Genomic DNA, 57,671 nt, shown 5'->3' on the forward strand with positions numbered 1-57,671 from the left:
TGCACGCGGACGAGGGCGGAGTTGGTGCTGCCGTCCTTGCCCTCACCGCTGGCGAAGAGCGTCTGGCCGTCCGGGCTGACCACGGAGTTCGCGAACTCGCGCGAGAAGGAGCTGCCCAGCGTGGTGGTGGTGTCCACGCCGCCGCGCGCGTCGACTCGGGCCACCGAGTGGTTGTCGCTGGAGCTCCCGGTGCCCGGCTCCCGGTTCCAGCCGCCGATCGTGAGGTAGCGGCCGTCGGCCGAGCGGTTCAGATGTCCCGCGTTCGACTCGCTGATGTTCAGGGTGAGCGGGTTGTTCCTGGCCTGGGTCGTGGTCGGCAGCGGCACCGGGTTCTTGGTGCTCGGCGTGCCGTCGGTGCTGGCGGTGACCAGCGAGACCGCCCCGAACGTGGACGCCGAGTCGGCCTCCACGAGTACGAGGTCGGCCAGCGGGCCGGCGGCCGCGGCGGACTGCGGCGCCACGAAGATCGCCGTCGACAACGCGAGCGTGGTCGCCAGCGCGGCGACCACGGGTCTGGATCTCATCGAGAGATGCGAATGCACAAGGGCTCTCTTTTCCGGGAGGGGAGGTCGAGGCGGCCCGCATCGTCGCGAAGAGATACCGCCTGGTTCGCACGTTTTCAGCCAGCGGTTAACCCGCCTGACATGATCAGCGAACGACCGACGAACAGTCGGATCTTGGTTCTTCCGCCCGCCTTAACGACGAATGGCGGGCACGTGTGGGGTGTTGCCTGACTCACTTCGCTTGCCTGGCATCGATTTCAGCCGCTCTCCGCACATGTCCGCTCAGCGAACAGTGACCCGCACCGGAGCCAGAGCGAACACGCCGTCGCTGTGCGTGTAGCCGGCGCCCGCCCGCTCGTGCACCCAGTACGACAGCCGCAGCTCCCCCGGGCCGACCGCTGTGCTGGTTGCGCTCGCTTCGCTCGCTGAGCGCCCCGGGTGGCCGGCGCCATCCAGCCTCGTCGCTGCGCTCCTCGGACCGGATCCCGCCAGCCCCGGGGCGAGGCGGCAGGAGGCGCGCACCGTGGCCCGCCCGTGCGGCGGCAGCGACGTGTCCGTGGGCGTACAGGAGATCCGGGAGGCACGCCACGGCTCGGCGGCGTCCGCGGGCGCCAGCACCGGAAGCAGGCGCGCGGTGACCCGCCGGGCGGAGAGGTTGACCACCGTGACCGCGAGGGTGCGCCGCGTCCCGCCCTCCCAGGTGGCCGGTGGGGAGCTCCCGGCGATCATCAAGTGGCCGGCGGGCAGGGCGGTGCGGGCCAGGCGCGTGTCGAGGTCGACCCGTACCGAGGCGGCGCCGGTGAGCTGGTCGAGCAGCACGCCCTTGTCGAGCTGTGTACCCGTACGCACCTCGACCGTGGGGCGGTACGCGCCCGGCCAGACCGCGACGTTGTCGGCGATGGCGACCTCCGTGGTACCGCCGGCCGGCACGACGACCGTCCGGGACGGCGCCCAGCGCGTGGTCGAGGTGGGCCGGGCGCCGGCGGAGTCGGTGAGCCCGGTACCGACCGTCACGGTGCGCGGCACGGTGGTGGTGTTCCGCAGGCGCACGGTGCCGGTGACGGCCGCCGGGCTGCGGTGCCCGGTGGTGATCGCCGCGCTCGCGATCGCCACGTCCCGGGGTGCCCGCTCCCGCAGCTCGGCCGGGTCGGTGCCACGCAGGTCGAGCGGCCCGGACCAGCGGTCGGCCTCGGCCACGGCGCCGCGCACCCGCTCGTGCAGCCACACCGCGAGCTGGTACTCGCCGGGCGGCACGTCCAGCGGCTGGCGGATGGCGACCGGGTTGTCCCCTCGCTGGGCGGCCGGGCGCTGCCGGAGATCGTCTCGGAGACGTACGCGGCGCGGCGCTCCCCGGCCGGGACCAGCTCGAACCACACGTAGTACCGCTGCGCCCGCGCGCCGGCCGGGGTGACCGACGTCTGCACGGTCAGCGTCGAGCCGCTGACCGTGGCGGTCACCGCGCCGAGGCGCAGGCCGGGTGCGGGGGCGTGGCCAGAGACGGCGGCGCCGATCGCGAGCGACGCGACGAGTGATACCGCGAGCAGCCAGAGGGCACCAACCCCGGGTGCTTGTCGCGGTGCCACGGTCAGCCGGCGCGGCGGCGGACGCGCGTCGCGGCGAGGGCCGCCCCGACCACGAGGAGCGCGGCCAGGGTCAGGATGATGCCGACGGTACCGCCGCCGAGGCCGCCCCCGTCGCCGCTCTGGTCCTGCGCGCCGGACGTGCCCGACTGGTCGGCGTTGCCGTCGAGCACGGTCAGCGCCGCGGTCAGCACGCGCGTGGCCCGGTCGGGATCGAGCCCCAGGGCACGCACCTCGACGTTGCCCCGTACCCCGTCGGGCACCGTGAACTCGGCGGCGACCACGCCCTTCCCGTCACTGCGTACGGTCGCCGCGGTCGCCTCGCCGACAAGGATGCGCACCTCGCCGTCGGCGACGTAGCCGCCTGCGTTCGCGGTGACCTGCCCGCCCGGGCCGACCGTCGAGGTGGAGAGGGTGAGCGTCCCCCGGCTGGCCGTGTACGGCGCGGCCGCCGCCGGCGCACCGGCGAACGCGATCGCCGCGAGCAGCGTCATCGCGAGGGTGGCAAGGCGGCGGAAGCCAGAGTCTGTCTGGCGGATCTCCGCGGGGCTGCGGCGGGTCCAGACGACGACCGACCGCACCAGACGAAAGGCCACATACAACACCGGTATGCGACCTTCCGCCCGGCACGCCCGGACGCCGCCTGGACCTCGCCTCGCACCCACAAGATCCACCAGACAGACCCTAGTCATGGCAGCCGACCCTAGGCGCCCTAGATGATCTTCGGTTGAACCGCGCATGACACCTCAGGCCCCGCAACCAGCACCGGAACCGCCTTGGGCGGGCGGCGGTCCGGCCGCGGCGCGGACGTCGATGACGATCGCACCGCCGTTCCGGAACACCACCGCGCAGGGATGCCCCTCGACGAACGCCGTCATCGCCTCCGGCTCGTACCGGTTGCTGTCCGTGGAGACGAGGAGCAGGTCGATCCCCGCGGCCTCCGCGGTAGTCACGGTCCTGTCGTCGGGGAACGGCGGCGCGAACACCTCGTTGGCGACGCGGGCGCGCTCCAGCTCGTCGGCGTAGCTCAGCCAGCGCAGCGGGGACGCGTACCAGGTGGGCCGGCGCACGTACCCCTCCACCCACCAGCCCAGCGGCGCGTCGTCCACAGTGGACACGCCGAGGCGGGTGCCGGGCGGGGTGTCGCGCAGCCAGGTGAGGGCGGCGTACATGTCCGGCGAGACGATGCCGTAGTAGTCCCGCTGGGCCGGGAACAGGCGCAATCCGCTCCAGGTCTGGAGGGCGACCGCGGCGGCGAGCAACCCGGCCACGGCCACCCGCGCGGGGAGGACCTGGCGGCGCTCGCCGCTGGACCACAGCCCGAGCGCGAGCACCGTGGCGAACGGCAGGAAGTACAGGCCGCGCGTCTCCTTGGTGAGCGCGGTGGCCACGGCGACCGACCCGAGCGCGGCGACCGTGAGCCGCCAGGCGGGCTCCCGCCAGCGGTCGCGCAGCAGGAACGGGGTGGCGAGGCCGGCGACGAACGCGGTACGCCAGACGACCGGCTGGTCCCGGTAGGTGAACTCCAGTGACGCGAAGAGGTTGGCCCAGGTGACGGCGGCGGCGTCCGTGGCGCTCGGCCGGTTGCCGCCGACCGCGTCCAGCAGCGGCAGGTAGAGCGGTACCGCGAGCACGGCGGGCGCGGCGACCACCGCCAGGTACCGCAGCCGTCTGCGTATCCAGCGCAGGCGCTCGCCCCGGGGCACGGTGGCCAGGTGCAGCCCGGCGACGGCGGCGGCCGCGAAGGCGGCGTACCCGACCACGAAGTGGCTTGTGGCGAGCAGGCCGGCGGTGGCCGCGGCCGCGCCCAGCGCCGGTGCCCAGCGGTCGGTGCGCAGCGCGGTGTCGAGGAGTACGAGCAGGATCGGCACCAGCCCGGCGGCGATGAGCTGGGGGAAGCCACCCCAGGCGGCGGCCTCGCCGGTCGCGGCGGAGACGGACAGCAGTGCGGCGAGCCCGGCAGCCGCCCAGCGCAGGCCGAACCCGCGCAGGACGGCGTACGTGCCCACGGCGAGCGCGAGCGAGCTGAGCGCGCCGAGCAGGCCGACCGCGACGACCGGGCCGGCCGCGCGGGTGAGCAAGCCCATGGCGAGCGGCGTGACCGGTGGGTACGCCAGGCCGGAGGCGCGTGTCGCGTGGTCGCCGAGGAGCGCGTTGCCGAACGCCAGCCAGTTACCGGAGTCGATGGTGGCTGGTGCCGCGCGATCGGTGAGCACCGCGTACCGCACGACGGCGACGGCGAGCAGGAACCCGGCGAACGCCAGATCCACGGCGGCGGGCCGGTACCGCCACGCCCGCCGGTGCCGGCCCGGCACTACCCGTGCGACCCGGCGGCGCCGTGCGCGGCCGCCAGCACCGTCACGACGTCGCGCCCGCGCTCGGCGGAGATCCCGGCGAGGTCCTGGCTCGGGTCGCGGACGGCGGCGATGAACCGGCGGACCACCTCGTCGTTGCCGTAGTCCAGCCGCCCGCGCACCCGCAGCGACCCGGCCGCGACCGTGCCAGCGGCGTGCCCAGCGGCGGCGGCGACCTGGGTGCGCAGCACGTCGAAGGTGCGGTGCCCGCCGTCGTCGGGCACCACCACGCACACGTCCCGGAAGAAGTCGACCATCGCGGTGGCGCGGCTGCCTGCGAGCACGAGCAGCCACTCGGAGATCGCGCCGACAAACGTCATCTGGAGCGACCCGAATGCCTGGCCGCCGCCGCGCAGCACCACCGAGACAAGGTCCGGCGTGTTGTCGTCGGGCGCGAACGCCGGCCCCACGTGCAGGCTCCGCACCTGCGCGCCGGGCACGAAAGACTGAAGCAGATATATAAGGTGTGGCGCCTCGTCGGTGAACAGGCCGAGCGGCAGCTTCGGGTACCAGGAGGGGAGCCGCCGCCGGTGGTTGCTCGACTGCACCCCGAACGCGGCCCGCAGGTCACCCAGCCGGCCACTCGTCAGCAACGCTCGGGCACGCGTGGCCGCCCGGCCGTACTGGAGATTGTGGATCACCGCGAGCCGGCGGTCCGCCGCCTTGGCAGCGCCGATCATCCGGTCCGCGTCCTCGGTGGTGAGCGCGAACGGCTTCTCGACAAGTACGTGCAGCCCGCGCTCGAGTGCCGCGCAGACAAGGTCGGCGTGGGTGTCCGGCGGCGTACCGATGACCACGGCGTCGACCTCGTCGCGCAGCCACGGCTCGTCCAGCGTGGCGCCGTACCGGGTCAGCCCGTGCCGCCGCGCGAGCTCCGCCCGGGACACCTGCGGCGGCTCCGGGGTGACCATGCCGACCACCCGCACGCCGGGATGGCGGGACAGCGACGGGAGGTGCCGGTTGACGGTCACCCAGCCCGCACCGACCACGGCGACTCGGGTCACGACAGCACCTCCGCCGGGGATGGGTTCAACAGCGCCAGGTAGCGATCTACCGCGACGGACCAGTCGTAGTGTGCCACCGCGACCTCGCGGGCCTCGGCGCCCACCCGCTCCCGCCCGGCGTCCCCCTCGTCGAGCACGGCGTGTACGGCCTTCACCAGCGCGTCCGGGTCGCGGTCGGCGAGGCGTACCACCGCCGCGTGCGGGCCGGTCTCGGGTACCGCGCCGGCGCAGGCGACCACGGGCAGCCCGCTGGCCATCGCCTCCTGTACGACGAGCGGAAAGCCCTCCCCGTACGACGGCATCACCAGCAGGTCGGCGGCGCGGTACAGGTCGGCGAGCGCGTCCTGGTCGAGCTTGCCGAGGACCCGCACGGTGGGCGGCAGGTCGCGCAGCCGCTCGGTGTCCTTGCCGCACACGACGACGTCGAACCGGTCCGACCGGGACGCCGCGGCGAGCAGAAGGTCGAGCCCCTTCTTGCGGGCGAGCCGGCCAACGAAGAGCACGGTCGGCCGGGTGAACCCGTGGCGGTCGCGGGCGGCGGCGCGGTCGCCCGGGCGGAAGCGTGCGGTGTCCACACCGTTGTCGATCCGCACGACCGGCCGCGCGCCTCCGATCACCGCGCCTATCTCGCCCGCGACCCGCTCGTTGAGCACCGCGAACGCCGTGGCCCGGCGACCCGCCCGGCGGGTGGCCCAGCGGAAGGCGGTGGCCTGCGCGGCGTCGAGCAGCCGGCCGCCGGTGGCGACGAGCCCGACGTGCTCGGTCACCACCACGGGTACGCCGGCGCGGGCGGCCAGCGACACGGCCAGCGCTGTGTTCGGGTAAAGCAGCCCGTGCACGTGTACCGCGTCCGCCCACCGGACCAGCTCCCGGGTGATCCGGTGCAGCGCGGCCGGGGCGAAGAGCGGGATCGGGATGCTGAGCCGCTCCAGGGGGTTGGCCGCCGGCACCGGAACGGCGCGGTAGGGCACGCCGGCAGGATCGGGGCGCCGGGCCGCGTCGTGTCCGGTTACCGCGACGTCGTGGCCGCGGGCCGTGTAACCGCGTGCCAGGCGGTCCACCACGAACTGGATCCCGCCCTCGTACGGCGGCAGATAGTTGGCGACAAGCAGCAGGTTCATCGGAATTCGAAGGGACGATAACGCGCTTATGCCGCTTCGGCGCCCGCTGTTGATCAACTTTAGTGCGTTGTTCGCGCGGCCGGCACGCGACGTTCAAGATCGGCCGTGAACGTCCCCTCTCGTGACTTCGCAGGTGAGAGAGCCATCCGTTGAATCGCAGCCCGCCGCGGTTGCGCAGGAGAAGCAGCCCGAGTGGCTGTACCAGTGGGAGAGGTTCCGGGACACGGACGAGTTCCTGTTCTGGGACTGGGTACAGCCGCGCACGCTCGCCGACTTCGAGGGCAAGCGGGTGCTCGACGCGGGCTGCGGTCCCGGCCACCACGTGCGAATCGTCGCGCCGGTCGCGGCCGAGGTCGTCGGCCTCGACCTCAACGCCCATGAGCTCGCCCGCGGCAACCTCGCCCACCTGCCGAACGTCAGCGTCCACGAGGGCGACCTGGCCCGCTGGACCCCGGACGAGCCCTTCGACGTCGTGTACAGCATCGGCACCATCGACCACACCGACGACCCGGACGCCAGCATGGCCCACCTCGCCTCGCTGTTGCGCCCGGGCGGGCTGCTGATCGCGTGGGTGTGGTCGCGGGAGGGCAACACGTTCATGGCGGCTGTCGTCGAGCCGCTGCGCCGCCTCCTGCTGCGCCGCCGCGGCCGCCGTACCGTCGAGCGGCTGGCCCGGATCCTGACCGCCATGCTCTACCCGGTGGTGCACACGGTGTACCGGCTGCCGCTGCGGTTCCTGCCCTACCACGACTACTTCGCGAACTTCCGCCGGCTGACCTTCGACCGCAACGCGCTCAACGTCTTCGACAAGCTGAACGCGCCGTACACCGAACTCATTAGCAACGAGCGGGCACGGGCCTGGTTTCCCGAGGCGGAATTCGAGGACGTGCGGGTGGTCCCGTACAAGGGGATCAGCTGGTGCGTCAGCGGCCGGAAGCGGTAGCCGCCGGATCTTCTTCCTCTTCCTCGACCGGGCGGAAAGCGGCGTCCATCCAGAAGAACCGGACTATCCACAGTAGACCGGTCGCGGAAAGGTTTGTCAGGTTGGTCAGCGGGCGCGGTAGCTGGCTGTCGGCGACGAACCGCCAGACCGCCTCGACACCCGCCACGCCCCCGGTCGTCACGACCAAACCCACTGCCACGAACAGCCAGAACGGCAGCACCTCGCGGCGCCACGAGCTCCGCCCGGTGCGCCGCCACACCCACACCCGGTTGGCGTAGTACGCCGGTATCGCACACAACACGACCGATACCGCGTTTACCACCGCGCGCCGGCCGTCCGGAAAGGGAAGCTGGAGCAGCCAGAGCACCAGCTGGCCGAACACGACGTTGCCCAACGCGACGGCCAGATAGCGCGGGCCACGCTCGCGCACGGCGCCCAGCACACCGTCCACCACCCGCACAGCGGGCAGACTAACGAACCACTGTCTAAACCCTGCTGGGGGGCTGTTTAAACCCTGCTGGTGGGCGCGGGCACGCGGGCGAACCGGTCGGCGAGCCGGCACGTCGCGGCGATGACGAGCATGTGGCGGGAGTAGCCGGCGTAGGGCGGCTCGCTCCGGAGGTGCCGGCCGGGATCGCTGAGCATCTCGAGGTAGCGGTTGGCGAACGCGGTGACGGACACGGCGTCCAGGCGCTCGCCGGACTCGGAGGCCACCGCCTCGATCCTCCGCTCGTACGTCGACAGCAGGTGGTCCAGGATCGGGTCGCGGGTGGCGTCGTCGAGGATGCTCTGCCCGTACTCCGCGCGGAGCTGATCGATGGTGCGCACCCGCCGGCCGCCCGGTCCACGGAGGACGCCGCGGCGGGCTCGCCACGCGGTGAACGCGAGCGCCAGCCGGCTCGGCCGAGCCTGCCTGGTAGCGAGGTGGTGATCCCACAGCGCCACCATCGCAACGGCCAGGAGGCTATTGGGCACCGCGTACCACAAACCACCATTTATGGCCGACCAGACAATCAGCCCGGCAACCAATATAGTCACGGCAAGTAGTGGCCAGACTACCCACCGACGCGCGCCAAACCGAATCGCCAGCACGCCGGTGCCCACCGTGCTCGCGCCACCAATGCTGCCGCTCAGGCTGAGCAGAGCGGTCGCGTCCTCCATGGGTCGACGCTAGCGCTTCATTGACCTTCTTGGTTCGACCGACACGTAGCGACAATCGTCACTACTGGAGATATCCGCAATAATTCCCGCAACATCACATGATGCGCTCGGCACTTCACTACCGGTAAGCTAACCCGGTCTCTACTAAGGCGACGGGTGGCGAGTTGCCGGTTCGAGACGTGGGTGCCCTCCCCACCCCGGAAACTTCCCGGGATCCCCCGCCGGGTCGGCACCTGATTTGCCGGCACCGTCGTGGTTTGCCGACCACTACGGTGCCGGCCACGCGTTCGGGTTCGCCCTCACTCGCGGCCCTGTCCTGGGACTTTTCGCGGCGCACGTACCCTCGCGGCTTTGTTCGGCGTTCATTGTTCGGCGGCGTTCGCGCTGCCGGACAAATCAGGTCCCGTACAGACTTGAACCGTGCAAAAGCGCGACGGCACGAGTGATCCTGCGCAACGGGGGCGCAGGATCACCCGAACCGCCGCCATCCGCTCGTTCCTGGCGCCCGCCGAGCGTGCGTCGCCACGCCGCGAGCGAGAGTTGGTCTACTCGCCACCTGGACCTCAACCGTGTCGTCGCCTGCGAAAACGGCGGTTGCTCTAATGTCCATCGCCAGCGGTCGCGGCTCTGGGAGAGGTGATTTCGTGGAACTGTCCAGCCGTGGCGGGCCTGCCTGGCTTCCGCCTCGCGCGCTGACGATCCTGGTCGGGATGGCCGCGGCGGTGGTGGCGATCGCCGGCATCCGGGCGTTCTCCGGCACGCTCGGCCCGGCGTTTCTCGCGCTGGTCCTCGTGGTCACGGTCCATCCGCTCCAGGTGTGGTTGCGGCGCTGGGGGTGCCGGGCTGGATCGGCGCACTCGTGGTGATCCTGACCGTGTACGCGATCCTGCTCGGCATCGCGGGCGCGCTGGCCCTCGCGGTCGCCAGGCTCATCGACCTGATGCCGAGCTACGGCCCACAGTTCAGCGAGCTGCTGGATCACGTGACCGCGTGGCTCGAGGACGCGGGCGTGAGCGAGGAGCAGATCCGTACCGCCGTGAACGATCTGGACCTGTCCCGGTTCGCCGGCGTGCTGCAACAGGTCCTCGCCGGACTGTCGGCGGTCCTGTCCGACCTGTTCTTCATCGCCACGCTGATCTTCTTCGTGGCGATCGACGCCGCGCGGTTCACCCGACAGCTCGACGCGGCCGCCGAGGCGCGGCCGGCCGTGGTGGCGGCGCTGCGCTCCTTCGCCCGGGACACCCGCCGCTACATGATCGTGTCCACTGTGTTCGGCCTGATCGTGGCCGTCGTCGATGTCGGCGTCCTGTACGCCCTGGGGATCCCGCTGCCGCTGCTGTGGGGCCTGCTGTCGTTCGTCACGAACTACATCCCCAACGTCGGGTTCGTCCTCGGCCTGGTACCGCCCGCGCTGCTGGCGCTGCTGGAGGGCGGCGTGGACCTGATGATCTGGGTCGTGGTGATCTACTGGGTGGTCAACCAGGTCATCCAGGGGTTCATCCAGCCCAAGATCGTCGGTGACAGCGTCGGCCTGTCCGTCACATTGACCTTCGTGTCGCTCGTGTTCTGGGCGGTCGTCCTCGGCCCGCTCGGCGCGATCCTGGCCGTGCCGCTGACCTTGCTGGTCAAGGCGCTGCTCATCGACGCCGACCCCGGCGCGCAGTGGCTGCGTCCCCTCCTCGGGGACAACGCCGGTGCCAAGGGCGGCGAGTCACCGGCCCAGGAGCACGCGGCGCCACCTCGGAACTCCCCGGCCGAGCGGACCGACCCCGACCCGGCGCCGGCCTGACGCCGGGAGGGATGGGCGGCGCCCAGACGCCGCCCACCGCCGACCTTTTAGAGGGGCTGGACGAAGTACGGGGAGACGTTCATCCACCCGTTGCCGGCCGCGCCGTTGAGGCGGCCGCTACTCGCCGTGGAGTGGGTGTACCAGGAGTCGACGTAGTCGGCGTCGTCGGTCCACCAGGAGTTCGGGATCGCGGCCAGGATGGCGTCCACCAGCGGGGCGTAGACGCCAGCGTCGATGATCGTCAGCAGGGCACTGACGATCGCCTGGGCCAGCTGCTGGTAGTTGGTGTCGCCGTCGTCCTCCATCATCACGACGTCGGCGAGGTTGTACTTGTACGCGTTGAAGTGCACCAGCAGCTGGTTCGGGTAGTACGTCGTCCCGTCGTTGTCGAGGTACGGCATCTGGACGATGTCGGCCTTTGCCGTGCCGTCCAGGCCGAACCCGCCCACGATGCTGTAGACCTCGGCACCCCCTTGAACCACGGCTCCTTGTCGTCGTTCAGGTGTACCGCGTCGATCTTGGTGGCCCAGTAGCCGTTCGCCGCCGCCTTCGGGGCCGCGCCAAGCGTCGCGGCGCCGCCGAGCCGCTGCCGTACCACCTCGACGCCGAGCGAAAGCGCCTTGCCGGTGTCGACCTCGACGAGCAGCACCGGGCGCCGCGGCACGCGGGCCGCGTCGAGGCGGACCTGGCGGCCGGACGGGGCGTAGCCGACCAGGCTGGCCTGCAGGTCGTCGGTCGGGGTGGCCGCGACGAGCGGGGCGGCGCCGGCGCGCAGGGCCGGCAGCATGGCCGGGTCGGCGAGGCGCGCCCGCAGCAACGAGACGCCACCCGGCAGGCCCTTGGCCGCGCTGACGGTCTCGTTGGCCGAGCGCACGGACGCGGCGAACGTCGCGCCGGCGCCGATCGTCGCGAGGTCGAAGGGTCCGGCCGCCGCGACGGACACGACCCTGTCTCGGCTGCCGCGGTCGCGCAGGGCCGAGGCCAGCTGGCGGGCGAGCGTGTCGGTGGCCGTGTAGACCGGGCCAGCGGGATCGGCGGGCGCGGCGTGGGCGGGCGACGGCGACGCGCCGAGCGCCGCGAGCATCGCCAGCACGGCGACCAGCACTGTGGCGCGGCCACGGCGGGAGGTGGACGGGTTCACGCAAACTCCTTCGCGTTCGGACGTCGACTCGTGATCGACGCTCAGGAAAGAGATTGATGCATGTAACCGTCCAGGACAATGAAACATCCGGTGTACCGACCCGGACGTACAAGGACCGGCCCGCCTGACAGCGGGCCGGTCCGTGCTCTCCTACGTGCCTGTATCAGCCGCCAGGGCCGGACGGCGCCGGCGTGGGCGTCTTACTGGCCGCGGCGCCGGGCTGCTGGGCCTGTGCCGGCGCAAGCCCGGCCGGCACGGGCAGCGCGCTGCCCTTGGCGAACTCGTCCCAGCTCACGTTCCAGGCCGTGAAGCCGTTGCCCTGATCCAGCTTCACCTCGGTGCCCTTGACCGTGACAAGGTCACCGACCTGGGTGATGCCCATCAGCCAGTTCGCCGCGGAAGCGGAGATGTTCGTGCAGCCGTGGGAGACGTTGATGTTGCCCTGGTCCCCTCCGACCACGGCGCTCCGTGGATGAACTCGCCGCCCCAGGTGAGCCGCTGGGCGTCCTCGACGTCGACAACGTAACCGCCGAGCGGGTCCCCCGGGTGTCGAACGTCGTGTAGTCGAACTTCTCCATGATCACCATCTTGCCGGTGGAGGTCGGCGTGATCGGCTTGCCGAGGCTCACCGGGATCTTGCGGAGCAGCTTGCCGTCACGCAGGACCGACATCTGCTTCGTGCGGTTGTCGATCTCCAAGGCCACCTGGCGGCCGATCTTCGCCGTGGCGGTACGGTCCACGTCCCCGATCTTGTCCTTGCCGATCGGCAGGCCCTGGAGGGCCGACCGGACGCTGATCGTCGTGCCCGTCCGCCAGAAATCGGGCGCCCGGTATTCGACCTGGCTGCCGTCGGGCACCCAGGACCAGGTCCCCGGCTGCGGCGGGTCCGTCTTCACGAACAACCGGCGCTGCACATCCGCTCTGGCCGCTTTGGCTATGGGCGGGTCGAACTTGACGGTGACCGGCATTGCCGTGCCGTACGTCCGGTTGTTGGTGAAGTACAGCGTGCTGGTGATCGCCGGCTTGTTCGACTTCGGCATCGTCGTGAAGGTTGACTTCTGGGTGGTCGTCTTCCCCGAGTCGCCGGTCGCGGTCACCTCGGCGACGTACGTCCGCTTCGGCTGCAACGGCTTGCTCGGCACCCAGGTCGACCCGTCCTCCCGAGGTTCCGCCTTGACCTCGGCGCCTTTGTCGTCCGTGATCCGTACGCCGGTGATCCGCCCACCCTTCACGGTGGTGCCCACCTCAGCGCTGACCGGCACGTCGCGGGCCTGGTCGGCGGGCGTCAGGCTCAGCTCCGGCGGCTTCTCCCCCTCCCCCTTTTGGCCGCCGCCAGAAGTGCACGACGTGACGAGGACCAACGGTGCGGCCGCGATGGCTACGGACAACAGGTTCAATCGCCGCCTCAACTCCATAATCCGTCCCCCGTTTTCGCGACTTCCCTTCGCCACATTCTCTCCACGGCCATGAGGTATCCGCGCTGTTTCCGGCAGGTTCTGGAATCGAATTGCGGACGGCATTTCCAGTCATGCGTGCGATCGCGGGAAATGGGCCGTTCGGCCGCGACTGCGCCCGGCGCGCCGTGCGGGCGAAAGCGTTCACGGTCGGGGCGACCGTCCCGTATGGGCTCATACCGTCCCGAAGGAGACGACCTGGGCGACCTCACGCATCCGCAGCCCTTCGTAGAGCCGGCGTGGTAGGGGGTAGCCGTCGTCGCCGCGCGGGCTGACAACCGCCTGGGTGGCGCCATGGTCACGGGCAGCCCGAAGGATCTCGGCGCAGACGGCGCGCGCCAGTCCACGTCCGGCGTGCTCGGGCACGGTGCCGATCGGCTCGAACAGGACCGCGCCCGCCGACGCGTCGAGCCATCCCAACCCGAAGGCCGCGAACGATCCGTCGGCCGCCACTGCCACCAGGTCCAGATCGGCGCGGTAGACCGGCGTGGCCATGACCGCGCGATGTTTGTCCACCGAGTAGCTGGAGCCGGCCTCGTCGCCGGTCACCGGCAGGCTGAGCATCCGCTTGATGCGCGCCGGAGCCCAGCAGCGGCGGTGCACCTCGACCCGCTCTACCAGCTCCTCCGGGCGAACATGGCGGATGGTGTACCCGTCGGGCACGGTATGCCCGGCCAGGTCGTCAACGTCCGCGAGGCTCCGCCACAGCCTGACGAACCACGGCCCGCCAAGCCGACGGAAGCCCCTGGACGTCAGGGCGTCGACGAGTTCGGGCTGCTGGAGAGAGACCGCCATCCTCACGCGGGGTGCGGCCTCCAACAGCTCGTCGACCGCCTTCTCAAGTTCGTGGGGGGTCATGGTTTGCGGCGCCAGGTGCAGTGACGCTGTCGCGTGCGCCTCGGTGCGCTCCGGCAGCCATACGTCGGCGAAGCCGGTCCGCGGCGCTCCCCACGCGAGGGTGACGTCCGGGGAACGCTGCCGTCCCCGTGAGCGTGCGCCCAGGCGACATCGCCGACGTGCAGTCGTTGCAGCGGGGACCAGGTCCGTCCGACGCAGTCCAGACGCGCGGCGAGATCGACGCTTTCCACCAGCGAAGGCTAATCCAGCTCAGGGCTCGCGGCGGCTCCCAAGGTGGGCGAGGGTGAGGACGCATCCGGCCATGACCGCGGCGCCGAGCGCGCACAAATGCAGGCCCTGTGCGACGAACAGGGCGGCGCAGACGGCCTGGTAGCCCGCGAAGGCTAGTTCGGCGAACACGTACGGGCGGTGGACGGCGACCCTGCCTACCGGGCGCGTCGTGCCGGTACCGCAGCCGGCTTTTGGTGTTCGTTCGAACTCGCTGTGCAGCGGGCCGAAAAGGCCCTCGCAGAAGGCGCTGAACTGGTGGGGAAGCATGCCGGCGTTGACGGCGACGTATGGCACGACACGGGTGAGGCGCTTGGCGAGCGCCGCCGAGGTGGCGGGGCCCGGGTAGGTGTGTTTCGTCTCCAGGGTCGCCAGCACACCGGCGGTGAGGGCCCAGAGCGCGGCGGGGAGCAGGTACAGGCCGAGTCCGGCGGCCGGACCGAGTGTGCCGAACCAGAGGTCGTTGAGAATCAGGATCGGCAGCAGCGTCGTCCAGATCGCCCAAGCGGGCCACTGCCAGGAAATGCACATGTGGTACAGCAAATGGGCGCGGCGCGGCCAGCGGGTCCGGTGCCGGAAGGCGAGGGTCGGCAGGTGCAGCCGCTGTAGCTGGACCCAGCCCTGCGTCCAGCGCCGCTGCTGTGCCTTGTACGCGGCATAGGTGGCCGGTAGCTCGGCGGGTACCACGATCTGTTTCACGAATGTGGTGCGGTAGCCGGCGAAGAGGTGACGAAAGCTCAGTTCGCAATCCTCGACGAGGCTTGCCGCCCGCCATCCACCGACCGACCTGATGGCATAAGCGCGCCAGATGCCGGCGGTACCGGTGAAGTTGACGAACCGCCACATCGCCGAGCGCCACGACATCTGGAGGGTGTGATGGTCGTCGACCCACAGTGCCTGGGCGCGGGTCAGCGCGGACTTGTCGTGGTTGAGGTGGCCCCATTGGGCTTGTACGAGTGCCAAGCCATAGTCGGGCATACCGTCAGGGCGGTAGAAGTACGGGATGGCGCGCACGAGATAGTCGGACGGCGGGACGAAGTCTGCGTCGAGGATGGCGATGAACTCCGCGTCGGTGCGGTGGCGTCCGGCTTCCAGCGCACCGGCCTTGTAACCTCGGCGGTCGGTGCGGCGCAGGAGGGTGCAGGGCACGCCGGTGCGGGCCTGGGCGTCGGCGCAGGCTCGTTCGACCAGCAGGCGGGTCTCCGGGTCGGTGGAGTCGTCGAGCACCTGCACGGTGAGGCGACCGGCGGGCCAGACGAGGGCGCAGGCGGCGTCGATGACGCGGGCGGCGACGGCGTGCTCATTGAACATCGGCAGTTGCACGCACACCGTCGGCGGCAGCGCCGGCATCCGGCCCGGTGGCGGTAGGCGGCGGCCACGCCAGAAGTAGCCGACCCGCTCGACCAGCCCACCCGTGAGCAGGGCCAGGATCACGACCATCGGCAGGTGCAGGACGGTGGTGAGCGTCCACCACCGCACGCTGCCGGCGTCTATCCACTGTGTATCGCTTGTGGACACGGCGGAAACGGTCAGGAGGGCCGCGGCCAGGACGAAGAGCGCAAGACCCGGCATCCACCATCGAAACGCCGGACGCCTGCGCGGCGTCGTCGGTGGCGGCGGCGAGGCGGACGCCACGGGTACGCCGGACGGTCGGTATTCGAGTGGTGTGAAAGGGATTCGGGTGCGGGTGGTGGTCTGCATCGGCGCGCCGCCCAAGGGTCGGTGACATGCGGGCGCCCTTGACGGTGCCGAGCTTCCGTGAGCCGGTCATGAGGCGAATCTGAGTACCGGCTCATGTGGACGATCGGGAGCGCCGCAACCGCGAATCCTGTGGAACCTCTCACGATCCGCTAACCTCCGCCTTACGAATTCGCCGCGAATCCGGGCGTAGCCATCGAAGCGCCGAAAGGCGAACCGGGTTCTGCCCGGTCGGGCGAGACCCCACATCTCCGCGGCTGCGGACAATGTGCTGATGTTGGAGTCTGGCCAGCCGACGCGGCTTCCCGAACCGTCCGATGATCAGGTCGAGCGCGTGGCAAGAAAGATCGACATCCTGCTCACCGATGAGCGAACGCCTGTTGCTGTGGAACGCTATTACGACGACGCCAGCGGATACACGGGCGATATATTCTTAGGACTACATCCGAACGAGCCCTACAGCATTGGGACAGCCGATCTGCTTGCCGTCGCGCTACTTGATGCAAACCCAGGCCCCAAGGCGGTAAGAAGGCTCCTGCCCGGAGGGTTGCTCGCAAATCATACTTCGGCGCTGCTGGCGAGAATTCCGCTTGGTGTCGCCCTGTGGGACGCCACCGACGACGACTTGGCGTGGGCCAACGAGTTGTGGTCGCTGGTGCAGACTGTCGATGGCGTGGGGACGACGATCGCTGGGAAGATCATGGCGCGGAAACGCCCCGAGCTCATCCCTATCGTCGACGGCGTCGTGGCCGATCAACTTAGATGTGAGAGAGGCACCTACTGGACGACGCTTCGCCGGATCCTCCAAGATCAGGAGCTTCGGGCACGTATCGCATCGCTTCAGCCGCACACCCCCATACTTCGCGTTCTGGACACATTGATGTGGATGCACTGGAAACGCGGTGGGCTGGCGTGAGTACGGCAGATCGGGGCTATTGCGATCGGCCGTTGGGCGTCGGGGCTGACCCGGTCGTTGGGCCCATGGGTGAGGTACCGCCGCCAGCAGCTCCGCTGCCTCACCCGCCACCGCCACCACTGTGCGGCGAGGCTGGTGGGTTTGTTTCGCCTTGACCCGGGTAGCCGTCAGCGGGCGCGACCGCGTCCATCGCCGGATAGCGGGAGTGCATGCCAGTGACAGCAAGTTTCCGGCTCGGGCGGATCGCCGGAGTTCCGGTCGGGGTCAACTGGAGCGTCCTGGTCATCTTCGTGCTCATCGCCGGTGGCCTGTCCATCGTCAACCTTCCCCGCGGCTACCCGGGCTACGCAGGCTGGGCGTACGCCCTCGCGGGCATCCTCGCGGCCGTGATCTTCTTCCTCGGCCTGCTCGCGCACGAGGTGTCCCACGCGATCGTCGCCCAGCGCAACGGCCTCCAGGTCCAGCAGATCACCCTTTGGCTGTTCGGCGGTGTCGCCGAGATCCGCGGCGAGGCCCGCGATCCGGGCGCTGAGGTACGGATCGCCGGCATCGGGCCGCTGGTCAGCCTGATCATCGGGGTGGTGTTCGGCGTCGCCGCGGCCATCGTCGCGGCGGTCAGCCATCGAGGGCTGTTCTTCGGCGCGCTGGCCTGGCTGGCCGCGATCAACCTCGCCCTGGCGGTGTTCAACGTCCTCCCCGCGGCCCCCTCGACGGCGGCCGCCTGCTGCGCGCCGCGCTGTGGAAATGGCGCGGTGACCGCGTCTGGGCCGCGATCGCCTCAGCACGGGCGGGACGGGTGCTCGGCGCCGCGCTGATCGCGGTGGGCCTGTGGCAGTTCCTGACGGGCAACGGGATCGGCGGGCTGTGGCTGGCGTTGATCGGCTGGTTCCTGTGGGGCGCGGCCGGCGCGGAAGAGCGGCAGACCAGGGCCACCCAGGCCCTGGCCGGCGTGCACGTGGGCGACGTCATGACGGCACAGCCCAGCACCGTCTCCCCGGACGCGTCCGTCGCGGAGTTCGTCGATCACGATCTCATGCAACACCGGCACACGGCCTTCCCGCTTACCGACGCCGGTCGCCCGGTCGGTCTGGTGACCCTGGACCGGGTGCGGCAGGTCCCCTTCGAGCGGCGCCAGAACACAAAACTGCGGGACATCGCCTGCCCAGCGGACCAGCTGACGCTCACCACACCGCAGGAGGAGCTGACTGAGCTACTGCCACGGCTCAACGGCTGCTCCGACGGGCGCGCACTTGTCGTCGCGGACCACCAGCTCGTCGGGATCGTCTCGCCCAGCGATGTCAGCCGAGCCGTCGAGCACCGCGCACTCCGCCACGGCACGATGCCCGGCAACGTCTGACCCGCCTACCCGCCTCGGCTCGGGTGAGCCGACCCTATCGCGTCGATCAAGGGAAATTCAGGTTTCTGCGGTCGTTGCGCCGACAGCACCGCGGATTCTCGGCGAACGATCACCAGAACCCTTCTCGAAACTGGCTCGTCGGGCTTTGTGAAGACTTATTGCTGCCAGGGCAACCATAAGTCTTCACAAAGAGGCCCTCCCATGGATCGACCTATTCGGCGTCTATTTTCCGAGGCGGAAAGCGGCGTCGCCCAGCAGCGCGGATGGTGTCGTAGCTCACGCCCCTGGATGGGCCTGCGGGCGCCTGCGCCTGCGGAGATAGCCGCAGCGGGCGGTTACGATCTGCTCTGGGATTTCAGCCGGAGGCCCGCAACCTGAATGGACGTTATGGTCGGCCACGAAAAGCTTCGCGCACTGCTCCTGGAGAGCATCCACCCCGACGCCGTGTCTCGGTTGCACGCCGCGGGCTGCGTCGTCGATACGCTTCCCAGCGCCCTCGACGAGGACGAGCTGATCGAGCGCGTGCGGGACGTCCACCTGCTTGGGGTGCGCTCCAAGACCCAGGTGACGGCGCGGGTGCTGGAGGCGGGTTCGCAGCTGCTGGGTGTCGGGGCCTTCTGCATCGGCACCGACCAGATCGACCTGGCGGCCGCCGCCAAGTCCGGCGTCGCGGTCTTCAACGCGCCGTTCTCCAACACCCGCAGCGTGGTGGAGCTGGCGCTGGCCGAGATCATCATGCTCGCCCGCCGGGTGTTCGAGAAGAACAACTCGATGCACGGCGGCGTGTGGGACAAGGCCGCCACCGGCAGCCACGAGGTCCGCGGGCGGACGCTCGGCATCGTCGGGTACGGCAACATCGGCACCCAGCTCTCGGTGCTGGCCGAGGCCCTGGGCATGCGGGTGTACTTCTACGACACGGCCGACAAGCTCGCGCTGGGCAACGCCAAGCGCTGCGACACCCTCGACGAGCTGCTGGAGGTGGCCGAGACGGTCACCCTGCACGTCGACGGGCGCCCGGGCAACAGCGGCTTCTTCGGCGAGGAGCAGTTCGCGCGGATGCGGCCCCGCAGCCTGTTCCTCAACCTGTCCCGCGGTTTCGTGATCGACTACCCGGCGCTGCGCCGGCACCTGCTCAGCGGCCACATCGCGGGTGCGGCGATCGACGTGTTTCCGAAGGAGCCGAAGGGGCGCGGCGAGGAGTTCACGTCGGAGCTGCGCGGCCTGCCCAACGTGATCCTCACCCCGCACATCGCCGGCTCGACCGAGGAGGCCCAGGCCGACATCGGTGGCTTCGTCGCCAACAAGCTCGCCCAGTACGTGACCGAGGGCAACACCACGCTGAGCGTCAACCTGCCGTCGATCGCCCTGCCGCAGCAGCCCCAGACCCGCCGGATCGCCCACGTCCACCACAACACCCCGGGTGTGCTGGCCCAGGTCAACAGCATCCTGGCCGAGCACGCGGTCAACGTCGAGGGGCAGCTGCTCGCCACCCGCGGCGAGTACGGCTACCTGCTGACCGACATCGGTGTGGACTACCCCGAAGACGTGCTCACCCGGCTGCGGGAGATGGAGCAGAGCATCCGTCTGCGCGTTCTTTCATGACAGAGGCTTTCGTGACCGAGCTGGAAGACGAGCTCCGGGCCATCGTCGGTCCGGCACACGTGCTCGTCGACGGTGACCTGCGCGCGCCGTACGAGACCGACTGGACCCGCCGCTTCACCGGCAGCGCACGTTGCGTCGTGCGGCCGGGCACCACCGGAGAGGTCGCGGCAGTGGTCCGGGCGTGCGCCGCGGCCGGGGTGCCGATCGTGGTGCAGGGCGGCAACACCGGCCTGGTCGGCGCGGGCGTTCCGGCCGGCGGCGAGGTGCTGGTCAGCCTCACCCGGCTCAACCGGGTCGAGCCGGTCGACGCGGTCGAGGCCCAGGTGACCGTCGACGCCGGGGTGACCCTGGAGAGGCTGCAAACGCACGCCCGGGCGGCGGGCCTCGACTTCGGCGTCGACCTGGCCGCGCGCTCGTCCGCCACCGTCGGCGGGATGATCGCCACCAACGCCGGCGGCATCCGGGTGCTGCGCCACGGCAGCATGCGCGCGCAGGTCGCCGGGTTGGAGGCCGTGCTGGCCGACGGCACCGTGCTCACCCGGCTGACCGGGCTCGCCAAGGACAACACCGGCTACGACATGACCCAGCTGCTCGCCGGCAGCGAGGGGACTCTGGCTATCGTGACCCGGGCGCGGCTCCGGCTCGTACCCCTGCTGCCAGCGCGGGCAGTGGCCCTCGTCGCGGTGGCCGACACGGACGCGGCCCTTGACCTGCTCGCGGCGGCCCGGGAGCAGCTGGCCACCCTGTCGGCCGCGGAGATCTTCTATCCCGACGGGCTCGAGCTGGTCCGCTCGTACGCGAAGCTGCCCGCGCCGTTCGGCGAGCCCGCCGGGGCCTACGTGGTGCTGGAGTGCGCGGGCCGCACCGACCCGACCGACGCCGTGCTGGAGATGCTCGCCACCTCCGACGCGGTGATCGACGCCACGGTGGCCTCGGACCGCGCCGGGCTCGACCGGCTGTGGTCGTACCGCGAGGCGCACACCGAGGCGATCAGCGCCGCCGGCGTGCCGACCAAGCTCGACGTGTGCGTCCCTCTGGGTGAGCTGTCCGCCCTGGTCACGGAGCTGCCCGGTACGGTGGCCGCGGTCACGCCCACCGCCCGGCTGATCGTCTTCGGCCACCTCAACGAGGGCAACCTGCACCTGAACGTGTTGGACACGGGCGAACACGCCGAAGAGGTGACCGACGCCGTCCTGCGCCTCGTCGCGGCACACCGCGGCAGCATCAGCTCCGAGCATGGCGTCGGCCGGGCAAAGGCACCGTGGCTCCAACTGTCCCGTACGGCGGAGGAGATCGCGGCCATGCGCCGCATCAAGACCGCCCTCGACCCGGCGGGCCTCCTCAACCCCGGCGTACTCCTACCCGCATAACCACGCCACCGCGCCGAGGCGTTGGGGTGGCCGCATGCCCTTACCCTGAGGCGGCTTGTAACGGGCTTCACTGTCGCTGGAGACGCCATGTCCTTTACCGCCGCTGTCCGTTCAGTCCTGAGCCAGTATGCCCAATTCGGAGGGCGCGCCCGCCGGGCCGAGTACTGGTGGTTCGTCCTCTTCTCCATCCTGGTCGGCATCGCCGCCAACATCATCGACGTCATCCTGGGCACCGACTCGTCGGGATGGGGGTCCGGTGGCCTCGTCAGCGTGCTCCTCAACCTGGCGCTGTTCCTGCCCGGGCTCGCTGTCGCCGTGCGACGCCTGCACGACACCGACCGCACCGGCTGGTGGGTCCTGATCGCGCTGGTGCCGATCGTCGGGTTCATCGTCCTGCTGGTCTTCTTCCTGATGGACGGCACGCCCGGGCCGAACCGTTTCGGCCCCAGCCCGAAGGCGAGCGAGCTCTCCGCACCCGGCTGGGCCTGACACTCCTGACCGGGTCCGCCGCTCGGCGGACCAGGTCAGCTTTGTGGTGGACGCCGGGGTCCGCATCGCGGTGATCGTGGTCCGGCGGTGTCCTGGATAACCTCACGTCATGGCATTGACAGGGCGCCGCCGGTGACGATCCGGCTGGTCATCGCCGATGACCAGGCGATGGTACGGGCAGGGCTGCGGCTGATCGTCGAGACCGCCGGCGGTATCGAGGTGGTCGCCGAGGCGGCCGACGGGGAGCAGGCGGTCGCCACCGCGCGGCGGTTGCGGCCGGACGTGATGCTGATGGACATCTCGATGCCCCGGCTGGACGGGCTCGGAGCGGCCCGGCGGCTGCTCGACCAGCCACACCCGCCGAAGATCATCATGCTGACCACCTTCGATACGGACGAGAACCTGCACGCCGCGCTCCGGATCGGGGTGAGCGGCTTCCTGCTGAAGGTCTCCCCGCCCGAGCAGCTCGTGGAGGCGGTCCGGGTGGCCGCCGAGGGCGCCGCGCTGATCGACCCCGCGGTGACCGTACGGGTGATCGGGTCGTTCGCCGGGCGCCCCGAGCCGGTACGGGAGCCGGAGCTGGGGCTCACCCCACGGGAGTACGAGGTGCTGCGGCTGCTGGCCCGGGGCCTGTCCAACCCCGAGATCGCCGCCCAGCTGTACATCGGGGAGGCGACCGTCCGCACCCACGTCGGGCGGGTGCTTCAGAAGCTCGGGCTGCGGGACCGGATCCAGGCGGTGGTCTTCGGGTACGAGTCGGGCATCGTCCAGGCCGGTCGGCGGTGAGCGGGCGCGCCTGGCGGGTCTCCTGGCTGGACCTGCTGCTCGCCGCGGCGGTGTCGCTGACCGGTGTCGTCGAGTCGTACGGCCGGGCCGGCACCGGCTGGGAGCGGGTCAGCGAGCCGGCACTGCTCTCGGCCGGCGCGATCGCCGCGGGCGGGATGCTTGTGCTGCGCCGCCGCTATCCGTTGGCGATGCTGCTCGCGCTCACCGCGATGAGCGCGCTGCTGTGGGCCGTGGCGGACGACGGCTACCCGTACGTCGCCTGGCAGACCTACTCGACCCTCATCCTGGTACACACCGTCGGGAGCGCGGCACCGCTGCGCAGCTGGTACGGGATCGCCGGGCTGGCCGGCACGCTCCTGGCGTACGGGCGGATGCAGACCCTCCCGGACTCGGACTTCGCCGAGCGCATGATCACAGCGGTGTTCATCGGCGTGGCGTACACGAGCGGGATCCTGCTGCGCCGCCAGACCGAGCGCACGCTGCGGCTCGCCGAGCAGAACGCCCGGCTGGAGCTGGAGCAGGCCGAACGGGACCGGCGGGTGGTCGCCGACGAGCGCGCCCGCATCGCCCGCGAGCTGCACGACGTCATCACGCACAACGTCAGCCTGATGACGCTTCAGGCCGGCGGCATACGCGTGCTGCTCGGCAAGGACCGGACCCGCGACCGGGAACGCGACCTGCTGCGCGCCGTGGAACGCTCCGGCCGGGAGACCGTCGAGGAGCTGCGGCTGATGCTCGGCGTCCTGCGCGACCCCGATCACCCCGACGGCCCGCTGCTCCCGTCCGGCCTGGACCGGCTCGGTGAGCTCGCCCAACAGGTGGGGCAGGCGGGGCTGCGGGTCGACGTACGGGTCGAGGGCGAACCGCGCGCGCTGCGGCCCGCCGTCGACCTGTCCGCGTACCGGGTGGCCCAGGAGGCGCTCACCAACGTGCTCAAGCACGCCCGCGCCACCCGGGCCGAGGTGACCGTCGAGTACGCCGCCGATCGGCTGCTGGTACGGGTCACCGACGACGGCACCGGCCCGGCGTCCACTGTCGACGCGTCCACTGTGGATGGCCATGGCCTCGTCGGCATGCGCGAGCGCACGGCCATGCACGGTGGCTCGCTGGACGCCGGCCCCGGTCCGGACGGCGGCTACCGGGTGGTCGCCACCTTCCCGCTCTCCCACGCCGCCGCCTGAGCATCGGCCGGCGCCTGGCCGGCCCACTCGGCGTCGCTCATCCGCAGCATCCGCAGCCCGATCACGCCCGAGCCGGCCAGGTAGATCAGGCCACCGATCACCGTCCCGATCGGGAACAGCGGCACCGCCAGCAGCGCCCCGCCCACCATCGCGAACGGCGCCCACCACGGCGCTTGGCGCGCGTACGCGAGGGCGAGGCCGAGCAGCAGCAGGCCCAGCAGGCCGAGGAAGCCGGGGATCTGGAAGCCGAACATCGCCCCTGGCATGTCGAATGCCGCGTCCCCGAGCCGGGTACCCTCCTCGACGCCGAGGTTCGCCTCGAGCTGCGAGTAGAAGAAGTCGCCGAGCATCAGCCCGGAGAAGTTGACGATGCCGAGCAGCGTGAGGCCGCCGGCGAGGTGCCCGAACACCACGCCCCGGTGGCGGATCAGGTGCACCATCCCGACGATCCCGGGCACCAGCAACACCCAGCTCCAGTGCAACAGCGACGCGCTCAACGACACCCAGCCCGGGTGGCGGCCGTAGGCCCCGATGGAGTCGCTCCCCTCCCGCAACGCGGGGTCGGCGACGAGACCGGCCACGTACACAAGTGGCGCGGCGATAAGACAGATCCCGGCCGCGTAGCGACGAAACCGGAGCGGATCGGCGAGTATGGACATGACACCTTCCCTTGCGTCCATCCGCGCCCCCACCGGCGCGGATCGAGCGCACACGCTAAGGCGCCACACCACCGCGGGTCGTCCACCGCGTGGCCGACCCGGCTCCGCACCGACGCTGAGCTCAGCGAGGGTTGGCCCTGGCCCCGATGAGCTGGTCGAGGATGCCGCGGGCCTCGGCGAGCTTCGCCATGGACTTGGTGATTCTGCTGCGCTCCTCGGCCAGGGCGTCGAGCAGTTCGGGGCAGGTGGGTGCGAGCACCGTCGTGCCGTCCACGATGCAGGGCAGGATCTCGCCGATCGCGGTGGTGCCCAGGCCGGCGGAGAGCAGCAGTTGAATGTGTCGCACGGTCTGCACCGCCCGCGCGTCGTAATCCCGGTATCCACTGGAGCGCCGAGCCGGCCGCAACAGCCCCTGCTCCTCGTAGTAGCGCAGGGCGCGCGGGGTGGCACCGGTCTGCCGGGACAGTTCGCTGATCCGCATACCCATCAACAGATCAGAGACTTGACCTTCACGTCAACGTGAAGGTTTTACGCGCGGCTCGCCCAGTTTCTGGCCGAGGCCGATCTCGCGCGCCCGAAACAAGCTGAGTTGGTACGACAGGGATTGATCAGCACCGATAGGTCTTGAGAAGCGCGAGCCGGCCTGACCAGCCCTTCAGCCCATACACTGCGGCTGTGGTGATCCAGCTCGATGGGCTTGGCACGGTGCGCCTGACACCGCGTCCGGCGGTGCCCGCCCGGTTCAGCGGCGGGCAGGACGCACAGGGGCCGTACACGCTCGGCCAGCTCAACATCAAGGTGTGGCTGGACCAGTCGCCGGATCACTGCTACTCCACTCTCAAGTGGACGCTCGACGTACCGGTGGGCACCACCGTCCAGGAGGCGGCCGCCGCCGTGAGCACGCTGGTCACGTGGCACGAAGGGCTGCGCACCCGCTACCTGGGCGGCGACCCTCCGGTCCAGCGGGTCGCCGGTTCCGGCGAGCTGCCGATCGAGGTCTGGTCGGTGGACGAGGGCCAGGCCGGGCCGGTCGACCCGGCTCTGCTCGCGCACGAGCTGCTCGCGCGGCTCGCCTCCGGTATCGCGCCGGACGCGCCGCTGCCGCTGCGGGTCGCGGTGGCCGTCCGGGGCGAGCTGGTGCGGGCCGCGGTCATGGTCTTCTCCCATCTCGCCGTCGACTTCCAGGCCGTGACGGTGCTGGGCCGGGAGTTCACCGCGCTGCTCCGCGATCCGCGGCGCCCGGCCGCGGGCATCCACCAGCCGCTCGCCCAGGCCGCGGCCGAGTCGGACCCGCGCGCCCGGCGCCGCCAGGAGGCAGCCATCCGGCACTGGGAGCGGCACCTGCGCCTGATCCCCCAGTGCCTGTACGCCCGGCCGCGCACCGGACCATCCGCCGGTGGTGGGATCGGGCAGCTGTCGTCGCCGGCGGGCGCCGCCGCGCTGCGGCACATCGCGAGCCGTACCCGCACGAGCCGCCCGACGATCGTGTTCGCCGCACTGTGCGCGGTGCTCGCCCGGCGTACCGGGTACAGCGAATGCCGCTTCCCGATCCTGTCCGGAAACCGGTTCGAGCCCCGGCTTGAGCAGTACGTCGGCACGCTGGCGCAGTCGGTGCTGGTACGCCTCGACACCGGTGGCGCGACCTTCGACGAGCTGGTGCGGCGGGCGTTCGCGACGCTGCTGAGCGCCAGCCGCAACGGGGCCTGGGACGCCACCGTGGCGGCGCGGCTGCACGAGCGGGTGGCCGCCGAGCGGGGCCTGCATCTGCGGTTCGAGCCGCTCTTCAACAACCTCGTGGTGGACTCCCCGCGGCCGGCCCGCCGCCCGAGCCGGTCGAGTCGCTGGCCGGCGCGGCGTCCCGTACGCGGGTGGTGTGGCAGCCGGCGCCGCCCATGCCGGCGCTGGTCCGCTTTGACCTGTGGCAGGTGGATGGCCTGCTCCGGATCAGCGGCTGGAGCGCCGACACCGGGCGGATGGATCAAGCCGAGGGGGAGTCGCTGCTGCGCGCGGTCGAGCGGCTGCTGCTGGCGGTGGCCGGCGGCGACCTGGACGCGGCAGCCGTGGGCCCCGCCACCGGCCTCGATCCGATCGCCCGCGAGCCGGGCTGGGGGCTCGTCGACTCCTGCTGGATCGAGCTTGACGAGGTGCGGCGGCTGCTGGACGACGCGCTGGGCAGCGGCGTGGCCCGCGCGTTCCCGGAGCCGGACACGGGTCTTGTCGCCTACGTGTCCGCCGCGGAGGCGCCGGCCAGCCCCGAGGAGATCCACGCGCGCTGCCTGGCCGCCCTGCCCGGCCGCCTCACCGCGATGACCCCCAGCGGTACGTCATCTGCGACGGCACCCCGCACGACCCGAGCGACCTGGCGAGCTGGCAGCGGCTGCCGGTGCTCGCCGAGGGCTCGGGCCGTACCGTCATTTGAAGATGATCGTCCAGCCCTCCCGGCCGGCCTGCTCCGCCGTGTAGGCGACCCCGTCGACCTTGAGCCCGCCGCTGTCCAGCAGCGTGATCGTGCCGCCCTTGTTGCCGAGCTGGACCGGCAACGCCACGACGACGTTCAGCGCCGCGCCGGGCGCGATGGTGCCGGTCAGCGGCTGCCGGTGGGCAAACCTGTCGACAAGCGCCCAGCCGTCCAGCCGGACCGAAGCGGGCGAGGCGTTGAGCAGCGTGACGGTCTCCCGTTCCGGTGCGCCACCGACCGGGTTGACCAGCGCCGCGACGATGCGGACCGAGATATCGCGCGTGGGCTTCGCCGGCTCGACGATCGGATGCCCGGTGCTGTCGTCGGTGTGCCAGGCCTGCGACTGGAACGCCAGGAAGAACGCCACCCAGCGGTCCGACTCGGGCACGCGCAGCACCAGCGCCCCGTCCTGCCACACCCCGTTGTCGCTGGTGAACCGGCCGCTGTTGCCCTGGTTCATGTGCACGTCGTGGACGCCGTTGCCCGGCCGGAAGCCGAAGATCTTGTCCGCGGTATCCCGCTCCGGCCCCCACCGCTGCCCGAACACGTACGCCCGGCCACCGTCGGCGTCGATCAGCCGGCGCACGTAGTGGTCGAGGAACTCCCCAGGTCGTTGTCCGGCCCGGGCGCGGTCGTCGGCACCACCCGCATGCGCCGCGGGTCGAACAGCCCGGCGCGGATGAAGTCGAGCGCGAGCCCGCCGGCGCTGCTGGGCAGCGGCGTGAACCCGTCCGGCAGCCCATCCAGCCCGGCGGTCACGGGGTGCCGGAAGTCGTCGTCCAGGAAGAACAGCAGGTCCGGCGGGGAGAGCGAGGACCGCACGTTCACCGCGGCGCGGTAGTCGCCGTCCGGCGTCCGGAGGCGGATCTGGTAGTGCGGCGTGTCCGTCGTCTCGATGCGGCAATCGACGACGATCCCCTTGAGCACGCCGTAGCGATCGATTGGCATAACACACGGAAGCATCGCGGCTACCCTCCGCCTACGCGACTGTCCAGAACCCGGCAGCCGCGAAGCCGACACCGCCGGTATCCGGGCGCGTACTGTTGGCGGCTGCGCTGAGTGATCAGCTATGAGCTGACTACGGTTCGTGTTGATGTCACCTGGCAATTCACCCTCTTCGCGGACGCTGCATTACAGAGGGTGTGGAGGCGGAGAGTGATGGTGGATCAGGTCGCGGTCCCGGCGGTGGCGGCCGGCGCCCGTACCGGTGTCGGGACGACCGTTCTCGTCTTCAGCGGGCGATTCCGGTTCGGCATCGACAAGTGGGAGTACGTGCCGTTCGAGGTGCCGCCCGGCGTACGGCGGATCACCGTCCGGACCGCCTGGGACCGCTTCCCGGTCGTCCCGGGCCTGGCCGGCAACGTGCTCGATATCGGCATCTTCGGTACCGCCGGCTGGGAGGTGGGCAACCGGCGTGGGTTCCGGGGCTGGTCCGGTGGCGCCCGCACCTGGTTCACCGTCTCGGAGACCGACGCCACGCCGGGGTACCTGGCCGGTCCGATCGAGCCGGGCATGTGGGCGGTGGCCCTGGGCCCGGTGGTGCTCAACCCGCTGGGCATGCGCTGGCGGATCCGCGTCGAGCTGGAGTACGGCGACCGGCCACCCGTGCCGACCGTTGCCGAGCCGGCACCCCGTGCGGTACCGGACCGGGGGCCGGGCTGGTACCGGGGTGACCTGCACCTGCACTCCGTTCACTCCGACGGCCGGCGCACTCAAGACCAGGTCGCCGAGGCCGTACGCGAAGCGGGCCTGGACTTCTTCGCCTCCACCGAGCACAACACCAGCGCCGGCAACCGGGCCTGGACCGCCCAGCCCGCGGACGACCTGCTGGTACTGCCCGGACAGGAGGTCACCACCCGGCACGGGCACTGGCTCGCCGTGGGCCTGCCGCCCGAGGGCTGGGTCGACTGGCGGTACGCCCCTCGGGACGGGTCCTTCGCCGATCACGCCCGGCTGGTGCGCGACCAGGGTGGCCTGGTGATCGCCGCACACCCGGCCGTGCCGTGTCCCAGCGCCGCGTGGGAGTTCGGCTACCGGCACGTCGACGCCATCGAGGTGTGGAACGGCCACTGGAACCTCGACGACGAGGTTGCCCTCCGGATCTGGCACCGCCTACTGCGCCGTGGCCGCCGGATCGCGGCGGTGGGCGGCAGCGACTCGCACGCCCCGCACCAGCCGGTGGGCCACCCGCAGACCGAGGTCGAGACCACCGGCCTCAGCGCGGCGGCGCTCGTCGAGGGGCTGCGCCTCGGCCGCGCCTACATCACCGGTTCCAGCGCGGTCACCCTGCGCCTGACCGCCAGCGCCGGCGAACGCGGCACTGGCCCCGGCCACACCCTGCACGTGCCACCGGGCACCCCGGTCACCGTGAACGCCACGGTCAGCGGCGCGCCCGGCACCACGCTCAGGATCGTCACCGCCACCGGCCCGGTCGCCCGCACCAACATCGGCGAGTCCGGTACCGGCAGCCTGCGCTGGACCACGACCGGCGCCGCCGCGCGATTCGCCCGCGCCGAGGTACGCCGTAACAGGCCGCGCCGCTTCCCCAGCTCGATGGTCGCCCTCAGCAACCCGGTATGGCTCGCCCATCCCGACATTCCAACGGACTGCCGATAGGGGTCAGATCCCCGCGCGGGCGTCGCGGCGGCGGGTCCAGTCGATCAGGGGCTGGAGCATGCGCATCAGCTCCACACCGTCGGCGGAGAGGGTGTACCGGATCTGCACGGGCGTGCTCGGGATCACCGTGCGGGTGATCAGTCCGTCCAGCTCGAGCTCGCGCAGGCGCTGGGCGAGCAGGCGGTCGGAGATGCCGGGCACGCTGGCCTTGTACTCACCGAAGCGGCGGGCGCCACGCAGCCCGGCGAGCAGCACGGCACCGGTCCAGCGGCGACCCACCAGCTCCAGGGCGCCCTGGAAGCTCCGGCAGCCGGCGTCATCGATGTCGGGAAGGTGCATCACTTGCGGCAGCGTGCTGGTCACTAATCAAAAGTAAGTCGCTAATCCCCGGTTTGCCACTCGCGGCCCGAGGCCCGACCGTTGATCCATGACCGATTACGGACACCCGCTCAGCTTCGGGCTGAGTCTCGATCCGGACATTCGCCAGCTCGCCGAGACGCGCCGGCTGGCGCGCGCCGCGGCCGACGGCGGTCTGGACTACCTGGCCATACAGGACCACCCGTACCAGCCGCGCTACCTCGACACCTGGACGCTGATCACCCATCTGGCCACCGCGACCGAGCGGATCTCGTTCCTGCCCGACGTCGCGGACCTGCAACTGCGCCCGCCGACGATGCTGGCGAAGGCCGCGGCCTCGCTCGGCGTCCTCACCGGCGGCCGGATCGTACTCGGACTCGGCGGCGGGGCCACCGCGGACGGCGTCGCCGGGATGGGCGGCACCAGGCGCAGCGGCCGGGAGATGGTCGCGTTCACCGAGGAGGCGCTCCAGGTGATGCGGCAGGCGCTGCGCGGCGGGGAGGTGCGGTGGATCAGCGAGCAACACCGCATCGAGGGGTACGCGGCCGGCCCGAAACCGCCGTCGACGATCCCGCTCTGGCTGGGCAGCCAGCAGCCGAAGATGCTCGGCGTCACCGGGCGGCACAGCGACGGCTGGATCTCCCCGCTCAACATCTACGTTCCACCGGAGGAGGTACCCCGGCGGCAGCAGTTGATCGACGACGCGGCCCGGTCGGTGGGGCGCGACCCGACGGAGGTCCGCCGGATCTACAACGTGCTCGGCGCGATCGGCGACTTCCGGGGCGGGCGTGGCCTCGTCGGCGACGCCGCACAGTGGACGGACACGCTCAGCGAGTGGGCCGTCGAGCTGGGCTTCGACACGTTCGTCTTCTGGCCGATCACGGCGCATGAGACGCAGCTCAAGGTCTTCGCCGACGAGGTCGTCCCGGCCGTCCGCGAGCGGGTGGGCGAGTTGCGGGGGCAGCGGTGACCGCCGTACCCACGACCGTGCCGGCCGAGCTGGAGGGCCGGATCGTAACGCCGGGAGACAGCCGCTACAGGCTGCTGCGCTCCACGTACACGACGGTGGCTCGGCCCGCGGCCGTACTGCTGCCGGAGACCCCCGAACAGGTGGCCGCCGCGCTGCGTTACGCCCGGGACCGGGGCCTGCCCGTGGCCGTACGCAGCGGTGGGCACGGCCTGTCCGGCCGCTCCTCCAACAACGGCGGCGTGGTCATCGACCTCTCCGCGCTGAACCGGATCGAGGTGCTCGACCAGCGGGCCCGCCGGGTCCGGGTCGAGGCGGGCGCCCGCTGGGCCCAGGTGGCCGAAACGCTCAGTGGGTACGGGCTGGCGATCAGTTCGGGCGACCACGGCAACGTCGGCGTCGGCGGGCTGGCCACGGCCGGCGGCGTCGGCTGGCTGGTCCGGCGGTACGGCCTCACCATCGACAACATCCGGGCCGTCGACGTGGTCCTCGCCGACGGGACACTGATGCACGCCGACGCCGAGCACGAGCCAGACCTGTTCTGGGCGGTACGCGGCGCCGGCGCGGGAGTCGGCATCGTGGTGGCGTTCGAGATCGAGGCGCTGGAGCTGAGCAACGTCGGGTACGCCCAGATCGTCGTGGAGACCGACCGGCAGGGCCGCACCCTGACCCAGTGGGCCGAGGTGATGGCCGAGGCGCCGAGGGAGCTGTCCAGCGCCGTGATGCTGATGCCGTACGGGAAGAGCCTGGCCATGTCGATCACCGCGGTCGTGGCGGCGGAAAGCGCGCGGCGCGTCCGGCCGGTCGTCGCACCGCTGCTGGAGCTGGGGGTGAAGCTGCTCGACCAGCGCAGCCAGCTGGCGCCGTACCCGGCCCTGGTGCCCACCGCGCACCTGCACCCCAACACCGGCCAGCAGCCGAGCGTCACCACCAACGGCCTGCTGACCATGTCCGGCGGCAACGCTCGGGCGATCATGGAGGTGGCCAACGACCGGCGGCAGCCCCTGGTCCAGCTGCGGTCGATGGGCGGGGCGGTCAACGATGTGGCACCGGAGGCGACCGCGTACCCGCACCGGCACCAGGACACGCTGGTGATCGCCAGCACCTTCCCGCCCGGGGACGGCGCGTCGCTCGACGCCGCCTGGCGTCCGCTCGCCGGACGCGTCGACGGCGCCTACCTCAACTTCGAGAGCCGGCCGGGCCGGCGCGCCTTTGACCGCGTCTACCCGGGCGCCACCGGGGAGCGGGTCAGGCAGCTGTGGCAGCGGTACGACCCGGACGGTGTCTTCCAGCCCCAGCTGAACGAAATGGGGCGGGCGGCGACATCGTGAGGCCGGACCACAATGACGTCGTAGGCGGCTGCACCGCAGCCGCCTACGCGCAATCACCCACAAGAGTGAAGTCATTTTTTTTCGCGCACTGCCCGGACAACCGACGAAACGCTTTCATCGGTACGCATCAAGCACTGAGCCGCAATATGCGGCTAAATTCGGGTCGGCTACTGGATAGACCTACGTGGCCTCGGGGAGTAGACCGAACTATGTGGAGTCGGAGTCCGAGGAGTTCTGGTTCTGGATGGTGGTGGCGGCCGTGGTCGGCGCCACGCTGGCGACCTGGTTTCTCCCGGGCGTTCGGCACCGGGAGGGTTACACCCTTTTGATCTTCGGGTTCGCCGCCGCGATCATGTACTTCGCGTTCGAGAACAGCCCGATGGCGATATTGGCACTCGGCTTGGGGGTGGTCGGAATATTCCTGTCACCCAGGTCGCGCAAATAGCGGCGCGGTCGTTCGTTGTTGGCTTGGCGGCTACCCGGAGAGGGTGGTACGTAGCGTTCCCGGGTACGACCATTTGCGTCATGAAGGGACGCCGGTCGATGACCATAACCGCGATCGCCACCGCCATATTGCTTGTTCCCACCCCCGCTGTCGCCGCTACGCCCACTACCGTCTGGTCCGCGCCAGGGCTCACCGCCGCGTCGTTCTCGGTCGACGGCACCTTGGCGCTGCTGACCGTCAACACCTCGGCCGGCGGGCGGTTCGAGATCCGCCAGGCCGCCACCGGCGCGCTGGTCCGGACCGTTACCAGCCCGGAAAAGTTCACCGGCGCGACGATCTCGCCCGACCGGCAGGTCGTCGCGGTCACGCTCAACGACTCCTCGTCCGGGCTGACCGTGCGCACCATCCGCCTCTACCGCGCCTCCGACGGCGCGGTGCTGCGCAACGTCCGTACCACCGCGACCCGTGACCTCACCAGCGTGGACATCTCGTCGGACGGGCGGCTCGTGGCGGCGGCCGACCGCCGCACGTACGAGCAGGGTGGCCGGGTGCACGTGCACCGGGTCGCGGACGGCACGACGGTCACCGTCCTCACCACCGACGCGACCACGGGCGCGGTGCGCTTCTCGCCGGACGGCCGGTACCTCGCCGCGAACGTCCGCCTCGTCGTGAACGGCCAGTTCGCGTCGGTGGTGCGCGTGTTCCGGACGAGCGACTGGTCCACCGTGCAGACCACCGGCGTCGGCAACCTGCTGGTCCGCTGGACCCCGACAGCACCGGGATCTGGAACTCGACGATCCTGCCCGGCGCCCCCACCGGCGTGCAGCTGCTCGCGGTGCCGGGCGGCACCGTGCAGCGCTCGGTGGTGCTGGGCCAGTACGACACGGTGTCGGACGTGACCGACGACGGCGCGCTGGTGCTCGCCGGCCGCGCGGCCGCGCCCCGGCGGTCGCTGACCTTCACCGACACGGTGACCGGCCAGGCCGTCACGACGTACGACTTCGCGGGCGACGTCTTCGCCGGCGACATCAGCCGGGACGGGACGCTCTTCACCTACGTGCTCAACACGAGCGGCTACGCCGTGCAGGTCGCCCGCTTGGGGTAGCGCCTAACGGCGGGACGTCTCGGCGGCGAGAGCGGCCACGACGCGGTCGATGTCGTCGCCGGTGGTGCCCAGGCCGAAGCTGATCCGCAGCAGGGTGGCCGCCCCGGCGGCGCAGTCGTCGACCGGGGAGGCCGAGAGACCGGTCAGGCGCCGGGCGAACGGGTGCGCGCAGAACTGCCCAGCGCGCACCCCGATGCCGTGGTCGGCGCCGAGCCGCTCCGCGACCGCCGCGACATCGTGGCCGGGCAGTGCGAGGGAGACGATGCCGACGCGCGGGTGCCTGGGGTCGAAGAGGCTCACCGGCACTGCGGCCGGTACTGCCGCGAGCCCGGCCCGCAGCCGCCCCAGCAGCTCCTGCTCGCGGGCGTGCAGCGCGTCCCGGTCGGCGCTGGCGAGGGCCTCGCACACCGCCGCGATCGACACCGCGCCGAGCAGGTTGGGCGTACCGGCCTCGTGGCGCGCCGGCCCGGTCGCCCAGAAAACGTCGCCGGGGAGGTCGCCCACCGCCACGCTGGCGCCGCCGCCGCGCAGGTACGGCTCGGCCGCGTCAAGCCAGTCGGACCGGCCGGCGAGCACCCCGGCGCCGAACGGTGCGTACAGCTTGTGCCCGGAGAACGCCAGGTAGTCGGCGCCCAGGGCGGCCATGTCCACCGGCCGGTGCGGGGCGAGCTGCGCCGCGTCGACCACCGCCCGGGCTCCGTGCGAGCGGGCCACGTCGGCGAGGCCGCGTACCGGCCACACCTCCCCCGTGACGTTGCTGGCGCCGGTCACCGCGAAGACCGCCGGTCCCGCGAACACCGCCAACGCCCGGTCGAGCAGCTCGGCGGCCTCGTCCGGGTCGGGCGGCGCCGGCAGGCGTACCGCGCTCGGCCAGGGCAGCAGGTTGGCGTGGTGCTCCCCGTCGAACACCACGGTCGTGGTACCGGCCGGCAGCACGCGGGCCAGCAGGTTGAGCGCATCGGTGGTGTTGCGGGTGAACACCACCGCGTCACCGGCCCGCGCGCCGACGAAGTCACCGACTGCCTGCCGGGCCCGCTCGTACTCCAATGTGGACCTGCTGGACCGCACGCCGGCGCCCCGGTGGACGCTGCCGTACCAGGGCAGCAGCCTCTCCACCGCCTCGGCCGCGACCCGCGCGCACGGGGCGGACGCCGCGTAGTCGAGATGGGCGAACCGCACCGTCGCCCCGAACGCAGCCGGACAGGCAGATCAGCGCCGACGATGTCGAGCGTCATGGGGAAGACCTCCGCAGCTCACGCTTACCCGCAGCGCGGCTCGGCCACGGGTCTGGTCGTCACCCGGGGCACCCCACCGTGAACACGAGGGTTGCCGGCCAGCGAGCCGGGGCTTGACGCTGGCACTCTTGACCGCCGCCGATCGTACAACACGGGCGTCAAGGTTTGGCCGATGAAGACCCGCCGCCGCATCCGCCTGACCGCCGACTAACCCCCGCGTCGCGCCTGCTTACGGTGTGAAGGCGAAAAGATAGACCCCCGCTCCCCGGCGATGACGAGGTTGTCGCCGCGCCAGGCCACGCCGTGTAGGTCACCATCGACCCGCATGGCCGCGTGGCAGTCGCGCTTCGCTGTGTTCCAAACCCGGAGCAGGTCGTTGCCAGCTGTGGCCAGCCAGCGGCCGTCTGGCGAATAGGCGCAGTCCGCGTGCGGTCCGGGGTGACCGTGGAGGTCCCAGGCGAGCGCTCCGGTCGCGGTGTCCCAAATCTTCGTGCTTCCGTCGACGCTGCTGCTGGCCAGTAGCCGGCCGTCCAGGGTCAACGTGAGCCCGGTTATCGCGTCAGTGTGTCCAGAGAGACTTGAGCGCGTCCGGCCGTCCGCTATGTCGACGATCGCGATCGATCCGCTCTGGCCACCCACCGCGAGCGAGGCGCCCACGGGCTCGACGACGCACCGAGTCGACCCGGCGAGCCCGGAGTCCACAATGTGGCGCAGCCGACCGTCGGGTTCCCAGAAGCGGACCCGACCGTCGCGGGTCAGCGTCCCTGCCCATCCTCCATCCGGACTGATCGCGCAGTCCATGACCGCCTCTGGATGGTCGAGGACCGCCACGCACTCACCCGTCGAGGTGGACCAGATCCTGCCCGTCTTGTCCTCGGCAGTGGTGACGAGCCAGTTGCCGCCGGGCGCGACCGCGATGCCGGTGATCTTCGCGGTATGGCCGGCGAGGGTGAGGGCGACGGTCGCCGTTGCGACATCCCAGAGGCGCACGGTGCCGTCGTAGTACCCGCCGACAAGCCGGCTCTCATCCGGAAACAGCCGGCACCGTGCGGCCTGGCTGGAGTACAGATCGATCGCACGGGGGCTGACCGGCTTCGAAGTGTCCCAGATACGGATCGTGCCGTCCCAGCTTGTGGTGGCGAGCTTCGAGTCATCCGGCGCGACCGCGCAGTACGTCGCCGGCCGTACATGCCCCTTTAGCACCGAGACCATGTCTCCGGAGTCAATGTCGCGAATGCTCGTCAAGCCGTTCCAGCCGGTCGTCGCTAGCCAGTTCCGCTGCGCGAAGGAAGCACTGTGCATCATGCCTAGGTCTGGGTCCTCGATGACGGCCATCTCCCGCCCGTCGCCGGTCCAGATCCGAGTGGTCCCGTCCTCACTGGTGGCTGCGAGCCAGTCGCCGGTGCGGCCGATCACACAACTCGTCACCGGCGCGCCGGAACCGCGCAGGACCTGACGCTCGTCACCTTGGGCCGACCAAGTACGAACTGTACCGTCCTCACCCGCCGTGGCGAGCCACTCGCCATCCCCAGCGATCGAGCAACTGTTGATCTTCGCCGTGTGTGCGGACAGGACCCAAAGTGGCGCCATCCCGTCAGCGTTCCAGGCTCGGGCCGTACCGTCCTCGCTCGTGGTCACGAACCACGAGCCGTCCGGCGCGACCGCACAGCTGGTTATTGCCTTGGTGTGCCCCGTCAAGACCTGGGCGATGGTACCGCGGTCGAGATCCCACACGCGGACCGTCGCATCCTCGCCGCCGGTGATCAGGCGGGTCCCGTCGTGTAGGAACGCGCACGTCGCGAGCGCGCCGGCGGTGCCGTCCAGGACTGCCTGGGCCGCGCCATCGGACAGTCTCCAGATCCGCGCCGTACCGTCGCGTCCCACAGTCGCCAACCTACGGCCGTCGCCAGATATGTCGCATGCGGTCGTCCAGCCTCGATGGCCGGTGAGGACGCGGAGCAAAGCCGGATCGGCGTCCGGGAGTGGCCAACGGTTGCGCAGCCGGCGCTGGCCGCGTGCGGTCATGGCCACGTCCGCCAGCTCCCGCACCCCCTGCAAGCGACTGACCACGATGTCGACCAGGGCTTCCGCCGGTTCGATCACGCCGAAGAGATGGCCGTCCCGCGCCAGCACACTCGATAGAGCGGCGGGTTCGGATCCGGTCGCCCGCCGCACGTCCGTCTCCGCGGCCGCTGCTCCATAGCGGACTATCCTGGGCACGACCCACCTCAGGTCGCATACGACTCGGCGGAGCTCGTCCGGCCGGTCGCCCTCGACAAGGTGGTACGAGAGGTAGCGCCAGTAGTAGTCGGCATCGGCCGGGATGAGCCACCACAGTGGTGGGTCAGATCGGTCGTCGAGCAGCAGCGCGGCGGCGGCGCTGAGAAGGCCACGGTTCAGCTGCGTGATGTCGGCCCAGCCCAGCTCCCCCGGACGAACGCGCGCAGCACGTCGTGCAACCGCAGCGCTCCGGTGTCACCCCGGTACGACTGGACCAGCGACAGCTCGGCGAGATCGGCACAGAGCCGGCTGGTCTCGTACGGTGAGAGGCCACCCGACTGGCCCCACAGCAGCTCGATGACGTCGCGCGGAATGTCGACGTCGTCGGCGAAGACGCCCAACTCTAGGTAACGGCGCCGTTCGTCGACGCTCAGCAGGTCAAGGCTCGCCCTGACGCAGAGGCGTACTGCGCGCTCACGGCGGCTCTCGGTCCGCACATCCAGCGTCGTTGGGCCATCACCGGCTAGCCGTTCGGCGATGGTGCGTGCTACCACGGCGATCTCCAGCCCGTCACGGGCCGCTCGCAGAAGCGCACCGTTAACCAGGGCGAGTAGCAGCGGCCACCGCCCAGTCAGCTCCAGTAGAGCCTCACGGATGCCGCCAGGGAGGTCGGTCAGGCCGTGGTCCAGCAGCTCGCGTGCCTCCCGATGGGCCATCTGGTCGACCTTCACCAGGCGGGCGTACTGGGGAAGTAGCGTCGCCCGCCGGGTGGTAACCAGGCGGGTGCAACGACTACCCCCGACAGGAATGGCCGCAGGGCGGCCGCGGTCCAGATGTCGTCCACCACGAGCAGCACCGGCTCGCAACCTTCCAGTACCTGGCCCAGGCGGTACCCGGCCTGCTCAGGATCGGAAAGGTTCGGCCGTTCAGCGCCCAGCTGAGCACAGAGATCGTTGATCTTCTCGGCCAGCTGCGTCGGCGTTACGTCCTCGCCGACAGTGACCCAGAGCAGCCCGCCGGTGAAGGCCGCCGCGACCTCCGGTTGGGTGCAGGCGATCGCGGCGGCCGTGGTCTTGCCGAATCCGCCCGCGCCGAACAGCGCCGTCGTCACACCGACGGTGCCGCCTCTCCCGTCGAGCAGCAGCCGCCTCAGCTCTGCCGTGATGGCAGGCCGGTCCACAACTTCCCGATCGAAGGAGGGCTGCATCCATGGCCGGGAGACCGACCTGAGCGGCAGGGCCCTAACAGCCTCCACCACCTGCGCGACCGGTAGGTGCGGTGGTGCCAGCGAACCGATGTCGTCGGCGTCGTCCACAGTGCCCTCGCGGCGGCTCATCAGGATCTCGAACGCGATATAGCCAGCATTCAGGACCCCGAGGCCTGCCAGGAGCATCCATCGATACGGGGCCAGGTCGAACCCGGCGGTCGCGACGTTCGTGAGCACGCCGACGAGTGCACTGGCCGAAAGGCCGATCCCAACGCGAACACTCCGTCGCCGCACCGCAGCCCTCCACATTCCTACGAGGACGAAGGTACCCACGGGCTTCCACCCTCACCCGCACCTGCGCTAAACGCGACACTCGCCGCTTATCGGCGTTCCTGCGCAACTTGGCACATCTCACCCGCGGCGCCATTGTGGACAAGCGCGACCGATCGACGGTGGTGGGTTCAGCGTGGTTTCAGGGCGACGCCAGTGCTACCCGCCACCCTTGCTTGGCTCGGCGCCGTCTGTTGGTGGCGGGACCGAGCGGGCAAGGCCGGACCGCAGGGGGCGGTTTCGGGGGACGTGGCCGAGGCCGGTCGCGGGTAAGGGAAGGCGACGTGGGGATTCATCGAAGAAGGGTAATCGCGGCCGGTGCTTTGGGGGCGATAGGCGCGGCCGCCGGGTGGCCGGGGGTCGGCAGCGCGGCGGGGGCCGCGACCGCTGTGGCGGAGCCGGAGGTGTCCGGTGGGCTGGCCGGGGGGAGGACCACATTGGACGGAACGGTCGTGCTGGGATCCGACGTCGGCCACGGCTACCGGAAGTTGGCGGCGGGTCCGGGGGAACCGCACGCCCTTCGCAACGAGCTGGCACCGGGCGCGGTGGCTCCGGCCAACCCGGTGCCGCTGATCGCGTTCGTGCAGATGTCGGACCTGCATGTGGTGGACGACCAGTCGCCGCTGCGCTTGGAGTATCTGGACAGGTACGCCGATCCGGGGCCGCCGCACTTCGGCAGCTATCCGTTGGGCGGCTCGTACCGCGCGCACGAGATGCTCTCGACGCACCTCGTCGACGCCATGTGCCGGGCGATCGCAAAGACGGTGGTCGGGCCGGCGACGGGCCTGCCGCTGTGCATGACGCTGGTGACCGGTGACGTGGTCGACAACTGCCAGTACAACGAGACGCGGTGGTACATCGACCTGCTCGACGGCCGTACCGTCAAGCCGACCTCCGGTGACTCCACAGGGGACAGTGGGGGCGGGCATGTGGGGGCGCATACGGACTCCGCCTACTGGACGCCGCAGGCGCCGTCGTTGAGGGGTAAGCACTTCGAGGCCGGCTACCCGGAGTTTCCGTCGCTCTACCAGGCCGCTCGACGGGAGTACGACGCGCACGGGCTCGGCATGCCGTGGTACACCGCGTACGGCAACCACGACGGAATGGTGCAGGGCAACACTTCCGCGCAGGGCACGTGGTACGGCTCGCCGGTGTCCGAGCTTGCCACCGGCGACGAGAAGGTGCTCGGCTTCGTCTCCGACCCGCTGCCGGCGGACTACGACGACTTCGGGCCGGCGAAGATGTCCGACGTGCTCGTGGACGGGGACACCGGAAACCTCTCGAAGACCGCGGTCTTCGCCGACTCGTCGAGGCGGCTGCTGTCCCGCGAGGAGTTCATCGCGGAGCACTTCACGTCGGCCGGTCAGCCGGTGGGACACGGCTTCTCGCCTGGCGCCGAGCACGCCTACTACGCCATCCCTTCGGGTCCGGACGACCTATTCCAGTTCATCGCGCTGGACACCACCAACGTTGCCACCGCCTCGAAGGACCTCAAGAAGGCCGCCAACGGTTCGCTCGACGCCGACCAGTACCACTGGTTGGAGGCGAACCTGATCGCGAACAGCAGCCGGTACGAGCTGGCCGAGCTCGACTCGAACGGGCGGCGCAAGCTGGTCCAGCAGCCGGACGTACGGGACAAGCTCTTCGTCATCTTCTGCCATCACGCACTGAACACAATGGACAACACCGATGCCGGACAGCCGTACGCCGGCAGCCATCTGCGAAACCTGCTGCTGCGCTTTCCGAACGTCATCATGATGGTCGACGGCCACACCCACGAAAACCGGATCAGGGCGCACACGCGGCCCGCCAACAGCAACCTCGCGGGCGGCTTCTACGAAGTCAACACCGCCTCGCACATCGACTGGCCGGTGCAGAGCCGCATCATCGAGGTCGCCGAGGGCCACGGGACGCTCGCCATCTTCACGACGATGCTCGACATCGACGCCCCGATCGACCACTTCGGGGATCTGGGTACGCCCGACAAGCTCGCCTCGCTCGCCCGCGAGCTGGCCGCCAACGACCTACAGGAGATCCGGGCCAGGGGCGTCGACGAGCGGCGGGGCTACGCGCTGGACCGGAACGTCCAGTTGCTGCTGCCCACACCGTTCAAGCTGGAGGGTGGTTTCCGATGAGAAGAAGGAGAGCGTTCGCGGTGGCGCTGGGCACCGTGCTGGTGCTGTCGTTCGGGCTGGCCGGTCCGGCCGCCGCGATCCCGACCGACCCAAGCTCGCCCTGCCTCGAACAGGCCTTCGGCAACCTGAAGGCGTCGTCGACGAACGTCGCGGCCGGAGCACCCGTGGCGCTCAGCTGGGATACCCCGAAGGTGGCCAACTGCCCGACGCTGAAGTACGAGCTGGAGACCCGCCTGTTCGGCGAGACACTCGAAGCCAACTACCCGATCCAGCCGAACAGCTCCAAGACGCTCTCCCCCGCGGTCAACACGCTGGTGATCCTGAACGCGACGATGGGCCCCGGCGCGAAGAAGCCGCTGGACAGCATCTCGGTCGCGGTGACACGCACCAGCGCCGACGGTCGCATGGAAATCGTCATCGACTCAAGTACGGACAAGGCGCTCTTCCTGTGGGCGATCGACCAGCCGAAGACCACGATCCGCCTGCGGGACAACGTCAACCTCGACCTGTCCTACCGCGACCAGCTGTACATCGCCGAGGGTGTGCACATCCTCGGCAACCGCGGCAGCACCAATCCCGGCCCGCGCATCTACACCACGACAAAGCCGAAACGCCTGTTCATGATCGGTCGTTACCTGTCCGGTGACGGCGTACGGATCAGCGGCATCCGCCTCGACGGCGGCGAAACGGCTATCGCGGACAACGGCGATCCCGCGCCCATCGGGATCGCGGTCCACGCCAGCGTCAACGTGGCGATCGAGAACAACGAGATCTACGGCTGGGCGGGTGCCGGGGTCGAGGTAAGCGACCAGATCGAGGGCCGTGCGAACAAGCTGAACCTGGACAACCCGTCGGGTGTGCTGGTGCGTGACAACTTCATCCACCACAACCAGCACAAGCGAAAGTTCGGCTACGGCGTCGTGGTGGGGACGACGCGTACGCAACGATCGAGCAGAACGTCTTCGACTACAACCGGCACGCGATCTCCTCGGACGGCCTGCCCGGCACCGGGTACCTCGCGTACCGCAACCTCGTGCTGCAACACGGAGGCGTCAACACCTGGGCGACCGACACACACCAGTTCGACGTGCACGGCACCGAATCCTGCTGGACCATCGACTTCTACTGCGGCGACGCCGGCCAGTACTTCGACATCCGCTACAACTCCTTCTACTACACCGAGGGAGACGTGGTGAAGGTCCGCGGCGAGCCGCACATCCGGGCCAACGTGCGGGACAACGTCTTCGCCGACACGAACGCGGACGAGGCGATCGTCCAGACGGTCGACGGCTTCAACGTGGTACGCGAGCGCAACAGGTTCGGGCTGAACACCTTCAACACGTCAGCGTCGTGCGACTTCGACGGCGACGGCACCGCCGACCGCTTCCTGGCCACCGGCAACACGTGGTGGTTTCTGGCGAAGACCGGCCAGTGGACGTACCTCAACATGTCTGCCAAGCAGGTCGGCGACCTGACCTTCGGGGACCTGACCGGTGACGGTCGCTGCGACGTCCGGGCCAAGGCCAACGGCCAGGTGTTTCCCGGCGGCCGGGCCAGCTCCCGGTCCATCGAGGTCACGTGGCGGGACCCGGCCGGCGGCGACCTGCGACTGTGGGAGGTCGCGAACGGTGTGGCCGGCCCGCGTGTGGTGCGCTGGTCGGCCGGTGACCGCACCCCGCTGGGCACCGGTGACTTCAACGGCGACGGCCTGCCCGACCGGGTGCAGCGCGGGCCCGACGGCGCGGTGTACGTGATGCTGCTCGACGCGTACAACGGGCGGTTCACCCCGCCCGGCGACCGCTCCGACGTCCAGGGCGTACTGCCGGCCGGCGTCAACCTCGCCGGGATCGGCGACTTCAACGCCGACGGCCGCTCCGACCTGCTGTGGCGCCACCCGGACGGCGCACTGGAGATCTGGATGGGCGGGGAGAGCCGCAACAAGGCCACGCTCTCGTACCTCAACGACCCCACCGCCACGACCGGAATGGACTGGCAGGTCAGGTTCCTGGGCGACTTCAACGGCGACGGCCGCTCCGACATCCTGTGGCGGCACGACAACGGGTCACTGTCGATCTGGTACATGAACGGCGAGCTGTTCGCCGGCGAGCTGAAGACGGAGTTCGCCGACCCGACCGCGATCTGGGACATCGAGGCGGTCGGTGACTTCGACGCGGACGGTCGCGCGGACATCCTGTGGCGGCACGACGACGGCGGGCTGGCGATCTGGTTCCGCGGGATCAACACGATGGTGGCCTACCCGACCTGGCAGAACCGGCCCGGTCACCGGACCGAACTGGACTGGCGGATCGAGGCCGTCGCCGACGTCAACGCCGACCGGCGGGCGGACATCATCTGGCAGCACACGAACGGCACGGTGGTGAGCTGGACGATGGACGGCGGCCGGTACGTCAGCGAGTACGCCACCGGCTCCCTGCCGGCGGGCTCCCAGCTGATCAGCGTCGCACCGATAAAGAACGGCTAGCAGCCGCGGGCCGGCGGCGAGGATGCCGCCGGCCCGCAGCTCGTCAGGAGCGCCGCTCAAGCCTGCGGCGCCTGCGACGCCGGGAGGCCGACTCGATCGCCCGGCCACCGGCGACCGGCGGCCGGCCGAGCACGAGGAGGGTGGGGTCGTGGCGCAGGATGGCCAGGTGCAGGTCGCCTACCCTCGGGGTGGGATCGACGCCGAGCTCCCCCCGCAGCCGGATCCGCAGGTCGTGGTACACCGCGAGGGCCTCGGCCTGCCGGCCCGACCGGTACAGGGCCAGCATCAGCTGCCGGTGCAGGTCCTCGTCCAGCGGGAAGCGCGCGGCCAGCACGGCCAGCTCCGGCAGCGCGACAAGGTGCTCCCCCACCGCCAGGCGCGCCTCGGTGAGCAGCCGGCGGGCGGTCCACCGGAGCTCGTCGAGGTGCCGGGCCTGCGCGTCGAAGGACGGCAGGTCGGCCAGGTCGGCTAGGGCGGGGCCGCGCCACAGGGTCAGTGCGGTACGCAGCAGGTCCGCCGCCACGTACGGGTCAGCGGCCCGCCGCGCCCGTCCGATAAGACGCTCGGCGACCCGGACGTCGGTCGTCGCCCCGCCCAGCTCCATCACGTAACCCCCGGCCCGGGCCACGATCCGCTCGCCCAGCCGGTACTCCCGGCGCAGGAACGAGACGTGGCGCTGCAACGTGTTGAGCGCCGTCGCCGGTGCCTCGCCGTTCCATACGACGTCCATGAGCCTGTGTACGCTCACGACCTCGCCGACGTGCAGGGCCAGCGCCGCGAGCAGTGCCGTACGCCGCGCCCCGGCGACCGGACGTGCCGACCCGTCGACGACTACCTCGACGGTCCCTAGCAGCCGCAGCGCCGGCGGTTCGGTCAGTTCAACAAAATGCACCGCACGACGGTACGAACCGCGGACGCGGCCGGACGTGGGGAATACTCCCTAACTTGAGTCGGCCTCCAGCCGGCGTGCCGCGGCGACGGCCTGGCCGCGGCTTGTCACGCCGAGCTTGGCGAGCACCGCCGACACGTGATGGTCGACGGTCTTGGCGGACAGCGTCAGCCGGGCGGCGATCTCCGCGTTCGACAGCCCCTCGACCAGCAGCGCGAGCACCTCCGCCTGGCGCGCGGTCAGCCCTGCCGGGTGCGCGGCCGTGGCCCGGCGGGGACCTCGTGGTGCCCGGACGACGAGGCCCCGATCGCGCAGCCGCGCCCGTACGTACCCGGCGGCCCGGGACGCGCCCAGTTCGTCAAGCACCCGCAGCGCCTCCGCGGCCGCTTCCTCGTCGCCGTCGGCGAGCGCCTCGACCCGTCCCCAGACGCTCCCCCGCTCCTGCCAGGCCGCGGCACCGCCGGCCCAGTCACCCGCGATCACCAGCGTGTACGGGTGCCCCGGCGCCAACCCGTCGGGCACCGGGCCGCCCGCTCGCCAGAGCCGGTACGCCAGCTCCTCGATGTGGAACCTGTACCGCACACCCATTGCCAGCCGCAGGCCGCGCTCGGCCTCGGCCCGGGCGCGATCGAGGTCGCCCTGCCACAGGAAGTACTCCGAGCGGGCGGCCGCCACCGGTACCACCGACTGGAGGTCGCGGACGCGGCTCGCCTGCCGGTCCGCTTCGTCCAGCGTCGCGAGCGCCTCCTTCTCGCCGCGGGCGGCCCGCACGCGTCCCCGCACGACAAGCGGCAGGACGGCGTTGACCCCGAACGGCGCCGAACGGTCGAGCGCCTGGTCGGCGTCGGCGAGCGCGCCGGCCCAGTCGCCGCGGGCGAACCGGATGGTGGCCCGGAACCCGCGCGCGATCCCACCGATCCCGTCGAGGTCGCGCGCGGCGACGTAGGCGAGTGCCCGGTCGGCGAGCGGCTCGGCCGCGCCGTACCGCTGGAGCTCGCCCGACGTGACGCCGGCCAGGTTGGTCAGCGCCCGGACGGCGGTCTCCGCGAACCCGTGCCGGTCCGCCCGCTGGAACGCCTGCTCCAGCGTCTCCACCGCGCCGGGCACGCCGCGGGAGAGCTCTACCGTACCGACGTTGACCTGGGCGTGGGTTGCCGTCTCCGGGTCACCCAGCTCGTCCGCCAGCGTGGTGGCGCGCACGCCGTGTTCGAACGCCTCGTCCAGCTCGTACGCGAGCAGGTGCAGCTGAGACTGGTTGCTGTACGCCATCGCCAACTGCCGGCCGGGCGGCAGTGCGAGCAGCGTCGTGACCGCCTCCAGCGCGGCCGACCGCGCCAGCCCGGCGTCCCCGGCGAACCACGCCATCCGCGAGATGAAGCGCAGGTTTTCGCCCACGCGCTCGATCTCGTCCAGCGACCGCCGCACCGCCAGTGCGGCCCGCCCAGCGGCCAGGCCCTCGTCGACCTGGCCGACCAGATACGCCTCCCGGGCGTACGCCTCGAGCAGTGCGGCCCGCTGCGGATCCGGCAGCTGTCCCGAGTGAGGCACCGCGACCCGGTAGTGCTCGGCCGCCTCCCGGTGCGCACCCTGCTGGGCCGCCTCGTCCCCGGCGATCCGGCCGAACCGGAGCACCGCCGCCTCGTCATGCGCGTGCCGAGCGTGGTGTACCAGCCGTCCCGGGTCGATCCCGTCCATTCCGGACAGTGCTTCGAGCACCTGCCGGTGCAGCCGCGCCCGCCGTATGGGCGACAGCGAGTCCTCCACCGCGGTGCGCAGCAGCTCGTGCCGGAAGCGGGCCCCGTCGCCCTCCGCGACGAGGACGCCCGCCGCCACACATTGCTCCACGAGGTCGATCTTGTCCGCGACCAGGGCGCCGTCCGCCCGGGTGGGGATGACCGCGACAAGCTGCGCCAGGTCGCGGGCCGGCTCGGCCACCGCGCGCAGCCGATCCAGGATCAGGTCCTTCACGCTTGCCGGTACCGTCCCGGCGTCAGCGTCCAGCAGCTCGGTGACCAGCAGCGGGTTGCCGCCGGTCAGCTCGCCGACCAGGCGCGGGTCGTGCCCGGCGCGCTCGGCCTGCCGCGCCACGCACTCCCCGGACAGCGGCGCGAGCAGCACCCGGCGGACGATCGCCTTGGGCAGCGCGGCCAGCGCGCCACGCAGCGGGTGCTCCACACCGATCTCGTCGTCGCGGTAGGTCACCACCAGCAGGGCGGGGAGCCGGTCGATCCGCCGGCCGAGGAACACAAGCAGGTCCAGCGTGGCCTCGTCGGCCCAGTGCATGTCTTCGAGGACGACGACCGGCCGCTGCCGCTGTACCGGCCCGGACAGCTCGTCGAGCAGCGCCGCGAACACGGCGTCCCGGGCGCCGGCGGTGCGCAGCCGCTCGGCCAGCTCGCCGCCGGCCTGCCGGCCGATGTCGTGCAGCGGCCCCAGGACCCGGGGCGTGACGAGGCGGTCGCAGGCACCCCAGAGCACCCGCGCTCGGACACCGCACCGGCGGGCGAACTCGGACAGCAGGACGGACTTGCCGATGCCGGCCTCGCCGGCCACGAGCGCGATCCGGCCGCCCTGGGCGCTGTCGCGCAACAGCCCGTCCAGCGCGTCCAGGGCCTCAGCCCGCTCCCACAACTCCATCGGACGATCATCGTAAGAGCTGGCTGGCAAGTTAGGGAAAACTCCCCACGCGGCGGAGCGCGGCGCTGCCTAGCTTCGATGACATGGCAACGGACTGGACGATCGTGGACGAAGGCTGGGGCCGAAAAGCGGTCCCCTTCGCCACGCTGAGCGAACCAAGCAACTGCCGTGAGTACGTCTCGGTCCATCAGCGGCTCGGGGTCGGCCACGGCGACCGCCTCCTCGACGTTGCCTGCGGGGCCGGACTCGCGATCGAGCTCGCCGTGGTCCGGGGAGCGGACTGCGCGGGCATCGACGCGGCACCCCGGCTGGTGGCCGTCGCCCGGGATCGCAGCCCGAACGCCGATATCCGGGTCGGTGACATGCACGCCATGCCGTGGGCCGACGCGAGCTTCGACGTGGTGACGAGCTTCCGCGGGATCTGGGGTACCACGCCGGCGGCGCTGCCCGAGGTGTTCCGGGTGCTCGCGCCGGGCGGCCGGCTCGGTATGACGGTGTGGGGGCACGTCAAGGCCTCCCCCGGCGCCTGGGCGCTGGCGCCGTTCCGGCTGGCCGCCCCACCGAAGCTGCGGTATCAGGCGGCGATGCAGCTCGGCCGCCCCGGCGCGGGCGAGGACCTGCTCGCCGCTGCCGGGTTCGTCGGCGTCGAGCGCTTCGAGGTCCCGTTCGCGTGGGAGTTCAGCGATCCGCAAACGTTCGCCGTGGCTCTGGCAGCCACCGGGCCGGCGTACGAGGCGATCCAGCACGTCGGCGAGGCGGCCTTCCACCAGGCCGCGCTCGACGAGGCCGCGAGCCGGGTCCGGGACGGTCTGCCCCTGCGGGCCGAGATCGACGTGGTCGGCTACCTGGCCCGGAAGCCGGCCCCATGAGCGGCGCCGGATTCCTCGCCCGGCCCGAACCGACGCCGCGGGCCAAGGACCACTTCGACGAGGACATCGTCCAGTTCGGACACATCATGAACGCGTCCAGGCTGTGGGCCTACCAGCCCGCCGCCTTCGACGGCATCGTCGAGCTGTTGCGGCAGACCAGCGTCGAGCACGGGATCACCACCCGGCAGCGGGGCATCCTCGTCACCGCGTGCGCCTCGGCACTTGGCGACTCGTACTGCGCCATCTCCTGGGGCACGAAGCTGGCCCGGACGGCGGACGCGCAGACGGCGTCGGCGGTACTGCGCGGCGACGACACCGGGCTCACCGCTCCGGAGCACGCGCTGGCCGCGTGGGCCCGCAAGGTCGTCCGCGGGCCTAGCCACACCACACCGGCGGACATCCAGGACCTGCGCGACAACGGTTTCACCGATGCACAGATCTTCGCGATCACCGTCTTCGTATCGATCCGGATCGCGTACTCCACCGTCAACGACGCGCTGGGCGCCCAGCCGGACGCCTTCTTCCACACGCTGGCCCCGGCACCCGTCCGCGACGCCGTCACCTTCGGCCGCCCCTGGAGGAGGCCACCTCATCATCCTCGGCCCTTCTGGGGTGAGGCGGCGGGTCCGGTCGCCCGGTTCGACTGCCGCCGCGTCCCGCCCTGGCTACGTTGAGGAGTCATGACCCCACGGCCCATTGTCGTCGGCGTCGACGGCTCCGAAGGCAGCGAGGCAGCGCTGCGCTGGGCGCTGGACAGGGGCGCCCGCACCGACACACCCGTGACCCTGGTGTACGGCTTCTCGTTGCCGATGGTCGCCGGGCCCGCTGGCCTGGCGCCGGCTGTCTGGCCCGACTACGGATCCCGCGACGAGGCGGAGAACCTGCTCAACTCGACCGTGGAGAGGGCCCGGCAGAGCCACCCAGGGGTGACAGTCAACGGCACAGTGGTAGCCGGCGACGCCACCGCCTCGCTGGTGGAAAGCTCACGGCAGTCGCGGCTGGTGGTCGTGGGCGCTCGCGGAAGCGGCGGATTCACCGGGCTACTCGTCGGGTCGACGAGCGTAGCCGTCTCGGCGAACGCGCACTGCCCGGTCGTCATCGTGCGCGGTGACGAGCCGCCAGCCGACGCTCCGGTTTTCGCGGGCGTCGACGGCTCGGAGGGCGCGCTGCTGGCGCTGGAGTTCGGGTTCGCCGAGGCCGCCGCACGGGGCGTGAGCCTCCAGGTGGTCCACGTCTGGTCGCCGCCGCCCATGCGCTGGCGACCGCCGGCCTTCGACCTGGATACCCAGCTCGCCGAACAGCGCGCCGAGACCGCGGAGCTGGTCGAGGGCTGGCGGGAGAAGTACCCCAAGGTCTCGACGAACGTCCGGGTCATGGCCGGCAAGCCCGCCGAGGTGCTCATCGACGTCAGCCACGAGGCGCAACTTCTCGCCGTCGGGTCCCGGGGGCTGGGTGGCTTCCGGGGGCTGTTGCTGGGCTCGACCAGCCACCCACTGCTGTACCACGCCAGGTGCCCGGTCGCCGTCGTCCGCGAGCTGCCCAACTGATCAGAGCGCCGCCGACGCTGGCTGACGGGCCTTCCCGACGCCGTCCGCCCGCGGGTAGTCTCGGTAGGACTACCCAGGCGGGGTGGTGATGCCATGACCATGGCGGATGGGTGGCTGGCCGCGGTCGGGCCCGACGCGCGCGGCCGGGCCCGAGAAATCGCCCGTGCGCACGCCGCGTTCCTGTCCACCGGCACCCTCGACCCGGCCGCGGCGCCGGTGCGCGGCGTGGTGGCCGCTTCCTGGCGCCGCTCGTCCGCGGCGCGCGTCGACCCGGACCGGGACCCGCCGGTCACGCTGCTCGACGCCGACCTGGCCGGATACCGGTCGGCCCATCCACTGTCGATGGTGGTGCCCGTGCTGCGCGATCTGGTGGGTGGCACCGCCGACGACGGCGAGCACGTGTGGGCCGTGATGGACGCCGACGGCCGGCTCCTGTGGGTGGAGGGCACCGCGGCGCGCGGGCCCGGGCGGCCCGGATGAACTTCGTCGAGGGCGCGCTGTGGGACGAGGCGCACGCGGGTACGAACGCGCCGGGCACGGCACTCGCCGTGGACCACGAGGTACAGATCTTCGCCGCCGAGCACTACCGGCACACCGTGCAGGCGTGGACCTGCGCCGCCGCCCCGATCCATGACCCGGCGACCGGGCGGATCCTGGGCATCCTCGACGTCACCGGCGGCGACGCGGTGGCCCACCCGCACAGCCTCGCCCTCGTCCGCGCGGCGGCGCGGCTCGCCGAGGCCCACCTGGCCACGGTGCGCCTGGCCCCGGTCGCGCGCGCCCCGGCGGCCCGGCTGCGGGTGCTCGGGCGCCCGGAGGGTGTGCTGCTGCTCGACGGGCGCGAGATCCCGCTGCACGGCCGGCACGCCGAGGCGATGGCGATCCTGGCCGCGCACCCGGAGGGCATGACCGGCCAGCAGCTGGGCGCGGCGATGTACGACGACCGCACCGCGCAGGGCACGCTCCGGGTCGAGCTGCTGCGGCTGCGCCGGCTCGTCGGTCCGCTGCTGCACTCCCGGCCGTACCGGCTCGCCGAGCCGATCGCGGCCGATTTCCTCGACGTGGCGCAGGCCCTGGAGCGCGGTGACGTGGCCGCCGCCGTCGACGCGTACGCGGGCCCCCTGCTGCCCACCTCCGACGCGCCGGCCGTGGTCGAGCGGCGCCGCCGGCTGGAGGTCGAGGTGCGCTCCGCCGTGCTGGCCGCGACCGACCCGGCCATCCTCCACGCGTACGCGAGCGACGCCGGCTTCGACGACCTCGCGGTCTGGGAGCGGCTGGCCCACCTCGCGCCACAGCACCGGGCGGTGGTCAGTCGGGTCACCGAGTTACGTGCCGAATACGGCCTCAACAGCGATGCAACATTGATGTAACCTCCCGCCTCCTACGGTCGGACGCCAGCATGAGACCGCTCGCTGGAGGTTTCACCATGACCATTTACGCCGCGCCCGGGCAGCCCGAATCCCCCGTGCGCTACCAGGACCGCTACGACCACTGGATCGGCGGCGAGTTCGTTCCGCCCGCGCAGGGCCGGTACTTCGAGAACCCCACCCCGGTCACCGGGCAGACGTTCTGTGAGATCGCCCGCGGTACGGCCGAGGACGTCGAGAAGGCCCTGGACGCCGCGCACGGCGCCGCCCCGCGTGGGGCCGCACCTCGGTCGCCGAGCGGGCCAACATCCTCAACAAGATCGCCGACCGGATGGAAGCCAACCTCGAGACCCTCGCGATCGCAGAGACGTGGGAGAACGGCAAGCCGGTCCGCGAGACCCTCGCTGCCGACCTGCCACTGGCCATCGACCACTTCCGGTACTTCGCCGGCGCGATCCGGGCGCAGGAGGGCAGCCTCGCCGAGCTCGACGACGACACCGTCGCGTACCACTTCCACGAGCCGCTCGGCGTCGTCGGCCAGATCATCCCGTGGAACTTCCCGATCCTGATGGCCACCTGGAAGCTCGCGCCCGCACTCGCCGCCGGCAACGCGGTCGTGCTCAAGCCGGCCGAGCAGACGCCCGCGTCGATCCACTTCCTGATGAACCTCGTCGGTGACCTGCTGCCACCGGGTGTGCTCAACATCGTCAACGGCTTCGGTATCGAGGCCGGCAAGCCGCTCGCGTCCAGCGCCCGGGTCGCCAAGGTCGCCTTCACCGGCGAGACCACCACCGGGCGGCTGATCATGCAGTACGCCAGCGAGAACATCAAGCCCGTCACGCTGGAACTGGGCGGCAAGAGCCCCAACATCTTCTTCGACGACGTCTCCGCCGCCCGGGACGACTTCTTCGACAAGGCCCTCGAAGGCTTTACGATGTTCGCCCTCAACCAGGGCGAGGTCTGCACCTGCCCGTCGCGGGCGCTGATACAGCAGGGCCACTACCGCGACTTCCTGGACGCCGCCGTGGAGCGCACCCGGAAGATCACGCAGGGGAACCCGCTCGACACCGGCACGATGATCGGGGCGCAGGCCTCCAACGACCAGCTGGAGAAGATCCTGTCCTACTTGGACATCGGCGTGCAGGAAGGGGCGAGCGTCCTCGTCGGCGGCGGGCGCGCGGACATGCCCGGCGAGCTGGCCGGCGGCTACTACGTACAGCCGACCATCTTCGAGGGCAACAACGCGATGCGCGTGTTCCAAGAGGAGATCTTCGGCCCGGTCGTGTCGGTCGCGCCGTTCGCCGACTTCGCCGACGCCATCAAGATCGCCAATGACACCTTGTACGGGCTCGGCGCCGGCGTTTGGACCCGCGACATGAACACCGCGTACCGCGCCGGGCGCGCGATCCAGGCCGGTCGAGTGTGGACCAACTGCTACCACGCGTACCCGGCGCACGCCGCGTTCGGCGGGTACAAGGGTTCGGGCATCGGGCGGGAGAACCACAAGATGATGCTCGACCACTACCAGCAGACCAAGAACCTCCTGGTCAGCTACTCGCCCAAGGCCGTCGGCTTCTTCTAGGACACGCTCATGGCATCCCGAGTCGACATCACCCCGGCCGCCGCCGACGTACTCCGGTCGCTGCGCGGCGCGCACGGGCCCCTGATGTTCCACCAGTCCGGCGGCTGCTGCGACGGCAGCAGCCCGATGTGCTATCCGGAAGGCGAGTTCCGCACCGGCTCTTCTGACGTGCTGCTCGCGAAGCTCGCGGTCGAGGGCGTCGACGAACCTGTCACCTTCTGGATGGCCGCCGCCCAGTTCGAACGCTGGCGCCACACCCACCTCACCGTGGACGTGGTCCCCGGCCGAGGCAGCGGATTCTCGCTGGAGGCGCCCGAGGGCGTGCGGTTCCTGATCCGATCCCGCCTGCTCACACCTGAGGAGCAGGCAGCCCTCGGCGACTGAGGGCGACAGGTGTCCCGGCCGGCCCCCGTCGGCCGGGCCACCCATCGCGCGGGGCACGCGGTCAGCGGTAGACCAGCCCGGCGCCTACCTCGATGACCTGTCCGGTGGTGGCGGATGCCCCGTCGGAGACCAGGTACCGGACGGTGGCGACCAGGTCGTCCGGCACGAGCTGGCGGGGTATCGCCTGCGCGGCGAGGGTCTGGGCCGTCGCCGCCGGGTCCTCCTGCCCGCCGGCCAGCTCAAGCTCCCCTTCCGTCCGGATCGCCCCGGGCGAGATCGCGTTCACGGTGATGCCCGAGCGGCCCAGCGCGCGGGCCAGCGACCGGGTCAGGCCGACAAGCGCGGCCTTGCTCGACACGTACGACGGGCCGGACGGCCCGCCGAGCCGGACCGTCGCCGAGGTGATGTTGACGATCCGGCCCCAGCCGCGCTCGGCCATGCCGGTGGCGAACGCCTGGGCCAGCAGCATCGGCGCGGTCACGTTCACCGCGAACGTCTGCTGCCACTCCCCCAGCGGCAGCTCCCGGATGTCCACGTTGGACGCTCGGGCGGCGTTGTTGACGAGCACGTCGACCGGGCCGGCACGTTCGGCGAGGTCGCATACGGCCGCCGGGTCGGACAGGTCGGCTTCGAACTCCAGCACCTCGGCACCGCGTTCCTCGCACCGTCGGGCCACCTTCGCCACCTCGTCCGGGGCGGCGAGGTGGTGCAGCACGAGGGTGCGATCCGGCTCGGCGAGGCCGATGGCGAGCGCGGCGCCGATGCCGCGCCGCGCGCCGGTGACCAGGATGCGGCGCGTCACGAGGGTTCCTCCGGCGTCAGCACGGTCTTGATGGTCGCACCGGAGCGGAGCAGCGCGAGTGCCGCTTCGACGTCGTCGAGCCGGTACCGGTCGGTGACCAGCGGGGCGAGCCGCTCGGCGTGCCGGCGGAGCGTGTCGACGGCGCTCGGGAAGCTGTGCAGGATCGCCATCGAGCCGACGATGGTCAGCTCGTCCTGGTAGATCCGGTGCGGTGACACAGCGGCCCTCGCCCCGGGATTGGCCACCCCGAAGACGAGCAGGGTGCCGGCGCGGGCCACGCTGGCCAGCGCCTGCTCGAAAGCGGCCGGGTTGCCGGTCGCCTCGATCACCCACGGCGCGCGCAGGTCGGCGGCCTCCTCCGGAGCGCGCACCTCGGCTCCGGTGAGGCGGGCGGCCAGCTCGCGGCGGGCCGGGTTGACCTCGACCACGGTCACCGGACCGACGCCGCGGGCGTCCAGCAGGATCGCCAGGATCAGCCCCATCGTGCCGGCCCCGTACACGATCGCCGGCTCGTCCGGGCGCGGGTCCAGCCGGCGCAGCCCTCGCTCGGCGCAGGCCACCGGCTCGGCCAGCGGCGCCACCGCGAGGGGAAAGCCGGGCTCCAGCCGGTGCAGGTTGGCGGCGGGTACGGCGGTGAACTCGGCCCAGGCGCCGGGCCGGGTGGCCCCGATGGCTTGCCAGCGCTCGCACATGTTTCCCCGGCCGCGGCGGCACGGGTCGCAGGCGCCGCAGTGCAGCGACGGGTCGACGGCCACCAGGTCGCCGGCGCGGTACCCGGAGACCTCGGCGCCGACCGCGACCACCTCGCCCCAGGGCTCGTGGCCGGGGATCAGCGGAAACCGGTCCTCGCCCAGCTCGCCGGAGAGCAGGTGCAGGTCCGTACCGCAGATGCCGCAGGCACGGACCGCGACCACCACCCCGTCCCGCGCGGGAGCGGGGTCGGGTACCCGCGTGACGGTGAGCGCGCCGGGCCCGGTGGCCAGGACCGCGCGCATCAGCCGGCCGATTCGGTGTCGAAGACGATCAGCCCTCGGGTCGCGGCTCCCGAGCGCAGCGCGTCGTAAGCCTCGTCCATCTGGTCGACCCGCCAGCGGTGGGAGACCATCGCGGCCAGGTCCAGCCGGCCGGCGAGGTACATGTCCACGAGATCGGGGAAGTCGACCGGCGGGTTCGACGAGCCGTACTTGGAGGCCACGATGCGGCGCTCGCCGTTGAGCAGGTGACCGGGGTCGAAACCGAGCGCGACGCCGTCGGGGTAGCCGGCGATCAGCACGCACGTCCCCGTACGGCGAGGGCGCCCATCGCGAGCGGGAACGCGCTGGCCGCGCTCGTCGTGACGAATGCGTAGTCGACGCCCCGGCCGGCGATCTCCCGGATCTGGTCGGCCGCGTCCGGGGCGGTGGCGTCGACGCAGTGGGTAGCCCCCATGCGGATCAGCGCGGCGAACTTGTCCGGCCGTACGTCGACCGCGATGACCGGGTAGGCGCCGGCCAGCGCGGCGGCGTGCAGCGCGCTGATGCCGACACCGCCGCAGCCCAAGACCGCGACGGCCTCGCCAGGGCGCACCCGGGCGGTGTTGCGCACCGCGCCGACCCCGGTGGTGGCCGCGCAGCCGATCAGCGCGGCAAGGTCCAGCGGCATGGCGGGGTCGACAGATACGACCGCCCGCTCGGCGACCACCGTCAACGGCGCGTTGGTGGCTGGACCGTAGTGGAAGACGTCCTCGCCGCCGTGGTGAAACCGGGTGGTGCCGTCGGCCATCCGGCCCAGCGGCGGCTGCTGGGTGCAGAGCGCGGGCAGCCCCTGCCGGCAGGTGCGGCAGCGACCGCAGCCGGGTGCCCAGGAGACGACGACGTGGTCGCCGGGTGCCACCGTGGCGACCCCCGGACCGACCGCCTCGACCACGCCGGCGCCCTCGTCGCCGAGCACGATCGGCATGGGTATCGCGGCGTGCTCGCCGTCCATGGCGTACAGGCAGCTGTGGCAGACGCCGGAGGCGGCCATGCGGACCCGTACCTCGCCGTCGCGAGGCTCGTCGACCTCCAGGTCGAGCAGGCGGTGCGGCGTGCGCGCTCCGGTGAGCACCGGCGTGGGTACGGTCATCGCGTGCCTCCCGTGTCAGCGGCCGGGCCGGCCAGGTGGATCTTGATGTCGCGACCGGCGGCCGCGGCGCGCAGCGCGTCCGGGGCGTCGGCGAGCGGGCGTACCGAGGTGACGAGGCGGTGCACGGGTGCACCGGATCCGATGAGCCGCTCGGCGGTGGCGAAGTCGTCCGGCACATACATGGCGGAGCCACAGACGCGGATCTCGTGGTCCTGTACCGCCTCGACGGTGACGTCCATCGGGCCGTGCCCCACGCCGACCACCACCACCGTGCCGCCGCGCATGGCCAGGCGCAGCGCCGAGCCGAGGGAGCCACGCGAGGCGACGCAGTCGAACACCACGTCCGGCCGCCCGTCGAGGGCCGTGGCGATCTCCTCCTCGGCCGGCGGTGCGGACGGGTCGGTCGCCGCTACCGCACCCAGGTCCAGGGCCAGCTCCCGCTTGGCGGCGACCGGATCGGTGACCACCACCCGCGCGGCCCCGGCGGCGAGCGCGGCGAGCAGCACGCACTGCCCGATGCTGCCCCCGCCGAGCACGGCCACCGTGGCACCGTCGAGCCGGCCGCCCGGCGCCGCCACGGTTGTCGCGTGTACGGCCGTGGCCAGCGGCTCGGTCATCGCCGCGGCGGCCAGGGTCACCCCGTCCGGTACCGGTGCGAGCGCCGCGGCCGGGACGGCGAACGCGTCCGCGAAGGCGCCCGGCCGGTGCGACCCGACGCCGATCAGGTTGGCGCAGAGGTTGGGCCGGTTTCGTCCACAGTAGAAACAATCACCGCAGGCCACCGCCGGGCGCAGGTACACCCGGTCGCCCTCGGCCCAGCCGGACAGGCCGGATCCGAGCGCGGCGACCACCCCGGATGCCTCGTGGCCGGGCGGGATCGGGTACGGCAGCCACGGGTGTCCACGGTGGAGGGTGTGCAGGTCGGAGCCGCAGATGCCGGCGTACGCGGTGCGCACCAGCAGCTCGCCGGCGGCCGGCTCGGGCTCCGGCACGTCCCGCACCTCGACGGCACCCGGCCCGGTGATCCATACCTGTCTCATCCCTCATACCTCCGGCGGGCGGCAGACGATCGCGGCCACCTCGCCGCGGAACTCGAGCGGACCGGCGGCGGCCGGCACGACGAGGGTCCGGCCGCGGGCCACCGGCATGCTCCCGCCGGACCAGCGCAGCTCACCCTCGCCACCGGTGACGACGACGACCGCGAAGCCGGCCTCGGGGAGCGTGACCGCGCCGGTGCACTCGACGAGCCAGGCCCGGAAGTACTCGTCGGCGGCCGGCCCGAAGAGGCTGTGCACGCCGGGCACACCGGGCAGGCTGCGGCGGGCGGGCAGCAGTTCGTCCAGGCGGCCGGCGTACCCGTCCAGGTCGAAACAGGACAGTGCCAGGTCCCAGCCGAGGCCGAGCGTGGCGGCGCCGGCGTCGAGCCCGAAGGCGGTGTGGTCGGCGAGCACCGAGAACGACGTCGGCTCCTGCAACTCGGTGATCATCACACCAGGGCCGATCGCGTGCGGCAGCCCAGCGGGTACGTACAGCACCTGCCCGGGGCGCACGGTCAGCTCGTTCATCGCGGCGAGCATCGCGGTCGTGTCCTGGTCGGCGATCCAGCGCCGCAGGTCCGCGCGGTCGGCACGGTCGCGCAGGCCGAGCCAGACCCGGGCGTCACCTGTCGCGGCGAGCACGATCCAGCCCTCGGTCTTGCCGAAGAGGCTGCCCAGGTGCGCCCGGGCGAAGGCGCGGCTCGGGTGGCAGTGCACCGGCAGCCGCTCGCCCGCGTCCAGGAGCTTGACGAGCAGGCCGCTCTCGCCGCCGTACGCGCCCGCGAGCCGCTCACCCAACCAGCCGACCGGGTCGGCGGCCACAAGCTCGCGCAACGACCCGCGTTCGGTGCGGGAGACGCCGGTGTCGGCCGGGTGGCCGGGCGGGAGGATCGCGGCCGGCAGCGCGGTCAGCGATCCCACCCAGTCCTCGGGGCCGGTAGTGCCCGCGGTGCCCCGGAAGGCGTCGATCCCCGCGCCGCCGGCGTAGTACACCGGTACGCGGTTGTCGCCGAGCACGAGCGGGGCGGTCACGGCGCCTCCTTCTCCGGGGCAGCGAAGTCGATCGGGTACAGCGGCCGGGGCGCGTGCTGGAAGTCCAGGTAGTCCAGGCGCGGGGTGCTCGCGCCGGGCAGGTCGAGCAGGATCGCCTCGGCGTACCCGCCGCCGTAACCGGCGCGGTAGAGCGTGGCGGAGCGGACGAGTACGGCGTCCGCCTCGGCTGGCTCCAGGCCGGCGTGCCGGTATCCGGCGGGGTCGAACGTCGGCGCGGGCCGCTCGGTGACCAGCACGATCAGCCCGGTACCGGTGTCCACAGTGGCCCAACGCCCCATAG

The 57,671-nt window shown here is 71.4% G+C and carries 49 protein-coding genes, 6 pseudogenes and 1 riboswitch (2 of these 56 only partly in view); of the genes and pseudogenes, 26 read left to right on the forward strand and 29 right to left on the reverse strand.

Features of this window, described 5'->3' with window-relative positions; genetic code table 11:
• From Pflav_RS20425 to Pflav_RS20450, 6 genes are all read right to left on the reverse strand, one after another.
• Window positions 1–524: the beginning of a DUF3616 domain-containing protein gene (locus Pflav_RS20425; protein ID WP_173037574.1), read on the reverse strand. The gene continues 3,706 nt to the left of window position 1, outside the view; 524 of the gene's 4,230 nt are visible here — the first part of the coding sequence; its start codon is at window positions 522–524; the stop codon falls past the left edge of the window.
• A gap of 261 nt (window positions 525–785) precedes the next feature.
• Window positions 786–1,757 carry a hypothetical protein gene (locus Pflav_RS20430; protein ID WP_173037575.1) on the reverse strand — a complete coding sequence of 324 codons (972 nt, stop codon included), beginning with the start codon at window positions 1,755–1,757 and terminating at the stop codon, window positions 786–788.
• A gap of 331 nt (window positions 1,758–2,088) precedes the next feature.
• Window positions 2,089–2,679 (reverse strand): hypothetical protein, encoded by a 591-nt coding sequence (locus tag Pflav_RS20435; protein ID WP_173037576.1) that lies wholly within the window; start codon window positions 2,677–2,679, stop codon window positions 2,089–2,091.
• Between the two features lie 150 nt (window positions 2,680–2,829).
• Window positions 2,830–4,353 (reverse strand): hypothetical protein, encoded by a 1,524-nt coding sequence (locus Pflav_RS20440; protein ID WP_173037577.1) that lies wholly within the window; start codon window positions 4,351–4,353, stop codon window positions 2,830–2,832.
• Between the two features lie 44 nt (window positions 4,354–4,397).
• The gene (locus tag Pflav_RS20445) at window positions 4,398–5,441 is read right to left on the reverse strand and encodes a Gfo/Idh/MocA family protein (RefSeq protein WP_173037578.1); all 1,044 of its coding nucleotides are present in this window, start codon (window positions 5,439–5,441) and stop codon (window positions 4,398–4,400) included.
• Window positions 5,438–6,562 carry a glycosyltransferase family 4 protein gene (locus Pflav_RS20450; RefSeq protein WP_173037579.1) on the reverse strand — a complete coding sequence of 375 codons (1,125 nt, stop codon included), beginning with the start codon at window positions 6,560–6,562 and terminating at the stop codon, window positions 5,438–5,440. Before Pflav_RS20450 ends, Pflav_RS20445 begins: the two co-directional genes overlap by 4 nt.
• A gap of 133 nt (window positions 6,563–6,695) precedes the next feature.
• On the opposite strand from Pflav_RS20450, the gene Pflav_RS20455 reads away from it, so the two are divergent.
• Entirely contained in the window at window positions 6,696–7,505 is an 810-nt protein-coding gene (locus Pflav_RS20455; protein WP_173037580.1) for a class I SAM-dependent methyltransferase, read from the forward strand.
• Here the strand turns inward: Pflav_RS20455 and Pflav_RS20460 are convergent.
• Complete coding sequence (locus Pflav_RS20460; protein ID WP_173037581.1) at window positions 7,486–7,965, reverse strand: GtrA family protein; 480 nt, start codon at window positions 7,963–7,965, stop codon at window positions 7,486–7,488. The genes Pflav_RS20455 and Pflav_RS20460 overlap by 20 nt on opposite strands.
• A 47-nt stretch (window positions 7,966–8,012) precedes the next feature.
• Window positions 8,013–8,666 (reverse strand): hypothetical protein, encoded by a 654-nt coding sequence (locus Pflav_RS20465; RefSeq protein WP_173037582.1) that lies wholly within the window; start codon window positions 8,664–8,666, stop codon window positions 8,013–8,015.
• 644 nt (window positions 8,667–9,310) lie between these two features.
• On the opposite strand from Pflav_RS20465, the gene Pflav_RS43775 reads away from it, so the two are divergent.
• Together Pflav_RS43775 and Pflav_RS20470 are read left to right on the forward strand one after the other, a co-directional pair.
• Window positions 9,311–9,532, forward strand: coding sequence for a hypothetical protein (locus Pflav_RS43775; protein ID WP_197938661.1), 222 nt, complete (start codon window positions 9,311–9,313; stop codon window positions 9,530–9,532).
• A complete protein-coding gene (locus Pflav_RS20470) occupies window positions 9,484–10,455 on the forward strand; it encodes an AI-2E family transporter (protein WP_197938662.1) in 972 nt (323 codons plus the stop codon). The genes Pflav_RS43775 and Pflav_RS20470 overlap by 49 nt, the downstream gene beginning before the upstream one ends.
• A 47-nt stretch (window positions 10,456–10,502) precedes the next feature.
• On the opposite strand, the pseudogene Pflav_RS48840 reads toward Pflav_RS20470, so the two are convergent.
• From Pflav_RS48840 to Pflav_RS20490, 4 genes and pseudogenes are all read right to left on the reverse strand, one after another.
• Window positions 10,503–11,683, reverse strand: a pseudogene (locus tag Pflav_RS48840) (DUF3103 family protein).
• Between the two features lie 76 nt (window positions 11,684–11,759).
• Window positions 11,760–13,011: pseudogene (locus Pflav_RS20480) on the reverse strand (L,D-transpeptidase).
• A 213-nt stretch (window positions 13,012–13,224) separates the two neighbouring features.
• Window positions 13,225–13,908 (reverse strand): GNAT family N-acetyltransferase, encoded by a 684-nt coding sequence (locus Pflav_RS20485; protein WP_173037583.1) that lies wholly within the window; start codon window positions 13,906–13,908, stop codon window positions 13,225–13,227.
• A 249-nt stretch (window positions 13,909–14,157) separates the two neighbouring features.
• Entirely contained in the window at window positions 14,158–15,747 is a 1,590-nt protein-coding gene (locus Pflav_RS20490; protein ID WP_173037584.1) for a glycosyltransferase family 2 protein, read from the reverse strand.
• Between the two features lie 400 nt (window positions 15,748–16,147).
• Between Pflav_RS20490 and Pflav_RS20495 the strand changes: the two genes are divergently transcribed.
• From Pflav_RS20495 to Pflav_RS20525, 7 genes and pseudogenes are all read left to right on the forward strand, one after another.
• Window positions 16,148–16,789: a DUF6308 family protein gene (locus Pflav_RS20495; RefSeq protein WP_173037585.1), complete on the forward strand. Its 642-nt coding sequence runs from the start codon at window positions 16,148–16,150 to the stop codon at window positions 16,787–16,789.
• Window positions 16,790–17,004: 215 nt separating this feature from the next.
• Window positions 17,005–18,146, forward strand: a pseudogene (locus tag Pflav_RS20500) (site-2 protease family protein).
• A 387-nt stretch (window positions 18,147–18,533) separates the two neighbouring features.
• Window positions 18,534–19,748, forward strand: coding sequence for a phosphoglycerate dehydrogenase (serA, locus tag Pflav_RS20505; protein ID WP_232071680.1), 1,215 nt, complete (start codon window positions 18,534–18,536; stop codon window positions 19,746–19,748).
• On the forward strand, window positions 19,745–21,118 hold the full coding sequence (locus Pflav_RS20510; RefSeq protein ID WP_173037587.1) for an FAD-binding oxidoreductase: 1,374 nt from the start codon (window positions 19,745–19,747) through the stop codon (window positions 21,116–21,118). Before serA ends, Pflav_RS20510 begins: the two co-directional genes overlap by 4 nt.
• 87 nt (window positions 21,119–21,205) lie before the next feature.
• A complete protein-coding gene (locus tag Pflav_RS20515; protein WP_173037588.1) occupies window positions 21,206–21,607 on the forward strand; it encodes a DUF805 domain-containing protein in 402 nt (133 codons plus the stop codon).
• Between the two features lie 132 nt (window positions 21,608–21,739).
• On the forward strand, window positions 21,740–22,393 hold the full coding sequence (locus Pflav_RS20520; protein WP_173037589.1) for a response regulator: 654 nt from the start codon (window positions 21,740–21,742) through the stop codon (window positions 22,391–22,393).
• Complete coding sequence (locus Pflav_RS20525) at window positions 22,390–23,574, forward strand: sensor histidine kinase (protein ID WP_173037590.1); 1,185 nt, start codon at window positions 22,390–22,392, stop codon at window positions 23,572–23,574. The genes Pflav_RS20520 and Pflav_RS20525 overlap by 4 nt, the downstream gene beginning before the upstream one ends.
• On the opposite strand, the gene Pflav_RS20530 is transcribed toward Pflav_RS20525, so the two are convergent.
• Together Pflav_RS20530 and Pflav_RS20535 are read right to left on the reverse strand one after the other, a co-directional pair.
• A complete protein-coding gene (locus Pflav_RS20530) occupies window positions 23,529–24,233 on the reverse strand; it encodes a hypothetical protein (RefSeq protein ID WP_173037591.1) in 705 nt (234 codons plus the stop codon). The two genes, Pflav_RS20525 and Pflav_RS20530, sit on opposite strands and share 46 nt — an antisense overlap.
• Window positions 24,234–24,354: 121 nt before the next feature.
• Window positions 24,355–24,720 carry a MerR family transcriptional regulator gene (locus Pflav_RS20535; protein WP_232071682.1) on the reverse strand — a complete coding sequence of 122 codons (366 nt, stop codon included), beginning with the start codon at window positions 24,718–24,720 and terminating at the stop codon, window positions 24,355–24,357.
• Between the two features lie 188 nt (window positions 24,721–24,908).
• Here Pflav_RS20535 and Pflav_RS20540 point away from each other — a divergent pair, with 188 nt between their 5' ends.
• Complete coding sequence (locus tag Pflav_RS20540; protein ID WP_173037592.1) at window positions 24,909–26,543, forward strand: condensation domain-containing protein; 1,635 nt, start codon at window positions 24,909–24,911, stop codon at window positions 26,541–26,543.
• 101 nt (window positions 26,544–26,644) lie between these two features.
• Here Pflav_RS20540 and Pflav_RS48010 read toward each other — a convergent pair.
• Window positions 26,645–27,654 (reverse strand): annotated as a pseudogene (locus tag Pflav_RS48010) (DUF2278 family protein).
• 195 nt (window positions 27,655–27,849) lie between these two features.
• Here Pflav_RS48010 and Pflav_RS20550 point away from each other — a divergent pair.
• A complete protein-coding gene (locus Pflav_RS20550) occupies window positions 27,850–29,307 on the forward strand; it encodes a CehA/McbA family metallohydrolase (protein WP_173037593.1) in 1,458 nt (485 codons plus the stop codon).
• Window positions 29,308–29,310: 3 nt separating this feature from the next.
• Here the strand turns inward: Pflav_RS20550 and Pflav_RS20555 are convergent, their stop codons facing one another.
• Window positions 29,311–29,670 (reverse strand): winged helix-turn-helix transcriptional regulator, encoded by a 360-nt coding sequence (locus Pflav_RS20555; RefSeq protein WP_197938664.1) that lies wholly within the window; start codon window positions 29,668–29,670, stop codon window positions 29,311–29,313.
• Between the two features lie 64 nt (window positions 29,671–29,734).
• Between Pflav_RS20555 and Pflav_RS20560 the strand changes: the two genes are divergently transcribed.
• The 5 genes from Pflav_RS20560 to Pflav_RS20580 all read left to right on the forward strand — a co-directional run bounded on the left by Pflav_RS20560 (window position 29,735) and on the right by Pflav_RS20580 (window position 33,512).
• Window positions 29,735–30,634 (forward strand): LLM class flavin-dependent oxidoreductase, encoded by a 900-nt coding sequence (locus Pflav_RS20560; protein WP_173037594.1) that lies wholly within the window; start codon window positions 29,735–29,737, stop codon window positions 30,632–30,634.
• On the forward strand, window positions 30,631–31,962 hold the full coding sequence (locus Pflav_RS20565; RefSeq protein WP_173037595.1) for an FAD-binding oxidoreductase: 1,332 nt from the start codon (window positions 30,631–30,633) through the stop codon (window positions 31,960–31,962). Before Pflav_RS20560 ends, Pflav_RS20565 begins: the two co-directional genes overlap by 4 nt.
• Before the next feature lie 211 nt (window positions 31,963–32,173).
• Window positions 32,174–32,407, forward strand: a complete 234-nt coding sequence (locus tag Pflav_RS20570; RefSeq protein ID WP_173037596.1) for a hypothetical protein — start codon at window positions 32,174–32,176, stop codon at window positions 32,405–32,407.
• Window positions 32,408–32,487: 80 nt separating this feature from the next.
• Window positions 32,488–33,306, forward strand: coding sequence for a WD40 repeat domain-containing protein (locus tag Pflav_RS20575; RefSeq protein ID WP_232071684.1), 819 nt, complete (start codon window positions 32,488–32,490; stop codon window positions 33,304–33,306).
• On the forward strand, window positions 33,303–33,512 hold the full coding sequence (locus tag Pflav_RS20580; RefSeq protein ID WP_173037598.1) for a hypothetical protein: 210 nt from the start codon (window positions 33,303–33,305) through the stop codon (window positions 33,510–33,512). Before Pflav_RS20575 ends, Pflav_RS20580 begins: the two co-directional genes overlap by 4 nt.
• Before the next feature lie 3 nt (window positions 33,513–33,515).
• On the opposite strand, the gene Pflav_RS20585 is transcribed toward Pflav_RS20580, so the two are convergent.
• The 4 genes from Pflav_RS20585 to Pflav_RS20600 form a co-directional block, all read right to left on the reverse strand.
• Window positions 33,516–34,691: an aminotransferase class V-fold PLP-dependent enzyme gene (locus Pflav_RS20585; RefSeq protein ID WP_173037599.1), complete on the reverse strand. Its 1,176-nt coding sequence runs from the start codon at window positions 34,689–34,691 to the stop codon at window positions 33,516–33,518.
• Window positions 34,692–34,762: 71 nt separating this feature from the next.
• A riboswitch (SAM riboswitch) is annotated at window positions 34,763–34,881 on the reverse strand.
• 73 nt (window positions 34,882–34,954) lie between these two features.
• The gene (locus Pflav_RS20590; RefSeq protein WP_173037600.1) at window positions 34,955–36,967 is read right to left on the reverse strand and encodes a WD40 repeat domain-containing protein; all 2,013 of its coding nucleotides are present in this window, start codon (window positions 36,965–36,967) and stop codon (window positions 34,955–34,957) included.
• Window positions 36,968–37,143: 176 nt separating this feature from the next.
• Window positions 37,144–37,698 (reverse strand): hypothetical protein, encoded by a 555-nt coding sequence (locus Pflav_RS20595; protein ID WP_173037601.1) that lies wholly within the window; start codon window positions 37,696–37,698, stop codon window positions 37,144–37,146.
• On the reverse strand, window positions 37,695–38,411 hold the full coding sequence (locus Pflav_RS20600; RefSeq protein WP_173037602.1) for an NB-ARC domain-containing protein: 717 nt from the start codon (window positions 38,409–38,411) through the stop codon (window positions 37,695–37,697). Before Pflav_RS20600 ends, Pflav_RS20595 begins: the two co-directional genes overlap by 4 nt.
• A 545-nt stretch (window positions 38,412–38,956) precedes the next feature.
• On the opposite strand from Pflav_RS20600, the gene Pflav_RS20605 reads away from it, so the two are divergent.
• From Pflav_RS20605 to Pflav_RS20610, 3 genes are all read left to right on the forward strand, one after another.
• The gene (locus Pflav_RS20605; RefSeq protein WP_173037603.1) at window positions 38,957–40,639 is read left to right on the forward strand and encodes a TIGR03767 family metallophosphoesterase; all 1,683 of its coding nucleotides are present in this window, start codon (window positions 38,957–38,959) and stop codon (window positions 40,637–40,639) included.
• On the forward strand, window positions 40,636–41,835 hold the full coding sequence (locus Pflav_RS45945; protein WP_232071687.1) for a right-handed parallel beta-helix repeat-containing protein: 1,200 nt from the start codon (window positions 40,636–40,638) through the stop codon (window positions 41,833–41,835). Before Pflav_RS20605 ends, Pflav_RS45945 begins: the two co-directional genes overlap by 4 nt.
• Window positions 41,836–42,086: 251 nt before the next feature.
• Window positions 42,087–43,121 (forward strand): FG-GAP repeat domain-containing protein, encoded by a 1,035-nt coding sequence (locus Pflav_RS20610; protein WP_232072710.1) that lies wholly within the window; start codon window positions 42,087–42,089, stop codon window positions 43,119–43,121.
• Window positions 43,122–43,164: 43 nt separating this feature from the next.
• Here the strand turns inward: Pflav_RS20610 and Pflav_RS20615 are convergent, their stop codons facing one another.
• A complete protein-coding gene (locus Pflav_RS20615; protein ID WP_197938665.1) occupies window positions 43,165–44,013 on the reverse strand; it encodes an AfsR/SARP family transcriptional regulator in 849 nt (282 codons plus the stop codon).
• Window positions 44,014–44,061: 48 nt separating this feature from the next.
• Window positions 44,062–46,647: an ATP-binding protein gene (locus Pflav_RS20620; protein ID WP_173037605.1), complete on the reverse strand. Its 2,586-nt coding sequence runs from the start codon at window positions 46,645–46,647 to the stop codon at window positions 44,062–44,064.
• Window positions 46,648–46,730: 83 nt separating this feature from the next.
• Here Pflav_RS20620 and Pflav_RS20625 point away from each other — a divergent pair, with 83 nt between their 5' ends.
• From Pflav_RS20625 to Pflav_RS20650, 6 genes and pseudogenes are all read left to right on the forward strand, one after another.
• Complete coding sequence (locus Pflav_RS20625; protein ID WP_173037606.1) at window positions 46,731–47,516, forward strand: class I SAM-dependent methyltransferase; 786 nt, start codon at window positions 46,731–46,733, stop codon at window positions 47,514–47,516.
• Window positions 47,513–48,190: a carboxymuconolactone decarboxylase family protein gene (locus Pflav_RS20630; RefSeq protein WP_180201276.1), complete on the forward strand. Its 678-nt coding sequence runs from the start codon at window positions 47,513–47,515 to the stop codon at window positions 48,188–48,190. Before Pflav_RS20625 ends, Pflav_RS20630 begins: the two co-directional genes overlap by 4 nt.
• A 6-nt stretch (window positions 48,191–48,196) precedes the next feature.
• Window positions 48,197–49,063 (forward strand): universal stress protein, encoded by an 867-nt coding sequence (locus Pflav_RS20635; RefSeq protein WP_173037607.1) that lies wholly within the window; start codon window positions 48,197–48,199, stop codon window positions 49,061–49,063.
• Between the two features lie 99 nt (window positions 49,064–49,162).
• Window positions 49,163–50,433: pseudogene (locus Pflav_RS20640) on the forward strand (GAF domain-containing protein).
• Window positions 50,434–50,489: 56 nt separating this feature from the next.
• Window positions 50,490–52,012 (forward strand): annotated as a pseudogene (gene adh, locus Pflav_RS20645) (aldehyde dehydrogenase).
• A 9-nt stretch (window positions 52,013–52,021) separates the two neighbouring features.
• Window positions 52,022–52,396, forward strand: coding sequence for a DUF779 domain-containing protein (locus tag Pflav_RS20650; RefSeq protein WP_173037608.1), 375 nt, complete (start codon window positions 52,022–52,024; stop codon window positions 52,394–52,396).
• A 61-nt stretch (window positions 52,397–52,457) separates the two neighbouring features.
• Here Pflav_RS20650 and Pflav_RS20655 read toward each other — a convergent pair whose 3' ends face one another.
• The 7 genes in view from Pflav_RS20655 to Pflav_RS20685 are tightly spaced (at most 3 nt apart) and all read right to left on the reverse strand, a layout consistent with a single transcriptional unit that may run on beyond the window.
• The gene (locus Pflav_RS20655) at window positions 52,458–53,198 is read right to left on the reverse strand and encodes an SDR family NAD(P)-dependent oxidoreductase (RefSeq protein WP_173037609.1); all 741 of its coding nucleotides are present in this window, start codon (window positions 53,196–53,198) and stop codon (window positions 52,458–52,460) included.
• Entirely contained in the window at window positions 53,195–54,193 is a 999-nt protein-coding gene (locus tag Pflav_RS20660; RefSeq protein ID WP_173037610.1) for a zinc-dependent alcohol dehydrogenase family protein, read from the reverse strand. Before Pflav_RS20660 ends, Pflav_RS20655 begins: the two co-directional genes overlap by 4 nt.
• On the reverse strand, window positions 54,193–54,471 hold the full coding sequence (locus Pflav_RS20665) for an MDR/zinc-dependent alcohol dehydrogenase-like family protein (RefSeq protein ID WP_173037611.1): 279 nt from the start codon (window positions 54,469–54,471) through the stop codon (window positions 54,193–54,195). The genes Pflav_RS20660 and Pflav_RS20665 overlap by 1 nt, the downstream gene beginning before the upstream one ends.
• Entirely contained in the window at window positions 54,465–55,301 is an 837-nt protein-coding gene (locus Pflav_RS20670) for an alcohol dehydrogenase catalytic domain-containing protein (protein ID WP_173037612.1), read from the reverse strand. Before Pflav_RS20670 ends, Pflav_RS20665 begins: the two co-directional genes overlap by 7 nt.
• Window positions 55,298–56,341, reverse strand: coding sequence for a zinc-dependent alcohol dehydrogenase (locus Pflav_RS20675; protein WP_173037613.1), 1,044 nt, complete (start codon window positions 56,339–56,341; stop codon window positions 55,298–55,300). Before Pflav_RS20675 ends, Pflav_RS20670 begins: the two co-directional genes overlap by 4 nt.
• 3 nt (window positions 56,342–56,344) lie before the next feature.
• Complete coding sequence (locus tag Pflav_RS20680; protein ID WP_173037614.1) at window positions 56,345–57,370, reverse strand: class I mannose-6-phosphate isomerase; 1,026 nt, start codon at window positions 57,368–57,370, stop codon at window positions 56,345–56,347.
• Window positions 57,367–57,671 carry the 3' portion of a M81 family metallopeptidase gene (locus Pflav_RS20685; RefSeq protein ID WP_173037615.1) on the reverse strand. It continues 1,192 nt past the right edge of the window, so the window shows 305 of its 1,497 coding nt (coding positions 1,193–1,497); its start codon lies beyond the right edge, outside the window; it ends in the stop codon at window positions 57,367–57,369. The genes Pflav_RS20680 and Pflav_RS20685 overlap by 4 nt, the downstream gene beginning before the upstream one ends.

The organism is Phytohabitans flavus, from assembly GCF_011764545.1.
Taxonomy (GTDB): Bacteria; Actinomycetota; Actinomycetes; order Mycobacteriales; family Micromonosporaceae; genus Phytohabitans; species Phytohabitans flavus.

Excerpts from the sequence above, each read along its gene's own strand:
- Pflav_RS20450 (WP_173037579.1), bottom strand. The coding sequence starts at position 6,562 with ATGAACCTGCTGCTTGTCGCCAACTATCTGCCGCCGTACGAGGGCGGG.
- Pflav_RS20465 (WP_173037582.1), bottom strand. The coding sequence starts at position 8,666 with ATGGAGGACGCGACCGCTCTGCTCAGCCTGAGCGGCAGCATTGGTGGC.
- Pflav_RS20485 (WP_173037583.1), bottom strand. The coding sequence starts at position 13,908 with ATGACCCCCCACGAACTTGAGAAGGCGGTCGACGAGCTGTTGGAGGCC.
- Pflav_RS20490 (WP_173037584.1), bottom strand. The coding sequence starts at position 15,747 with ATGCCGGGTCTTGCGCTCTTCGTCCTGGCCGCGGCCCTCCTGACCGTT.
- Pflav_RS20495 (WP_173037585.1), top strand. The coding sequence starts at position 16,148 with ATGTTGGAGTCTGGCCAGCCGACGCGGCTTCCCGAACCGTCCGATGAT.
- serA (WP_232071680.1), top strand. The coding sequence starts at position 18,534 with ATGGTCGGCCACGAAAAGCTTCGCGCACTGCTCCTGGAGAGCATCCAC.
- Pflav_RS20510 (WP_173037587.1), top strand. The coding sequence starts at position 19,745 with ATGACAGAGGCTTTCGTGACCGAGCTGGAAGACGAGCTCCGGGCCATC.
- Pflav_RS20515 (WP_173037588.1), top strand. The coding sequence starts at position 21,206 with ATGTCCTTTACCGCCGCTGTCCGTTCAGTCCTGAGCCAGTATGCCCAA.
- Pflav_RS20530 (WP_173037591.1), bottom strand. The coding sequence starts at position 24,233 with ATGTCCATACTCGCCGATCCGCTCCGGTTTCGTCGCTACGCGGCCGGG.
- Pflav_RS20535 (WP_232071682.1), bottom strand. The coding sequence starts at position 24,720 with ATGGGTATGCGGATCAGCGAACTGTCCCGGCAGACCGGTGCCACCCCG.
- Pflav_RS20550 (WP_173037593.1), top strand. The coding sequence starts at position 27,850 with ATGGTGGATCAGGTCGCGGTCCCGGCGGTGGCGGCCGGCGCCCGTACC.
- Pflav_RS20560 (WP_173037594.1), top strand. The coding sequence starts at position 29,735 with ATGACCGATTACGGACACCCGCTCAGCTTCGGGCTGAGTCTCGATCCG.
- Pflav_RS20575 (WP_232071684.1), top strand. The coding sequence starts at position 32,488 with ATGAAGGGACGCCGGTCGATGACCATAACCGCGATCGCCACCGCCATA.
- Pflav_RS45945 (WP_232071687.1), top strand. The coding sequence starts at position 40,636 with ATGAGAAGAAGGAGAGCGTTCGCGGTGGCGCTGGGCACCGTGCTGGTG.
- Pflav_RS20610 (WP_232072710.1), top strand. The coding sequence starts at position 42,087 with ATGTCTGCCAAGCAGGTCGGCGACCTGACCTTCGGGGACCTGACCGGT.
- Pflav_RS20620 (WP_173037605.1), bottom strand. The coding sequence starts at position 46,647 with ATGGAGTTGTGGGAGCGGGCTGAGGCCCTGGACGCGCTGGACGGGCTG.
- Pflav_RS20625 (WP_173037606.1), top strand. The coding sequence starts at position 46,731 with ATGGCAACGGACTGGACGATCGTGGACGAAGGCTGGGGCCGAAAAGCG.
- Pflav_RS20630 (WP_180201276.1), top strand. The coding sequence starts at position 47,513 with ATGAGCGGCGCCGGATTCCTCGCCCGGCCCGAACCGACGCCGCGGGCC.
- Pflav_RS20635 (WP_173037607.1), top strand. The coding sequence starts at position 48,197 with ATGACCCCACGGCCCATTGTCGTCGGCGTCGACGGCTCCGAAGGCAGC.
- Pflav_RS20650 (WP_173037608.1), top strand. The coding sequence starts at position 52,022 with ATGGCATCCCGAGTCGACATCACCCCGGCCGCCGCCGACGTACTCCGG.
- Pflav_RS20660 (WP_173037610.1), bottom strand. The coding sequence starts at position 54,193 with ATGCGCGCGGTCCTGGCCACCGGGCCCGGCGCGCTCACCGTCACGCGG.
- Pflav_RS20670 (WP_173037612.1), bottom strand. The coding sequence starts at position 55,301 with ATGACCGTACCCACGCCGGTGCTCACCGGAGCGCGCACGCCGCACCGC.
- Pflav_RS20675 (WP_173037613.1), bottom strand. The coding sequence starts at position 56,341 with ATGAGACAGGTATGGATCACCGGGCCGGGTGCCGTCGAGGTGCGGGAC.